Origin of the sequence: Chelatococcus albus, from assembly GCF_030067675.1 — a bacterium.
Lineage (GTDB): Bacteria > Pseudomonadota > Alphaproteobacteria > Rhizobiales > Beijerinckiaceae > Chelatococcus_A > Chelatococcus_A albus.
The window spans coordinates 195,980-251,484 of record NZ_JASJEV010000001.1; the positions used below are offsets into that span (position 1 = coordinate 195,980).

The following is a 55,505-nucleotide window of genomic DNA, read 5'->3' on the forward strand; positions in this document are numbered from 1 at the left end:
GTCTCACATGGGTCTTGGCATGGCCGAGCGCCAGAAATTCTATATCACCACGGCGATCTCCTATCCCAACGGAGCGCCGCACATCGGCCACGCCTACGAGGCCGTGGCGGCGGATGCCATCGCGCGATTCAAGCGGCTCGACGGCTGCGACGTCTTCTTCATGACGGGCGTCGACGAGCACGGCCTGAAGATGACCCAGACGGCCGCCAGGGAAGGCATCGGCCCGAAGGAGCTGTCGGACCGCAACACGGCTTTGTTCGTGCAGATGTGCGACCGGCTCGCGGTATCACGCGACCGCTTCATCCGCACGACGGAGCCGGCGCATTACGCCGCCTCCCAGGCCTTGTGGCGCAAGATGGCGGAAGCGGGCGACATCTACCTCGATACCTATGCCGGCTGGTATTCGGTGCGGGACGAGGCCTTCTACGACGAGAGCGAGACGGTTCCTGGTGAGAACGGTGTGCGCCTCGGCCCGCAGGGCACGCCCGTCGAGTGGACGGAAGAACAGACCTATTTCTTCCGCCTGTCGGCCTATCAGGATCGGTTGCTCGCGCATTACGAGGCCAATCCCGACTTCATCAGCCCGGCGAGCCGGCGCAACGAGGTGGTGAGCTTCGTCAGGAGCGGCCTGCAGGATCTTTCCATCTCGCGCACGACGCTCACCTGGGGCGTGCCCGTGCCGGAGGCGCCCGATCACGTGATGTACGTGTGGGTGGACGCACTCACCAACTACATCACGGGTCTCGGCTATCCGGACGTGGAGAGCGAGGCCTTCCGCCGTTACTGGCCGGCGGACGTGCACATCATCGGCAAGGACATCACGCGCTTCCACGCGGTCTACTGGCCGGCCTTCCTCATGTCGGCGGGGCTGCCCCTGCCGCAACGCGTCTTCGGCCACGGATTCCTGTTCAACCGCGGTGAGAAGATGTCGAAGTCGGTCGGCAATGTGATCGACCCCTTCACGCTTGCCGAGACCTACGGCACCGACCAGCTCCGCTATTTCTTCCTGCGCGAGGTGCCCTTCGGCCAGGACGGCAACTACAGCCACGAGGCGATCGTCAACCGCATCAACGCCGATCTCGCCAACGATCTCGGCAATCTCGCCCAGCGTTCGCTGTCGATGATCGCCAAGAACTGCGGTGGAGCTGTGCCCGCGCCCAACGGCCTGACCGAGGCGGACAGGGCGATCCTCGCCGCGGCGGACGGACTGCACGCGAAGGCGCGGGCGGCGATGGTCGACTACGCGCTGCACACGGTGCTCGCCGACGTCTGGGCCGTGGTCGCCGAGGCCAACCGATATTTCGCGGCGCAGGAGCCATGGGCTCTGCGCAAGACCGATCCGCGGCGGATGGAGACCGTGCTCTACGTCACGGCCGAAGTGCTGCGCGAAGTGGCGATCCTGGCCCAGCCGGTGGTGCCCGCGGCAGCAGCCAGGCTCCTCGACCTCCTCGCCGTCGGCCCCGACCGGCGCGACTTCGCGGTCCTCGGTGAGAAGGGGCGCCTTGAGCCTGGAACGCCGCTGCCGGCGCCCGTTCCGGTCTTCCCGCGTTATGTCGAAACGGAGGCGGAGGCAGCGTCCTGATGCTGGTCGACAACCACTGCCATCTCGACTTTCCCGATTTTGCCGCCGAGCTCGACGCCATCGTGGCGCGAGCGCGGGCGGCGGGGGTGTCGCGCATGGTGACGATCTCGACCTACGTGCGCCGTTTCGCCACCTATCGGGCCATCGCCGAGCGCTATCACGGCGTCTTCTGCACGGTCGGTACTCATCCGCACCAGGCCGCGGAAGAGCCGGACGTCACAGCCGAGGAGCTCGTGGAGCTGTCACGGCACCCGCGCTGCATCGCCATCGGCGAGGCGGGGCTCGACTACCATTACGACCGCAGCCCGCGCGACATGCAGCAGGCCGTGTTCCGCACGCACATCGCCGCGGCGCGGGCCACGGGCCTGCCCCTCGTCATCCATGCGCGTGCGGCCGACGACGACATGATCGCCATCCTGCGGGAGGAAATGGAGAAGGGAACCTTTGGCGCGGTTCTGCATTGCTTTTCCTCCGGGCCGGAGCTTGCCCGGGCGGGGCTGGACCTCGGCCTCTACGTCTCCTTCTCGGGCATCCTGACCTTCAAGCGCTCGGAGGATCTGCGCGCCATTGCAGCCGACGTGCCGCTCGACCGTCTTCTTGTCGAGACGGATGCGCCCTATCTCGCGCCGGTGCCCCACCGCGGCCAGCGCAACGAGCCGGCCTACGTGGCGCATACCGCCGCCGTGCTGGCGGAGGTGAAGGGCGTGAGTCCCGCCGCGATCGCGCGGGTCACGACGGAGAATTTCGAGCGGTTGTTCGCGAAGGCCGTGGCGGCCGAGGCGGAGGCTGGCGCCGCATGACGCTCACCGTCACCATCCTCGGCTGCGGGTCGTCCGGCGGCGTGCCCCGCGTCGGGTCGGGATGGGGCGCGTGCGATCCGCAGAATCCGAAGAACCGCCGCCGGCGCTGTTCGGTCCTCGTCGAGCGCAGCGGCCCGGCGGGCAAGACAACCGTTCTCGTTGATACCTCGCCGGACCTGCGCGAACAGCTTCTGCGCGAGAACGTGCAGCATCTCGATGGCGTTCTCTACACGCACGAGCACGCCGACCATACGCACGGCATCGACGACCTGCGGCCGCTCGCCATCCACATGCGCCGCTGCATTGACATCTATACCGACGCGCGGACCAGCGCACTCCTGCGGGCCCGCTTCGGCTATTGCTTCGTGACGCCGGAAGACAGCGACTACCCGCCGATCGTCGTGGAGCATCACATCGCGCCCGACCGGCCGGTGCATGTCGAGGGCGCCGGCGGTCGCATCGAAGCATGGCCCTTCCGCATGCAGCACGGCCGTCTCGAGGCGCTGGGCTTCCGTTTCGACGGGATCGCCTATGCGAGCGACGTCAGCGCCATGCCGGAGGCGAGCCTCGGCTTCCTGCAGGATCTCGACGTGCTGATCCTCGACGCCCTGCGCTACACGCGCCATCCGACGCATTTCAACGTGGCCGAGGCGCTGGCCCTCATCGAGCGCGTGAAGCCACGGCGCGCGATCCTGACCAACCTGCATACGGATCTCGACTACGAGCGTCTGCGGAGTGAGTTGCCGCCGTCGGTCGAACCTGCCTACGACGGCATGCGCATCGCGGCATCGGCGGAGGCACCGGCTGCCGCGATGCATCAACGAGACGACGTAAGAGCCTGATTTCACTGAAGTGAATCAGGCTGAAGGCGCTCGTGTGCTGCCACGAGCGGCGGAGTACTCCGCCGCTCGCTGCACCTCTGGAGCGGGCGCGTGCGCCGTTGTCCTGGCCGCATGCCGATCGGGCAGGCCAACCCCCTTCGCGAGCGCATAGATCGCCGGAATGACGACGAGGGTGAGCACGGTCGAGGACACCATGCCGCCGATCATCGGCACCGCGATGCGCTGCATGACCTCCGACCCGGCGCCGGTGCTCCACAGGATCGGGATCAGGCCGGCCATGATGGCGACGACTGTCATCATCTTCGGGCGCACGCGCTCGACCGCTCCCTCCATGATCGCCGCATGCAGGTCCTCCAGTGTGAACGGGCGGCCTTGCGCGGCGCGCTCCGCCTTCAGCTCGCCCATCGCCTGATCGAGATAGATCAGCATGACGACGCCGGTCTCGGCTGCGACGCCCGCCAGTGCGATGAAGCCGACCGCCACCGCGACAGACATGTTGAAGCCGAGCCACCACATCAGCCACAGCCCGCCGACGAGCGCGAAGGGCAGCGACAGCATGACGATCAGCGTTTCGGTCAGGCGCCGGAAGTTGAGGTAGAGCAGCAGGAAGATGATGAGCAGGGTCAGCGGGACGACGAGCTTGAGACGGGCCGCGGCGCGCTCGAGATACTCGAACTGGCCGCTCCAGGACACGTAGGTGCCCGGCGGGAACTGCACCTCCTTGGCCACCGCCTGCCGCGCCTCGGCGACGTAACCGCCGAGATCGCGGCCCGCAATGTCGACGAAGATGTACACGGCGAGCTGACCGTTCTCCGTCCGGATCGCGGTGGCACCGCGCGTCGGGCGGATGGCGGCGACCTCGCCAAGCGGCACCGTGCCGCCATTTGGCAGGGGCACGAGCACCTCCTGGGCGATGGCCTGCGGATCCGAGCGGAAATCGCGAGGATAGCGCACATTGACGGCGTAGCGCTCGCGCCCCTCGACGGTCGTCGTCACGGCCTCGCCGCCGAGGGCAGTGGCGATGACGTCCTGCACGTCGCTGATCATCAGGCCGTAGCGGGCGAGCGCCGCCCGATCCGGCACGATGTCGAGGTAGTAACCGCCGATCACCCGCTCGGCATAGGCGCTCGCCGTACCGGGCACGGCGCGGACAACCGCCTCGACCCGGCGCGCAACCTTCTCCATTTCCGTGAGGTCGGTGCCGAACACCTTGATGCCCACGGGCGTGCGGATGCCGGTCGAGAGCATGTCGATGCGCGCACGGATGGGCATGGTCCAGGCATTGGAGACGCCGGGGAACTGCAGCGCCTTGTCCATCTCCGCCTTGAGGCTGTCGATGGTGACCCCGGGTCGCCATTCGCTCTTCGGCCTCAGGGTGATGATCGTCTCGAACATCTCCGTGGGGGCCGGATCGGTCGCGGTCTGCGCCCGCCCCGCCTTGCCGTAGACCGAGGCGACCTCCGGGAAGGACTTGATGATGCGGTCCTGCGTCTGCAGGAGCTCGGCCGCCTTGGTGACCGACAGGCCTGGCAGGGTCGTCGGCATGTACATCAGCGTGCCCTCGTTCAGGCTCGGCATGAACTCGGAGCCGAGTTTCATGGCGGGCCAGACCGAGGCGACGAGCGCCGCCACAGCCAGCAGGATGGTCGGCACCTTGGCGCCAAGCACGCCGCGGATCACGGGGCGATAGACGAAGATGAGGAAGCGGTTGATCGGGTTCCTGTGCTCCGGGACGATGCGGCCGCGCACGAAGATCACCATGAGCGCCGGGACGAGCGTCACGGAGAGGAGCGCCGCCGCAGCCATGGCGAAGGTCTTCGTGTAGGCGAGGGGACCGAACAACCGCCCCTCCTGCGCCTCGAGCGTGAAGATCGGCAGGAACGACACGGTGATGATGAGGAGCGAGAAGAACAGCGCCGGGCCGACCTCGCTTGCCGCCTTGATCAGGATGTCGACGCGGGAGCTTCCCGGCGGTGCCCGCTCCAGGTGCTTGTGCGCGTTCTCGATCATGACGATGGCCGCGTCGATCATGGCCCCGATGGCGATGGCGATGCCGCCGAGACTCATGATGTTCGAGCCGAGCCCCATGAACTTCATCGCCGCGAATGCCATCAGCACGCCGACAGGCAGCATGAGGATGGCGACGAGCGCGCTCCTCACGTGCAGGAGGAATGCAACGGACACCAGCGCGACGATGATGCTCTCCTCGATCAGCGTGCCCTTCAGCGTCTCGATCGCCGCCTCGATGAGCTGCGAGCGATCGTAGACCGGCACGATCTCGGTCCCCTTCGGCAGGCTCGGCAAGATCTCCCCGAGCCGCGCCTTGACGTTCTCGATGACGGTCAGGGCATTTGCCCCGAAGCGCTGCAGGGCGATGCCGCTCGCCACCTCGCCTTCGCCGTTGAGCTCGGTGATGCCGCGCCGCTCGTCGGGGCCCAGCTCGACGCGCGCCACGTCCCGCAGAAGGACCGGCGTGCCGCCGTCGTTCTTCAGGACGATCTGCTCGAGATCGCCCATGCCCTTGAGGTAGCCGCGGCCGCGGACCATGAACTCGAACTCGGAGAGTTCGACGGTGCGCCCGCCCGTGTCGGCATTGCTCGACCGGATGGCGTCCCGCACCCTCTGCAGCGGGATGCCGAAGGCTCTGAGCCGCTGCGGATCGACGACGACGTTGTACTGCTTGACGAAGCCGCCGACACTCGCGACCTCCGCCACGCCTTCGGCCTTGGCCGTGGCGTAGCGGATCGTCCAGTCCTGTAGCGAGCGCAGCTCCGCCAGCGTGCGGTTCTTGGCGACGACGGCATATTGATAGACCCAGCCGACGCCCGTCGCATCCGGCCCGAGGCTCGGCGTGACGCCGGCGGGCAGGCGCCGCGCCGCTGCGTTCAGATATTCGAGCACGCGGCTTCGCGCCCAATAGGGGTCGGTCCCATCCTCGAAGATGACGTAAACGAAGGACACGCCGAAGTAGGAGAAGCCGCGCACGACCTTTGACCTCGGCACTGTCAGCATGGCCGTGGTCAGCGGATAGGTGACCTGGTCTTCGACCACCTGCGGGCCCTGGCCCGGATATTCGGTGTAGACGATGACCTGGACGTCCGAGAGATCCGGGATGGCATCGAGCGGCGAGTTCTTGAGCGCCGAGAGGCCGGCCGTAACGGCGAACACCGCGCCGATGAGCACCAGCATCAGGTTGCGCGACGACCAGGCGATGAGACGGCCGATCATTTGGGCTGATCTCCCTGGCTCAGGCCGCGCAGCGCGGCCTTGAGATTGCTCTCAGCGTCGATGAGGAAGTTGGCCGCCACGAGAACGGACTCGCCCTCGCTCACGCCTTCGCGGACCTCGACATAGCCATCCCCGCGGCGACCGAGCTTGACGGGCCGCGGCTCGAAGCGTCCGTTACCCTTGTCGAGGATGACGAGCTGGCGGGTGCCGCTGTCGATCACGGCGCTCGTCGGCACGGCGACGACCGGGGTCTCGCCGCCTGTCGTGATCTCGGCGTCGACATACATGTCAGGCCGCAGGATCCCGTCCGGGTTCTCGAGCTCGACGCGCACGCGGATCGTGCGCGTCTCGCGGTTGATCTGCGGGTAGACAAGGATGACCTTGCCCGTGAAGGCTCGGTCGACATAACCGCGCGGCCGCACCGTCACGCTTTGGCCCGGCACAACGCTTGCCAGATCACGCTCGGCCACGTCGACGAGGGCCCATACAACCGACAGATCCGCCAGGCGGAACAGCGCGTCCCCCGGCGCCGCGCGCGCACCCTCGACGGCCGTACGCTCGAGCACGATGCCGTCGCGCGGCGCCGACCACGTGATCGAGAGGGGCACCTTCCGCGTGCGCTCGATCTCGGCCATCACGTCGGCGGGAACCGCAAGGTTCTCCAGCCGGCGCCGGGCGCCCTCGGCGATGAGGGGCGCCGAGCCTGAAGGCTGGCTGACGACAGAGAGATACTGCGCGGCGGCGGCAGCGATGTCGGGCGAATAGAGGCGCAGCAGCGGCTCGCCCCGGCGCACGCGATCGCCCGTCGTGACGCTGGCGACCTTGTCGACGAAGGCTTCCGCGCGCAGCGACACGACGGCGACGCGCCGCTCGTCGAGCTGGATCGTACCCGGCGCTCGCAAGGAACGCGCAAGAAGGCGACGCTCGACAGGTTCCGAGCGCACGCCGGTCCGCTGCAGCTTGCCGAGGCTCACCTTGACGGTCCTGCCGTCATCGTCCTCGCCCTCGTAGACGGGGACGTAGTCCATCCCCATCGTGTCCTTCTTCGGCACCGGCGAGGTGTCGGGCAGACCCATCGGGTGGCGATAGTAGAGGACCTTGCGCTCGCCCGGCGTCGGCTCCTCGGCCTCGGACTTCGCGGCAAGGTTCTCCCGGAAATCCGGCTCCTCGCTGTCACGCACGGGACGGAAGTCCCGGCCGTCCGCCGTCTTGGCGGGCGACGCGCTGTATGCCGGCTTCCCGTCAGGGTCGCGGTAGTAGAGGATGGCGCCATTGGGTTCCGGATGCGCGCTCTGGGCATGGGTGGGAGAGGTCACGCCCGAGAGAATGGGCCAGCGGCCCGATCCCAGCCGATAGCCGGCGGTAAGGCCCCCGCCGCCGATGGCGAGAACCATCAGATATGAGAGAGTTCGCCTCATGGCCGTCTCCGTTCGGGCGGGCCGCGCGACGCATGCCGCCGCGGACGCCCCGGACATCACGATCGAAATTGACTTGCCCGGGCGCCTGTCCGGCGCCCGCGCGCCCGCCGGCCGCGGCGACCCGCACGGTTCTCAAGCGGCATGCGCCGGAATTGCGCGGGTCGACGCGGCCGGGGCCTTCGGTCAGTCGCTGGCCTTGACGACGACGGTGCCATGCACGCTGTCGGCCTCGCCCTGGACCCTCGCCATCAGTTTCACGGCCCAGCCGCCGGCCATCACGAGATCGGTCTGAAAGCGGTAGACGCCGGGCTCGGTGCTGGGCAGGGCCTTCACCGCAGCGGTCATCGTCTCCATGCCCTCCGGCGACATGTCGACACGGAAGCGGGTGATGACAGCGTCGGGCACGGACTTGCCGGTCCGCTTGTCGACGAGCCTGACGGCGACTTCGACGCCTTTGCCCTTCTTCACCTCGACCGAGACGGGCGTGAAGTCGTAGTCGCTCGCGGCCGCCAAGGCAGGCCCCTGGCCAGTCGATGCGATGAGGACGAGTGCCGCAGCGGCACCACGGATGATGGAGGTCATGGATGTCTTCCCAAATCTGATCGCGCCCCGGCGGTAACCGGGACCGCAGGGCCATTCGCCGCACGCATGGCGGCGTGACGCGGCCATGATGGCCGCTGCCGGACGATCAGCTTCGGGGAGGGTCGGGCTCGGGCGGCAGCGCGAGCGACACAATCTGCTCGGGGCCGTGCCGCCGATAGAGCGCGCGTGTCGGCACGACAGTCGCCACGTGTGGCACCTCGAGCCTGACAACCTTGAAGCACTTCGCCGCGCATTGGGTGAGCGCGAGGCAATCCGGCTGCTTCGCCTGGCAACCGGCAGCCTCTTCTTCGCAGTCTGCGGACATCGCCCCGTCCATGGACATCGCCGTGTCCATGGACATCGTCGAGCTCATCTCGTTACGCGGAAACGCGACGACACCTGTCCAGGAGGCGTGCACGGCCGACAGGGTGACCGCCAAGGCGATCATCAGAAGCAGGATCTGTCGGAGCACACTCGTCATGCCCGATGACAACTCACGATTTCATGCTGTCGGTCAACCGAACGTTTTGTGATTGAACCGGATGTATAGGGCGGCTTGATGTCGCGCCCCAAGCAAAGCGACCAGACACCGGGCGCCAAGAAGGGACGTTTCTGGCCTCAACTGCGCAGATACTTGATGAGCGCTGCGACCGCCAGGACGAAGAGCGTAAGCGCAAGCAGGCCGACGAGCCCCATGCCCCACATGTGAGTTCCACCACCGGGCATCATGTCGCCCATCATGGCCTTCGCTCCCTTCGTTCACACGGCGGACAGCCGCTGCACAATCCCGGCACGTCCGACGCACCTCCACGCCGCTCGAGGGCGTGGCGCGAGAGCCAGTCACAGCCATTCTTCCCCATCGCTCGAACATCCTCAAGCGACGCGGCGAGCCCTGTCTTGCCGATCATTTCTCAAACCTTCACCAGCAGGGCTGTGGCATACATCACACCGATACCGCAGATGACGCCCGCGACTGTACCCGGCGCGAGCCAGGCGCTCCCGCTACCGCCCGTTCGGCGGGCGAGATAGGCGCTCACTTCGACGATGACCTGCAGGATGGCGCCTGCGCCGACAGCCAGCGCCACGGCGGACCAGTGGGGCGCGTAGCTCAGACTGCCGAGCCAGATGCCGAAGATCGCCGGCACACCCGCGAGCAGCGCGAGCGCCGCGAAGGCCGGCAGCGACAGGCGCTCCTCGACGACCGGCGCGACGATGCCGATGCCCTCCGTGATGTTGTGCAGCGTAAAGCCGAGCACGAGGAAAGTGCCGAGGCTCGCCGCCCCGGCGGCGAATGCCGCACCGATCGCCAGGCCCTCGCCGAAATTGTGCAGCCCGATGCCGAGCGCGATGCAGGTTGCGAGCGCGAACCCTGTCGGCGCGCCGCGCTGGCGGCCGACGAGGAGGAGCACGAGGAACGCGGCCGCGGCGACGAGAAGCACCATGACGGGGCCCTGGAAGGCCGCGGCGGACCGGTCGGCCATCTCCAGCGCATCCTCGAGCGTGTCGACAAGCAGGAAGGCCAGAAGACCGACCGTGACCGAAAGGACGAAGCCAAGCCCCCTTCGGCCGATGCCGCGCAAGGCCGGGTAGAACATCATGCCGATGACGACCGGCACGATGCCGACGAAAGCGCCGAGGAGTGCCTGCGGGCCCAGCTGGCCGATCTGCGCCCGGGGGGTGGTCACCGCGACCTCGATCTCCTTCTCGAAGACGACGCCCGTCCTGGTCAGCAGCTTGATCGCGTGCTTCTCGCCGAGCACCCAAGGATAGGGGATATGCAGCCATGCCGTCGCCAGGCGATCGAGCGGCCCGGGGGGATCCTGCGTGAACCGCCAGTAGGCTTCGTCGACCTGGACCTGCGCGATGATCATCGGTTCGGAACCGCCGGCGCGAATGCCGAGATGGATACCGCGATCGTCGAGCACCGTCCGCTCGAACGTGAGCTTCTCGACCGGCGGCGCACCGCTGTCGAAAGCCGCGAGCCAGTCGTTCGCCACGAGAGCGATCACCGCCAGGACGAGGGCGAACAGGGGCAGGGCCAACCAGAGAAGGGCGGCGCGCGGCCGCACGGCGCGGGAGGAGCCTTCCCGCGCGACGGCGGCGGTCCGGGGAGGAAGCATCTCGTTCATGACGCCACCTCGACGACATCGAAGACACCCATCCAGCCCAGTTCGGCGAACTCGGACTGATGCGCATGGAACATGTAGGCCCCGGCCTCGTGAGCGCGGTAGGTGAACTCGAGGATGCCGCGCTGTGCCTGACACAGCATGACGGTATCGACGGTCCGCAGTGTTGGTGCGAGTGTCGTCCCCTGGTCGTAGTAATCGAAGAAATTGCCGTGCAGGTGGAATGAGTTGATCGGATCGAACTCGAGTATGTTGACGATATAGATGCGCACTGGCCGCCTGCGTTCGATGCGGATCGGGTTCTTCAGGAAGTGATGGGCGACCGTGTTGACTGCATAGATTTCATTCTCGCCGTCGAAATCGGTGTCGAATCCGTTCATCACCATCACGAACTCCTGCCACTGCCGGTTCTCGTCCGTGCCAAGGAGGCGTGACCGGGCGGCGGCAGCGTGCTCGGGATGGCGGGTCGGATCAGGATCGATGATGAAGGCACCGTACAGGCCCTTGTGGATGTGCCTTTTCAAGGGCTCGGCGTGGCAGTGGTAGAGATGGCAGCCGAAGGGCAGGGCGTCGAACTCGTATATGAACTCGCCGCCGGGCCTCGCCTCCCCGGCACCGGGCACGCCGTCCATCCGGGCGGCATGCATGCCGTGAAAGTGCATCGTATGGGGATGCGATCCCTCGTTGCGGAACACGATGCGCAGCCGGTCGCCCTCGGTGGCGCGCAGGGTCGGGCCGGGCACGCGGCCGTTGTAGGTCCAGGCCGGGAAGATGACGCCCGGCGCGATCTCGATCTCCTTGTCCTGGGCGACGATCTCGAAGGTGCGCAGCCTGCTGCCATCCGGCAGTCGCGAGATCGTTCCCGTGTTCCAGTCCGTCAGCATGGCCGCCGGGTCGAAACCGTTGCGCCCGTCATCGACCGTTCCCACGGTGATCATGTTGCCGTGCCCAGTGTGGGACCCGCCGGCCAAGGCTTCAGGGCCGTGAGCGACCGGCACACCCTGGGCCGCCGCCCGCCGTTCCCCGGCGAAAGCGCCAAGGAGGGCCCCGCCCGCCGCGGCGGCGCTTCCGGAGAGCATGCCCCGGCGACTGATGCGTTCGTGGAACCAGCGTCGCATCGCCAGACTCTTCATCTCTTCGACACACTCGCTCGTTGCCGATGATATTGCTCATGCAACCTATTTGCAAATCTATCCGCGGATGCCGACGGGCATGAGGAACGGGCTACGGCAGTTTCCGATTCAGCTGAATTGGAAAGCGCGTATATCATATTGAAATCAGACAACTTTCCTCGCCGAACGGGCATCCGTCTCAGCGGAGAATGATCCAAAGCGATCCCGGCCTCTCTTCGCTGCCTCGGCGGGCTCGGCAGACAAGCCAAACCGCTGGTCGAGGCGGAGGACCAACTTCAACGCCCGCCGCGCCCCCTTGGCGCAGCGGGCTTGTGGGCACTCTCCCAACAGCGATCATTGCTCGCCCGACAGGTCGATCATCGAGCGGCTCCAGTCGGCCAGGAAACGCGCGCGGCGGGCCTCGTCCTGCACGGCGAGCAGGGCGGGCCCGATCGTGATCGGCCGGAACAGGCCGGAGTCGACGACCGAAAGAGGGCCGTCGACCTCCGGCGGCGCGCCGCCGTCGAATCCGAAGAAGAAGGCCCGCTCGCGACCGGTGCGCTGCCCACGCGGCGAAAGCAGGTAGTCAACGAAGGCAGCGCCGAGGTCCGGCCGGCCAGCAGTCGACGGAACCATGGCGCCGCGGCTCAGGACCACCGTATAGTCGCGCGGCAGCACGATGCGCAGATGCGCCCCAGCGCGCACGCGGGCATAGGCATAGGAGCCAAGCAGGTTGTAACCGATGAGGAGGCGCCCGCTCGCAAGATCGTCGAGCAGGTCGCTCGTGCAGCAGTGCACGACCGCTCGCGCCCGGCCGAAGCTCTCGATGAGGCGTCCATAGGCGCTCGTCTGCCGGGCGTCGGTGATCGTGAGGAGATATCCGATGCCCGAGCGCCGCGGATCGTAGGTGCCCACCCGGCCGCGGTAGCTGTCCTCCTTCGTCCGCAGCAGCTCGGCCAGCTCCACGCGCGTGCGCGGCACATCCTCTGCTGGCACCGCGTCATAGTTGTAGACGATCACGGCCGGCTCGAAGGTGAAGCCGAACACCTCGTCGCGCCATTTTGCCCAGGACGGCGTCCGTGCCGTGTCCTGCGATCGGTGCTCGAGGGCACAGCCGTCGTTGGCGAGCCTCACCAGATGGTCGACGGCAGAGGAAAGGATCACGTCCGCCAGGGGGCGCCCGGCTTCGCAGGCGATGCTCGCAGCCAGCTTGAGATCATTCGTGACATATTCGACGTAGGTGACGGCCACACGCGGATGTTGCGCCTGGAAGTCGCGGATCAGGGGCTCCATCGCGGTGAGATCTGCGGCTGCATGGATGGTCAGCACCGCGTCCTGCGCCGCGACGGCGGGGAACTGCGTCGTTTCCCGGGCCTGCGCGACCGCGGCGAGCACCGGGACAGCGAGGGCGGCGACGAAACGCCCGACGATTCCGCGCATCGTTTCAGCTCCGTTCGTCGAGGATGCGCGGGAAACTGAGCGTCACGGTGAAGCCGCTCTCGTCCGGCTCGCGGAAGGAGAGGGCGCCGCCATGGGCCGTCGCGACCTCGCGCGCAATGGCGAAACCGAGACCCGTGCTGCGGCCCCCACCCGACGGGTCGCTGCCGAAGCGTTGCGTGACGCGCTGCCAGTCCCCCGGGGGAATGCCGGGCCCATCGTCGAACACGTCGACGAAGGCCGAGCACGCGTCCGTACGGACACAAACCCCGAGCCGCGCCGCCGCCCCGTGCCGCAGGGCATTGTCGATGACGTTGGCGATCGCCTCGCGAATGCTCACCTGGTCGCCGTTCACGTGCACCGGATGGTCGGGTCCCTCGAAGGAAACGACGATGTCCGGGCTGATGGACACAGGGACGGCGTCACGCAGCGTGCGTCGCGCCAGCGCGACGATGTCCAGGCGCTCGAATGGCACGGCCTCGGTGCGGTGAATGACCATGGCATGGCTGAGCAACTGGTTCGCGAGGCGGCCGAGCTGCCCGGTCCGTTCCTGTACGCGTTCGAGATGGTGGCGCCGCTGCGCCAGATCCGTGTCGTGCGCCAGCAGATCAACCTGGGCGGAAAGCGCGGCGAGGGGCGTGCGCAATTGATGCGCCGCGTCGGCGATGAAGCGTTGCATGAGCGTCATGCGTCCCTTCAGCCGCTCCATGAAGTGATTGATCGCAGCCACGAGCGCACGGATCTCGCGCGGCGTGTCGAGCGACAGGGGGGTGAGGTCTTGCGGATCGCGCGCCGTCAGCGCCGTCTCGATCCGGGCGAGCGGCCTTAGCGCATGGCGAACCGCGAAGACGACACCGCCAAGGGCGAGCGCGCTCATCGCCAGGACGAGGACGGTGGCGTTGAGAGTCAGGTCCCGCGCCAGGGACCAGCGTGCCTCCGCGGTCTGAGCCACGACGACGCGGGCCCAGCCCTGAACGGCGGGATCGGCAAAGACGCGTCCCACGGAGGCAAGGCGCACGGGCACGCCACGGAACCGGCCATCGGAGACCGTGGGACGGGACGCTTGAGCACCGGCGGGGGGTCGGCCGTCGAGATCCGGATAGCCGGCGAGCAGATCGCCACGGGGGCCGGTGACCTTGTAGAAGATGCGGTCACGCTCGGACAGCGCCAGCATCTCGAAGGCAGAGATGGGCAGCTCCACCGTCAGGGCGCCGTCCTGCACCGTGAGCGCCTCCGCGATCTGCAGGGCCGCTCCGACCAGAAGCCGGTCATAGGCTTCGTCCGCGGCCGCGCGGGCGTAATACCAGGCAGCAGTCGTCAATCCCATCGCACCGACGGCGAGGACCAGGGTGATGGTGCCCGCGAGGCGGGCGAAGAGCGATGGTTCATGGCGTGGCATGCGGCACCAGTTGGTAGCCGAGCCCCCGGATCGTGCGGATCTCGGCGCGCGCTCCCTCGAGCTTCCGGCGCAGCCGCCCGACATAGAGCTCGATGACGTTCGGCCCGGACGCCTCCTCGAAGCCGAAGATCTGGTCGAGCAGCTCCTCTTTGCTGAAGACGCGGCCGGGGCGGGACACGAGGATCTCGAGCAGCGTCAGCTCCCGCCGCTTGAGGTTGACCTCCCGGTTGCCGATGCGGACGGCCCGTGCGCTACGGTCGAGCACGATGTCGCCGCAGACGAGGACGTTCGTCGCACGCCCCTCGCGCCGCCGCAGCAGCACACGCGTGCGGGCCTCGAGCTCGCGGAAGTCGAACGGTTTGACGAGGTAGTCGTCGGCGCCGAGGTCGAGGGCGCTCACCCGATCCTCCACCTCCGAGCGCGCCGTCAGCACCAGGACCGGCGTATCGTTCCTGGCCGCGCGCAAACGTTGCAGGATCGAGAATCCGTCGATGCCCGGCAGCATGATGTCCAGAATGACGAGATCATAGGCGGTGAAGTCGAGGATCTCGGCGGCCGCCTGCCCGTCCATCTCCCAGTCGACAGCATGGCCGCAGCGTGTGAGCCGCGCGACGATGGCCTCGCCCACATCGCGGGTGTCCTCGACCAGAAGGATGCGCATCGCGCCCGACCGACCTCACGGTGACAGCATGGTGACAGGTTCGCCCTGTAGCTCGGAGGTGAGCCTCTCCGACCGGGAGGATTAACAAGAATACCAGCATGAGGGAACGCTATGACCACAGAAATATCCACGTGAACCCGGCGCAGCGGTACGCATAGACCGCCCCCGGTGACAATTAACAGACCCCGACTGCACTGAAACGACACGATGGCGTGGCGCCAGACAAGTATTGCCCGGCAATGCCCGCACGAGGAACGGCCCATGAGGACAATCGCCAAGAAGAAGGCGCGGAGGGGACTGCTCGTCCTTGCCGCAACCGCAGTGCTCGCGACGGCGGCGGCCGCGGCGCCTGAGAAGACCGAATGCCTCGTCGGCGCAAAGCCGGGCGGCGGCTTCGATCTGACCTGCCGGCTCGCCGCCAATGCATTGACGGCGGCAAAGCTCATCGACCGGCCGATGGCCGTGACCTACATGGAGGGCGGCGTCGGGGCCGTGGCCTACAACCACGTCGTCGGCACGCGTCCGGGCGATGCCGGGCTCGTGACGGCCGCCTCCTCGGGCTCGGCGCTGCTCCTCGCGCAGAAGAAGTTCGGCAACCACGACGCGGATGCCGTGCGCTGGGTCGCCTCGGTCAGCGCCGACTACGGCATCGTCGCGGTGGCAGCGGATTCCCCGTACAAGACGCTCAAGGACCTGGTCGAAGCCTTCAGGAAGGCACCCGGCGACTTCCCCATTGGCGGCGGCGGCGCGGTTGGCAGCCAGGACTGGATGAAGGCCGCCGTGCTCGCCAAGGCGGCCGGCATACCGGCGAAAACCATCCGCTACGTCGCCCTCGAAGGCGGCGGTGCGGTCCAGACGAACCTCCAGGGGGGCTTCATCAAGATCGCTTCGGGCGATGCCTCGGAGATGGTCGCCAATCACAAGGCGGGCAAGATCCGCATCCTCGCGGTCATGGCCGACCAGCGCCTGCCGGGCGATCTCGCCGAGGTGCCGACCGCCAGGGAGCAGGGCTTCGACCTCGTATGGCCGATCTGGCGCGGCTTCTACGTCGGGCCGAAGGTGAGCGACGCCGACTATGCCTGGTGGGTCGAGACCTTCCGCAAGCTCACGGCGACCCCTGAATTCCGGAAGGAACGTGAGGCCCGCGGCCTCTATGCCTTCGACGAATTGGGCGCCGCCTTCGACGCAACCGTGAAGAAGGATGTCCGGCGCTTCCGCGAGCTCGCCAGGGAAGCGGGTCTCTGAGCCGACATACGGAGGGAGGGAAAGACATGGCGCGATCGTCGCCGATCACCAACCGTTCGGGCCGGATCGCCGCAGCGATCCTCCTCGCCCTGGCATGCATCCTGTTCGTGGCCGCGACACGCATCGATTATGCCTTTTCCTCCGACCCCCTGGGACCGAGGGCCATACCGCTGATCCTGGCGGCCGCGCTCGGGCTCTTCGCGCTGCGCTACGGGTTCAGCCCCGGCCCCGCCGAGGTGTTTCCGCGAGGGCCGCTCCTCCTGCGCAGCATCGGCTTCGTGGCCGTGTGCTTTGCAACGGTGGCGCTGCTCGATCTCCTCGGCTTTCTGCCGGCCATGGCCGTGCTCATCGGGGTCACGGCCCTTCTCTTCGGCGCCACACCCCTGCAAGCCGCCGTGGTCGGCGTCGTGCAGGCGGCGTTCTGGTTCGTCTGCTTCAAATACGCGCTCGGCACCTACCTGCCGATGGGTTCGATCTTCACGGCGGGGTGAGGCGATGTCGTTCGACTATCTGTGGACCGGCTTCGGCGTGGCGCTGCAGCCGCAGAACCTCTTGTACGGCCTGATGGGCTGCTTCCTGGGCACGATCATCGGCGCCCTGCCTGCGATCGGGCCGATCAACGGCATCGCGCTGCTTCTGCCCATCGCCTTCGCTGCCAAGCTGCCACCCGAAAGCACCATGATCCTGCTCGCGGCGGTCTACTATGGCGCCGAATACGGCGGGCGCATCGCCTCGATCCTTCTCAACGTGCCCGGCGATGCCGGGGCCGTGATGACCGCCGTCGACGGCTATCCGGCCGCACGGCAGGGCAGGGCGGCCGAGGCGCTGACGATCTCCGCCCTGTCTTCCTTCGTCGGCGGAATCCTGGCGGTCGTCGGCTTGACCTTCTTCGCCCCGGCGCTCGGGCTCATCGCCATCAAGTTCGGCCCGGCCGAATACGTCGCGCTGATAGTCTTCGCCTTTGCCACGCTCGCCTCGATGGTCGGGCACGAACCGGTGAAGACCTTGATCGGCTGCACGCTCGGCCTGCTGCTCACGACCGTCGGCCTCGACCCGACCTCCGGAGCCTATCGCTTCACCTTCGACCAGCCGGAACTCCACGACGGCATCGAGTTCATCATCCTCGTCATCGGCCTGTTCTCGATTTCCGAAGTCCTGCTGATGCTCGAGCACCAGTTTGCCGGCAACCTGAAGCCGATCCCGGTCGGCAGGGGTTTCCCGAGCTGGGCCGACATCAAGGCCTGCTTCTGGCCCACGTTGCGCAGCTCGGCGAGCGGCTTCGTCATCGGCGTGCTGCCGGGCACTGGTGCGTCGGTCGCGAGCGCGGTCGCCTACACGACCGAGAAGCGCCTTCTCGACAGGGGAACCTTCGGCAAGGGCGACCTGCGCGGCGTCGCGGCTCCCGAGGCGGCGAACAACGCCGCCGCCGGCGGCGCCTTCGTGCCCATGCTGACGCTGGGCGTGCCGGGTTCGGGGACGACAGCCGTGATGCTCGGGGCGCTGATGCTCTACAACATCACGCCCGGCCCGCAGCTCTTCACCGAGCGACCTGAGATCGCCGGTGGCCTCATCGCCTCCATGTATGTGGGCAACGTGCTGCTGCTGCTGCTCAACATTCCGCTCATCGGCCTGTTCGCGCGCATGCTGCAGGTGCCCAACATCTGGCTGATCCCGGCGATCGTCGTCTTGTCGATCCTCGGCGTCTACACCGCCTATTCGAGCGTCCTGTCGGTGCTCATCATGCTCGGCATCGGGGTCGTCGGCTGGGCGCTGCGCAAGCTCGGCTTCGACCTGGCGCCCGTCGTCCTCGGTTTCGTGCTGGGCAAGGTGCTGGAGACGAACCTGCGCAATGCGCTGGCGATTTCCGGCGGCGACCCGTCCATCCTCCTCGGCAGCACGATATCGATCGTCCTGTGGATCGCTGCGGCCATGATCGTCGTCCTGCCGTGGTGGCTCGCCCGCCGCCGCGCGCAGCAGCGCCCCCTGCAGGAAGTGCAGGGCGCCGCCGCGCTCGAGTGACGCAACCGCCCATCGTTGCGCTTTCCGGGAGGAGAGGGGGCCTCGGTTCTCCAAGGCCCCCTTCGCCATACGCTTCCGGCGCACACCACGCGGCTCCCGCTGGCCTGCCGCAACAGCCAGGTTCATTCGCGGAGCACGACGGTCCCGTTGCCGAACTTGGCTGCGATGAGGGCAGCAAGCTCGGTCTGCTTGTGCAGGCCGAGCTTTGCATAGATTCGTCCGACATGTACGCGCACGGTGTGGAAGCTGATCCGCAGCGACTGCGCGATTTCCTTGTTCTGATTGCCAGCCGCCACGAGGAGTGCGATCTGCAGCTCGCGCGGCGTCAAGACCTCGATGACATCCGGACTGGCGGGGCTCCTGTTGCTGCGCAGAACCGCATAGCGATGACCCGCCATCATGAATGTACCGAGAAACGTATCCGCCCCGTCGCGTGTCTGGTCCAGGTCGACGACGAGGCATTCCGCCCCGGCGAGTGAAAAGCGCGCCAAGGCCTCGACGGAACGGGACGACGGGGAGGCCATGACCTGAACGGGTTGCATCGTCTTCCCTCGGATCGACGATCAGCCTGTCATTCACCTGCGAGCGCATCGACGATTCGCGCCGTACCCTTTACGGGCAGCAACCATCGCGGCGTCGCCTACGATCTACCCACGGCCATCCGACATCGAACACAAGATATATAGAAAATGTCAGCGGAAGGGGAATTCAAATAAATAATACAAACACATTCCCCCATTGTATTATCTTTATATTTCTTATTTGGCGACAGCCAGTCTTGCGCAATTCGAAAGCGCAGAGGACTTCCGCTTGCGCCATGATAGCCAAAGTTGCGTCATGTTGAAAGAGAAACCTCGCGACAGGTGACGACGGAGGGAGAATCCCACCGTTCGACGCGGCAGGTGCGACGGCCTTCATGGAGTGCCTCCTTCACCCCGATGACCGCCGAGCGACCACGGCCTTCTTCGAAGAGCCCCGCGTCAGGGCAGCCGCACCATCAGGGCGGGGCCGGGCCGCGGCCGCGACGGATCGGACAGAGCTTCGATCGTGGCCGGGCGCAGCCTGACCCCGCTGTTGACGCTGCCCGCCGGGGCGAGCACGGTTCCCCGCTTGCAACCATGCGACAGTCCCTCCGGGTCGAGGACGCCCGCGGTGTGAACGCCGATCACCGCGGGCTGGCCGTCGATCCGCGCCATGATCGGGCTCCCGCTGTGACCGGGACAGGTATCGACGGTGTGGAAGAGGCGATGATCGTCGAACCGCACCAGTCGCTCGGCGTGGCGCCAGAGCGTGCCCACGGGACGGTCCGAGGGATAGCCGGCGACCGTGACACGCCCCGCCTCACGCAGTCGCGACAGGGCCGCGGCTGACAAGGGCTTCATTGGTACGAAGCGGCCGATCTCAGAGGGCACGGGCCGCCTGAGCACGATCAGGCCCCAGTCCCAGGCGGTTCTCTCCGGCCCCGTGAGGAAACCGCGCGGAACCCAGTATTCGCGGGCCTCGATCGAGCCGAAGGGCATCGTGGCGCGATCGCGCCGGCCGGGGATCACAAAGATGCGGCGGGGGGCCGCCGCCCGCCCGATGCTCCACAGGCAGTGGGCGGCGGTGAGCACCCGTCGGGGCCCGATGAGAATACCGCTGCATCCCGAGCACTGCCCTGACCCGAAATCCCGGCACAGGTGAACGAGGGTGTTCCAGGGAAACTGGCGGGTGCGTATCTCCTGCACGCGGCTGTCGATCGGCCCGATGACCGCCAGATCCTGACCGTCTTCCATCCACTCGGCGAGCATGGCGGCTACTCCGACGGGCGTTCGGCGCCAGGGTCGGGCGGTGGGACGTCGGGCAGGCCGGACGCCCCATGGGACAGGCGAACACGCAGCCGTTCGAGGAGATCGTCGCGATCAGGGCGGGCCACGAGGAACGCGACCGCACCTGCCAGGAAATCCTCGACGGGATCCGCCAAAGTCCCATTCGCCGCGAGGCTCGTCCGCTCCTCGGCGTCGGCCTCCGCGAGCACGCGTTCGACGATGGCCGCGAGCGTCGGGGCATCGGTATCCTCGCAGGCCGCATGGGCCGTCCTGGACGCACGGCGGACAGCGGCCGCGTCTTCCCGTGCCGGGCTGGAGGGCGACGCGCAGATCATGGCGACACCTCGCTGTGGCGAGCCGCGCGCTCGAGTGCGCGCAGACTGAATCTGGCCAGCTGCTCGATCGTTCCGGGAGCCGGCCCCTCGTCTTCGTCCTCGAAGGTGAGGGTGTCCTTGCCGAGGATCGGATTGAGAATGCCCTTCAGCAGCAGTTCCGCCGCGTGCTGATTGGGGTCCGTGGAGAAATCGATCGGATGTCCGGACGGGCTCACGATCTTCGCCGGCTGGACGAAGATGTCGCCCGGCTTGGCGACAACCGGTCCCTTTCCCGGGATGAGCTCGACGGGACGCCCGTTCAGCAGTTCGAACAGCTTCTTCAGGTCCTCGCTCTTCTGGGCACCCTTTCCCCTGATTTCCTGGTAGATGCGGCCGAGCGTCGTGTTGGCGCTCGTCGGACGCGTCTCCCCGACATAGAGCGGTCGCCCGTCGAGCGTCGGTGCGGAATAGACGTAGAGCCCCTTGTCGTTCTTGCGCCAGCCGGGCGGCGTGATGAAGGGACGGCCCCTTTCCTTCCTCTTCTTCAGGGCGAGCAGGGTCTCGATGGAGACCGGCGTGCCGACCGCGACCTTGAATTCCGGAACGGTCACCAGCCCCGGCTTGGGACGTGCCGGCGTGGAAGCCTCGTGGATGCCCCAGGCGGCCTGGTGGCCCTCCCATCGGTCCTGGGCATGCCTCAAGGCCGCACTGAGGCTCGCGTCGGCGAGCCGCTCGACCGATCGCCTCTGGCGCCGGCAGCGCGCGCATCGGCACATGTCGTCATCGTGAAGCATCGGCCAGTCTTCGAGGGTCATTGCCAGAACTCGCACCAAGCCGCTGACGCGTCCTGCCAGAGGGCGGCTTCGCCGCCTTCTGCCGCCGCGTTCCATTCCAGTTGGTCCTCCGCCACCGCCTCGACATCCCGCAGGACGTCGGTCGCGAGAACGCCCGGAGCAACGATGAACAGTGCCGCCAGGCGCAGGCGGCCGCTCGCAAGCGAGACTGCGAGGCCGCTCGCGAGCAGGGCAGGCATCAGCGCCTCCGCGACGAGGGGAACGAGCGGAGTATCGGTGACCCGCGGGCAGGCGATTCCTGCGTCTTCGAGATGCCGCGCGAGCGCCGGCGCCCCGTCCGCCCCGACGGGACTGAGCACGACCGGCCGGCGCCCGCCGAGCGCGGCCGCGAGAGCGAGCGTGTCGCGCGCGCAGTCGGCGAGGGCATCCGCGGTGCCCGGCGCCGGCGCCGAGACCGTCCACCGGCGGTTGTCGAGGCCGGCGGCGAGGGCGTGCAGGCGGTGGACCAGGCTCACGTCGCCGTCCTTCGGAAAGACGGAGTCAACCGGCCCGTCCCCCGGCCAGAAACATCCGGGAATGGTCTCCAGCCCGAAGGTCGTGCGCGCCTCCCGCCAGGCGCGCACAACCGGCCCCAGCGTGGCAGCCGCGTCGGCCGAGCCGGTGCTGCCGGACAGATGAGCGATCAGCCGATCGTCGCGACCGTAGAACTCCGGATCGTCGACGATCGCCCAGTGCGACTGCGGCAGCCAGACGGGCAGGGCCGTGGACAATCCGAGCACCCAGAACAGGCCGGTCGGCGCCAGCGACAGCGCCACGTCGAGAACGCAGGGCGGTCCCGCGGCCTTCCTGTCTTCGGGCGGATACCAGAACATGGCACTGCCCCCTGGTTGGTCCGGCCCTCGTCCTCACGCCACCGTCATGCGCGCGTCACGCGGCGGCAGTCCCACCGCCCAGCGCAGGTTCTCCGTGACGCCAGGGAAGCGCCGGCCCTCGTCCGTCATCCTGTAGGCGGCGAGCCAGGCCTCGGCATGGGCGCCGGCCGGCTGGGCCTCGATGTTGAATTGCTGCGGATCGTCGCCGGTCTCGAAGTCGCCGCCTGCGACCCAGAGGAGGACGCGGCGGCCGCTCTCTGCCATCTTCGTCCGCTGCGACAATTCGCGGGCCCCGCCGAAGTGGCGATGCAGAACCTGCTCGACGACGTCCCACTTGTTGTTGGCGTCGAACGCCTTCTTGATGTCCGGCGTATCGAACAGATCGAGCAGTTGCCTGAGGTGCAGGCCAGCCTCCTGGGTGAGCGCCACGATGTTGCCGTAGCTTGCCCGGTCGAGCGCATAGCGCAGATCGGTGGCGAGGCGCTGCACGGTGGCGAGCGTGCCATAGGGGCGCTGCTCGAGTGTCTGCCCGCCACGGATGACCTCGCCGATCGTCAGATCGCGGAAATACTGGGCGAGCGCCGACATCAGTCCCACGAGCTGATAGTGGAAGTTGACGTTGACGATGGCTCCCGCCGGCCGCGGTGCCTTGCCGTAGTTGAACACACGCATGTAGGCGACCAGCCTGTCCCGCGGGCCGTAGCGGAGCGGCTGCCACTTCTCCAGGAGGTAGAGGCCGCGCGCGCCCGGGCCACGCTGGATGCGCATGCGCCCGTCGCGATAGAGGCGCCGCAGGATCTCGGCGACCCTGAACACCCCCGCTCGCTCATACTGGTAGATCATGTAGAGCTCGGCGGCGGCATGAAGCTGGCTCGGCACGACCGCGGCGTCGAAGTCCGCGACGAGTCGCGGCCAGGCGATCTCGCCGAAGGGCAGGGCCCCCTTCGCGCCGAGGCCGATCAGGTCGGCGAAGGCCGTCTGGTCGTCTCCGGCGGCGTCGCTCGTCAAGCGGCCGAAGCGGGCCTCGAATTCCGCCGCGATGCGGCGACGCTCGTCCGGCGGCAGCCCTTCGAGCTCCTCACGGGCGAAGCGCTGCCAGAAGCGCTGGATGGTCTCAAAGGTATCGTACGCCATCGCTCGATCCCGCGGGCCGCGGTCTCCTCAAGGGTCCGACGTCTCAGCTCTCCGCGGTCGGAGGGCGTTTGCGCACTTGACCGCCCCTGGCCGCCTCCGGCGCCTGCTCCTCGCCCTCGTCGCCCGGGCGCCGGCGCCGCTCCTCGCGCGGGGCCCGTGCCAACACGGTCCACGGCTCGGCATGCGGGTCGTCGCAAGGGTGTGGCGCGCAGACGTGGATGAACTCGATGTTGCCGAGCGTGCGCTGCACCGCGATCTGGAGGGTCGCGGCCTGGAGGCAGAGCTCGTGCAGGTAGAACTGCGCTTCCCGCCGCCAGGTCGTCATCTCCTCGCACGCCCACAGCACGCCATCATGCTGCAGGACGCTCAGGTCGTCGGTCTTGGCGCTGCGTTCGAGATACTCCCGCACGTGGCCCTCGACCTTGGCGACGACGGCGACAACCTCCTCGCTCGCCGCGTCGATCGCCTTTGCGGCTTCCTTCGCCTCCGCCACGGCGGCGTCGAAATCGGCCTTATCGATCACGCGCGGGCGCAGCAGCGGGGAGGGGGCTTCCGGCACGGCGTCGGGAAAGCTCTGCTGCATCTGCAGCCGCAGGGCCACCCGCAGGTCGCGGATGAAGCTGATCAACTCGCCCGACAGGGTGCCCGGCCTTGATATGAACGGCTCGCTCGTCGGCATGGTCATCTCCTTCTCGCGCTCGTCGCGTTCTCCAGCGGACGGTCGTCAGGGCCGTCCGAAGCGGGGCGGGACGAGGCCCCACCGCGCGGCGTGCTGATTGAGACCGTGGAACAGCTCGAGCGCGCTCTCTGTCGTCGGCGGCGGCGCGATCTCGATCTCCGCGCATGTCCCGGAGGGTGCGCCGAGGCGTCCTATGGCACCGTCGATCAGGCTCTCGATCCGGCTGAACACCTGCTCGCCGGGCACGCAACCGGGCGCGAGCGTCGCGATCAGCGCCTCCAGCCGCCGGTCGGCCAGCCGCTGCTGGCACAGTTCGGCCGTGAGGAGCCCTCGATGCACGTCACCGGGATCCGCCGTCACGATCGTCCCGCCCGCATCGAGCTTGCCCGCCCGCAGAAGGGAGGAGATCGCATCGAGGCTCGTCGTGAGCTCGCCCATGCGCGGGAAGCACTCGCCGGCGAGGCAGGTGGTGTTGGCCTGGTTCGCCGGCAGTTGCGGCGCGCGGAATTCCATGATGAGCAGGGCGAAGGCCGCTGCGCGCCATTCGGGCTCGCCGCTGCCGTCCGGATCACTCCCCAGCGTGTAGAGATCGATCGCACGATCCGTGTCGTAGAGGATCTTGTCGAGCAGGATCTGGCAGATGACGTCGTCGCCACAGCAGTCGCAGCCGAGGTAGCAATCGAGAAGCTCCGCGAGCCGGCCGCGCTGCACGACGAGATCGATCAGGCGGAGCGTCGCCGGGTCCGGCCCGCCGATGCCGGCGAGGCCATAGAAGGCGATGGGTGCCCGGGCCACGAACAGCAGCCGGTAGCCGCTGCGGCTCGACCGGAAGGCGTCGAGGAAGAGCTGGATCGCCTTGAGGAAGGTGGTGACCGCCGGCGCCTCTGGCTGCACGCGGTCGTCGACGACGTGCAGCAACCGGTGCAATTGCTGGACGGCGACGTCCGCCGTGGCGCCGAGCGCCCGCAGGCCGAGCACGTTGTGCTGCGCCGCGCGCTCGATCAGCTCGTCCATCAGGCGGCCAAGAACCTGCTCCTCGAGCAGCGCCCTGAGATCGAGATGGCCGCTCGCCTCGATGACGCGCAGCATCTCGCGCAGGCCGTGCAGGCCCCAGGGCCACTGATCGTTGCCGTAGGCCTGCTCGGTCGTGCCGGCCAGCGTCCGCAGGGCAAGCAGCACCGAGTCGCGGCGCGCCTGCAATTCGCTCGCGGGCACCGAAAGCAGGAAGCGGCCACCGCCGAGCCCGGCGCCCGCAAGCGACTCCCCGGCGAGGACGAGGACGAGCCCCGCCACCTCGTCGAGGCTCTGCGCCAAGCGCCGGTAGGGCAGGTTCATGGTCTGCGTCAGGGCGCCCACCATGCGGGCGAGCCGCGCATAGTCGCCCAACTGCCGTCGCGCCGCGAAGAGGCGGTCGCGCGCCCTCGGGTCGAGCGCCAGGCGGGCCGCCGCCGTGCCATCGCTGATGATGGAGCGGATCGCCTGGCCCCATCCCTGCAGTTCGGCCGATATGTCCTTGAGGCGGTGATCGGCCGTGAGGGCGCCGAGATCGCGCTCGACGTCGTCGATGGCCTGCTTGAGCTCGGCCCCGGTCGCCTGCGATTCCGGGCTGCGCGCGGCTTCACCGACAAACCGCGCCGGCACGACCGGCAGGCCTTCGGCCTCGGCGGCGAGCTTGCGCGCGTCCTGCGTGAACAGCCGCTTGAGGCCTTCGGCCACCTCCTGCGGATTGCGCGGATCGCCGATCCGCAGGCGCTGGCGGATGAGATTGTCGGCCCTCACTGCGACGGGTGTCCGATCGCGGATGACGGTGGTCTCGGAAAGGGAGGCTCGATCGTTCATGGCGACCTCACGCGGCCTTCGGTGTGATGATCCTGCCGCTGACGGGTGCGACGGGGGCGAGGCGGGCAAGCATGAGCTCGTTGAGTTCGAGCGGTTTGATCCCGGCCTCGATCGCATGGCGCGCGGCGCTCACGAGGAAGCGCGGCGGCAGGTCCACGGGGACTCGTCTGCGGGCGAGGAGCATTCCGCCACGCCGGATCGCCGCCTCGTCCTCCCTTCGGAAGGGGATGATGCTTGCGAGCGCCCTTTCACCCAGGCTGCGGCGCGGCTGAAACGCCATTTCGTCGACGACGGCAGGGATCGTCCGACGCGCCTCCCGCAGGAGCGGCGCCGGGATCCGGTGGCCCCGGCGCGGATCGTAGAGGCGCGACCAAACGCCGGCCAGGCGCTCAGCCTGCTCGGGATAGCCCATGCGATTGAGCGTCTCCGCCGCGATCGGCACGCGCAGATAGCCCGTGGGATGCGGACCGCCCGGCCGATAGGTCATCACCTTGTCCGGGGGATGGGCCAGGAACTCCGCCAGGCCCCAGGCGACGCCGGGCCCGCCCAGGAGAAGGGCCGCGACATCCGCCCATATCTCCTTCTGCCAGCGCGCAAAAATGCTGATGACGCGAGGATGGAGCCGCTCCTCCGCGAGGCGGCGCACGACCGCCGTGCGGTTCTCGACCCAAAGGCCGAGATCGGCCTGGAGATTGTGCGCAACCTCGTGCAGGAAGACCGCCTGCCAGGGCCGGTCGCGATCATAGGGAATCCGGATGAGCGGAAAGGGATTCCGCTCGCCCAGAAGGCGGTTCAGCGTCACCCCCCGGCGCATCGTGGCCGGCGAATAGCCGTGCTCGAGATAGGTGAGCGGGGCCACGAGCGGTCCAGAGAACATGCGCGGCGCTGCGGTCCGCACGGCAGCGTAGCAGTCGCGGGCGATCGAATCGTGGGCGGAGAGCGATCGGGCAAAGGCCGTGCCGCGCTGGCTGAAGATCTCGAAGAACAGACCGAAGGCCCGCCGCGCGCGATCGAGCTCGCGCTCGACCATCGCCATGGACAGAAGCCTGTCGTCCGTGGACGCCGAATGGTTCGTGCGGGCGAGGGTCTCCAGTCTCGTCCGCACATCGCGGTCGATCGCCTGCAGGCGGCGATTGGCGGCCTCGAAATGTTCCGGCCGCGGAGCGAAGGGCATGTCTTCCGGCCGAAGCCCGACTGAATCCGGCGTCAGGGCGACGAGCTGGCGGGCACGGCTCGCCAGCGTGCGCGCCTTGACGGCGAGGAACCGCTCGAGCGGGTCCGGCTTCGCTGGAAATGTCCGAACCTGGGTCATGACGAACCTCGGCCAAGACTTGTTCGGAAGACACCCGCCCCCCGTCAGCCGACGGTGATGGTGATGGTGGCTGGCCCCGGGACGCTGAGCGTGCGCCCGGCGCCCCCCGTGCGCTGGACGATCATCTGTCCGCGCGGCGAGGCGGTGCTGAGGCGACGCAACAAGGCCGGGTTCTGCGCGACCTTGGCGGCCGTGCGGGCGACGGCCTTGGGCTGGACCGCCGGCGGCGTTCCCCGTGCCGCAGCCGTGCGCTTGACGCTGCGCGTGATCCGGGGCAGGGCGCGGATCGCCTTCGGCCCCCCGCTCGAAACCAGTGTCCGCGCAGCCTTGGTCATGGCCTTCGCCGCCTGCTGTCGTTGCGCCGGGGGCATCGCAGCGCCTCGGTTCTTGATCACGGAGCGCGCCGCGAGTCCGGCGACGACCGGCAGCGCCCTGCGATCGCGCACGGCGACCTCGGCAACCGCCTCGAGGGCGTCCTCGACGGTTCCGCCTTCAGCTCTCAGCTTGCCGAGGACATTTGCGACCTGCGCCCCCACCTGGGCGGCCGGATGCGGGATCATCGACAGGATGGGACCGGCGCCTCGGGCAATGGAGCTGCCCGACGGACTCGTCGGCTTCCTCTGCCTCCATCTCGTCTTCGTAGTAGTCGCCTTCGTCTTCGCCGAAGAAGTCGCCAGCAAGATCGGCGCTGTCTTCTTCCCCTCCGAACGCGTCGAGGTCGTCCTCGAACATGTCGGCGGGACCCTCGGCCTCGGCATAGGCGAGATCTTCCATGAGGTCTTGTTCGCTGATCGCCATAGCGCCACTCTCCCGAAGCAAGGCTCGCCGCTCATCCTGTGCGGGGCCGGTCGGTTGTTCGCACCGGAAAGCCTAGGCCCGGGCGATCGCCGCGCGAAAGTCGGCCTCATGCCGTAACCCGAAGGCCTTAGCCCGCATGCGTGACGGACGTCGCGGCGCGGTCCCGGACGGTGCGCGGCGCGGCAGCGGCTGGCGACGGCGCCGGCAACGCCAGGCGCAGCCTTTGCGAGGAAGCATGCCTTCGTCCGCGGCTTCCGGAGCAGGCGAAACAAGCAAACTACGCCAATGCGTTGCAAGGACTTGTCGACACAGCGCGGCATGTCGCGGGAGCGATCTCACTCCATTTTCAGTTCCATAATATGTCTTATGCGAATCGCCTATGACCGCCCGCCCGCAAGGACGGTCCTCGCCCGGCCGGGTTCATCGCTCGCCCCGTTGCGAATGAACATCCGGCGGCGACAACGTCAGGTGATCGTCGGCCGAGCGCGCGACGCGCGCATCGAAGCGGGAGCTCTCGCGATCGAGCGTCCCGTGCAGCCAGGCGACATCGTCGCGAGACGGACGATTGAGCCGGAAGCGCGCGATCTGAAGCGGCACCATGTCGAGGCCGAGAAGATCGCCGGTCGGGGGATCGACACGCGCGAAATACATGATGGCCAGATCGTCGCGAAACTCCTCGTAGCCGGCGATGCCCTCGTAGTCGTTCAGGAAGTCACCGCATCCGTAGAGGATCAGGCGCCTTCGATGGACCTCGATGGCCTTGGCGTGATGCGAGGAATGCCCGTGGACGACGGACACGTCTGCCTCGTCGATCAGAGCCCTGGCGAACCGCTGCTGGTCCTGAGGGACGTCGTAACCCCAGTTCGAGCCCCAGTGGATCGAGACGACGACGACATCGCCCTGCCGCCGGACGGCACGCACCCGCCCGGCCACGTCTGCAACGGCCGCATCCGACAGATCGCGCAGGAAGCTGACGCCGGGCCTGTCCTGCCCGGCCGCCCAACCGGGTGGGACGCCGCTCGTCGCCATGGCGAAGGCGAAGACGAGAACCCGCCCCTTTCCGGCCACGTCGAGGATGGCCGGCGCGCCCGCCTCTGCCGCATCCCGGCCGGCGCCGACGCCCTTCACGCCGTGCCGGTCGAGGCAGGCGAGCGTTTCCAGCAGCCCCTCGCGTCCCCAATCGAGAACGTGGTTGTTGGCGAGAACGCAGCAATCGATCTGCCCGGCGCGGAGGCATTGGGCGTTATCGGGGCTCATCCTGTAGTTGATGCCCTTGGGCAGATAGGCGTCGCTGCGCGTGATGCTCGTCTCGAGGTTGATGACGCGCACATCGGGCTGCACGCGCCGGAGCTCCGCAAGTGCCTCCCCCCAGGGATAGTCGAAGCCGACGGGCCTGGGGATCGGCCCGTTCGCGAGTTCGGCGAGACGGACATAGTCGGTCGCCGAGGCTACGCAGGGCTCGTAGAGGACAGGGTCACTCGGGTGCGGCAGCACCTGGTCGATGCCGCGCCCGATCATCACGTCGCCGCAGAGAAAGATGGTTATCGCTGCCTCGGTGCGTGTCGCTCCGGGACGCGACGGATCGACGTCTCCCATGACGCTGCACTCTCGGCCCGGCACCGGAGACGCCGGCAGGCGTGTGCTGCCGTCGTCTTCGTCATTCTAGCAGGCCTCCCCCGCCGCCCGCAGCGGGGCCGGCGACCAAGGGGGCCGCGGCGGGCGGAACTCGTCCGATCCGGGGCGGCAATCCGCCGCGACTCGCTCGCATAGGCTATGATGTGCCGGCGCGTCGGGGACGGCCGAGACATGGCTGGACCGCGCAGCTGCATGCCGGAAGATCAAGTTCATGTCCCTTCACGAAAAACGACCGTCGTCCTCCCTCCCCGCGCCCTCCCGGGACATCGCGCGCCTTGTCGAAATCATGGCCGCCCTGCGGACGCCCGGCACGGGCTGCCCCTGGGATCTCGAGCAGGATTTCACGAGCATCGTCCCCTACACGATCGAAGAGGCCTACGAAGTGGCTGACGCGGTCGCACGTGGAGACTTCGTCGATCTCAAGGACGAACTCGGCGATCTCCTGCTTCAGGTCGTGTTCCACGCGCGCATGGCCGAGGAGGCGAAGCATTTCTCCTTCGGCGACGTGGTCGAGGCGATCACACGCAAGCTCATCCGCCGCCATCCCCACGTCTTCGGCGATGCGCGCAATCTCTCGCCCGAGGCGGTCAAGACGCTCTGGGGGCAGATCAAGGCCGAGGAGAAGGCCGAGCGGCAGGCCGCGCGACAGGCCGCCGGCACGTACGACGAGACGGCGAGCCTTCTCGACGGCATTCCCCATGCGCTCCCTGCCCTCGCCCGCGCCGACAAGCTGCAGCGCAAGGCCGCGACGGTCGGCTTCGACTGGAGCGAGACCACGCAGGTGATCGCCAAGATCCGGGAGGAGCTTGCGGAAACCGAGGAAGCGGTGGCCGCTGGCGACCGCACGGCCCAGGCCGACGAGATCGGCGATCTCCTCTTTGCCGTCGCCAATCTCGCCCGCCATCTCGACATCGATCCGGAAGCGGCCTTGCGCGGAACCAACGCCAAGTTCGAGCGGCGCTTCCGCCGCATCGAACAAAGTCTTGCCAAAAAAGGAAAAAATCCATCCGAGTCCACCTTGGACGAGATGGAAGCCCTGTGGCAGGCCGCCAAGGCGGAGGAAGCGGCCCCAGGAGGATGATCGTCCAGGGTCGAGGCAGCCCGGCGGCTCGCCCCTACCGTCCGATCGACCGTCATCCGGTCGAAGCTTCATGCACGAGGCGGGCCGCAGCGACGACGGAAGGGCGTCAGCGGACGCGCCTTGCGCCGAGGCAGCGGCGAATGAGGCGCGGTTCCTTCTCCGGCGCGATGCGAACGGCGAGCACGAGATTGCCGTCCTCGTCCGTGCGCCGCTCCAGCACCTCGGCCTCCTCGTAGAGCCAGTTGAGGGCAGCGCCATCCGCCGCATCGAGCGTCACGCGGTAGACGGGCCGCCCCTCCGCGATCCGCGCTTCGATCCCGGCCAGCAGGCGATCGAGCCCCTGCCCCGTCAGCGCCGAGACGAGCACCGGCCGGTGCTCCTGTGGCCTGCGTTCGGCGATGTTGGCGAGTTTCTGCCGCTGTGCCTCATCCAGGAGGTCTGACTTGTTCCACACCTCGATGATGCGGCGGCCGTCCTCCGCATCGATGCCAAGCTCCTGCAGGATGTTCTCGACATCGGCCGCCTGGGCCTCGGTATCCTCATGCGACACGTCGCGCACGTGGAGGAGTACGTCCGCCTCGATCACATCCTCCAGCGTCGCCCGGAAGGCGGCGACCAGCATCGTCGGCAGGTCGGAAATGAACCCCACCGTATCCGACAGGATGGCCTTCTCCCCGTGCGGCAGCTCGATCGCCCGCGCGGTCGGATCAAGCGTCGCGAACAGCATGTTCTCGGCGAGGACGGTGGCGGTCGTCAGGCGATTGAAGAGCGTCGACTTGCCGGCATTCGTGTAGCCCACGAGCGCAATGATCGGATAGGGCACGCGCCGGCGGCTCGCCCGGTGCAGCGAGCGTGTGCGCTTCACCTGATCGAGCTCCCGCTCGATCCGCGTCATGCGCTCCTGGATGAGGCGCCTGTCGGCCTCGATCTGCGTCTCGCCAGGCCCGCCGAGGAAGCCGAAACCGCCACGCTGGCGCTCGAGATGCGTCCAGGAGCGGACGAGGCGGCTCTTCTGGTAGGTCAGATGCGCAAGCTCGACCTGCAGGGCGCCCTCCCGTGTGCGGGCGCGGCGCCCGAAGATCTCGAGAATGAGACCGGTCCGGTCGATGACCTTGCAGCCCCACGCCTTCTCCAGGTTGCGCTGCTGGACGGGTGACAGCGCGCAATCCATGACGACAAGACCGATCTCCTCGGCCTTCACCGCGCCGGCGATCTCCTCGACCTTGCCCTTGCCGAGATAGGTCGCCGGCCGGATGGCATCGAGCGACGCGACGAAGGTGCGCACCACGTTCAGGTCGATCGCGAGCGCAAGACCGGCGGCCTCGTCGAGGCGCGCCTGCATGTCTCTGGCCGAAGCCGCGTCGGGCGCAGACTCGCCGCGCGGTCTGCGGACGACGTAAGGGCCGATGACGAACGCACGTGTTCCCGCGGCGACCGTCTTCTCGGGCTCGGCGAGATGCGCCGCCAGCGCGCCCCCTCGTTGCGCTCCCTTGCGCGTCTTCGGTTCGGTCACCTCACGCCTTCTCGGCTACGCCGTTTTCGTCCGCCTGTTCGAAGAGCTGGATCGGATGACCCGGCATGATGGTGGATATGGCATGTTTGTAGACGAGCTGCGAATGCCCGTCGCGACGGAGAAGGACGCAGAAATTGTCAAACCAGGTGACGACGCCTTGCAGCTTCACGCCATTCACCAAAAAGATTGTCAGCGGAACCTTGTTCTTACGGACGTGATTGAGAAAAGTGTCCTGCAGGTTTTGCGCGCGTTCGCCCGCCATCGTTTGAGCCTCGTGTGCCGTGCTGCCGCCGGTCCTGGCCGCGGAGCCACGCGTTGTTGTTGTCGCCGCGGCAACACTCGGTGGAGCACCGCCGTGACGAGACCGGTCGTCGCGCATTACAGGGCGAGAACCGCCCACGCGCAAGTGGTAATCAAACGATCACCCATTCCCACACGGCATCTCGCTGTGCACCTCCCGTGCTTGCCCGCCCAGCACAAGGCGAATCCCCGCCTGAGGCGCCCCGGCATCAGCTCGCACCGATGCCGAGGGACTTGAGTTTTCGGTGCAGCGCCGAGCGCTCCATGCCGATGAACTCGGCGGTACGCGAGATATTGCCGGAGAATCGGTTGATCTGCGCGATGAGATACTCGCGCTCGAAGATCTCGCGGGCGTCGCGCAGCGGCAGGCCCATGAGCTTCTCGCCGCCGGCCCCGGCCGGCGTGGTGGGCACGAGGGCGCCGATCTCCGACGGCAGCATGTCGGCCGTGATCTCGGCCTCCGGGTCGCCCCCGGCGAGAATCATCAGGCGCTCCACGTTGTTGCGCAGCTGGCGCATGTTCCCCGGCCAGTCGTGCGACTGCAGGACCGCCATCGCGTCCTCGGCGATGATGCGCTTGGAGAGGCCGGTTGCCGACGAGATCTGCTCCATGAAGAACATGATCAGCTCGGGCACGTCCTCCCGCCGCTCGGCGAGCGACGGGACCCGGATCGGCACCACGCCGAGCCGGTGGAACAGATCCTCGCGGAAACGCCCGGCGGCGATCTCCGAGCTGAGGTCGCGACTCGTGGAGGAGATGATGCGCACGTCGACGTGGACGCGCGTGCTCCCGTTCACGCGCTGGAAATTCTGGTCGACCAGCACGCGCAGGATGCGGCCCTGCGTCTCGCGCGGCATGTCCGCGACCTCGTCGATGTAGAGCGTGCCGCCGTGCGCCTCCTCCAGGGCGCCGATGCGACGGCCGCGGCCGTCGCTGCTCTCGACACCGAACAGCTCGCTCTCCATCCTGTCCGGCGTGATCGTCGCCGCATTGATGACGACGAACGGTCCCGGAGCACGGTTGGACAGCGCGTGGAGCGTGCGCGCCGCGAGTTCCTTGCCTGAACCGGGCGCGCCCGAGATGAGCACGCGCGCATTTGTCGGCGCCACGCGCTCGATCGTCTGCCGAAGCTGGTTGGCGGCCGGCGAACGGCCGACGATGCGGCTCGCCTGGACGGAACGGACCTTGAGTTCCTTCACCTCGCGCTTGAGGCGCGCCGCCTCCAGTGCCCGCTCCGCGACCAGGACGAGGCGGTCGGCCTTGAAGGGCTTCTCGATGAAGTCATAGGCGCCGCGCTTGATGGCGGATACGGCCGTCTCGATGTTTCCGTGTCCGGAGATCATCACGACCGGCAGTTCCGGATGCAACTCCTTGATGACGTCGAGCACCTGCAGACCGTCGAGGCGGCTGCCCTGCAGCCAGATATCCAGGAAGACGAGGTGCGGCCTGCGCATCTCGATGGCCGCCAGCGCCTCGTCCGAGCTGCCGGCCGTACGGGTGCGATGCCCTTCGTCCTCCAGGATACCGGCGACGAGATCGCGGATATCCGCCTCGTCATCGACGATCAGGATGTCGGCACTCATCCGTGAGCCCTCTGTGATGTGGCATGGGCGCCTGCGGCGGAAGCCGCCGTGGCACCGCCGCCGGTTCTTGGAAACCAGAGTCGGACGCGAGCCCCCCGCCCTCCCGCGGCCACGCCAGGCGCGTCGAGCAGCTCGATGCCGCCGCCGTGGTCCTCGAGGATCTTGCCCACGATGGCGAGGCCGAGCCCCGTGCCGCCCTCGCGCGTCGTCATGTAGGGCTCGAGGAGCCGCTGGCGATGCTCCTTCGGGAAGCCCTTGCCGTTGTCTGTCACCTCGATGACGACAATGTCCTCGGGCTCGAGGCGCACCCCGACATGCACGAGCCCGGGCCCCCTCTCCTCCGCCGATACGGCAAGGACAGCCTCGGTCGCATTCTTGATGATGTTGGTCACTGCCTGAGCGATCAGCCGCCGGTCGAAACGCGCCAGGATCTTCTCGGCCGGCAGGTCGTCCTGGAAATGCAGGTCGGGATTGCCCAGCCGCATCATGAACAGCACCTGGCGCACCGTCTCGACGACATCCTCGGTATCGAGAGATGGCTTCGGCATCCGCGCGAACGAGGAGAACTCATCCACCATGCGCTTGATGTCGTCGACCTGACGCACGATCGTATCCGTGCACTGGTCGAAGACCTCGCGATCGGTGGTGATGACCTTGCCATACTTGCGGCGGATGCGCTCCGCCGACAATTGGATCGGCGTCAGCGGGTTCTTGATCTCGTGGGCGATGCGGCGCGCCACGTCAGCCCAGGCCGAGGTGCGCTGCGCTGCGACCAGATCGGTGATGTCGTCGAGGGTGACGACGAAGCCCTTGTCCTCGCCGGCCGCCTGCTCGCTCGTGACGCGCACATTGAGCGTGCGGTCACGCCCGTCGCGGGCGAGCGCGATCTGGCCCTGGACCAGCCGCTGGCGCCCGGCGCGGGCCTCCTCGACGAGCTCCATCAGCTCCGGCACGACCTCGGCGATGCGGCATCCGACGAGGCTGGTGGCCGGGGCGCGCAACAGCGCCTCGGCCGAAGGATTGACGATGGAGATGCGCCCGGCGGCGTCCATGCCGATGACGCCCGCCGAAACACCGGCCAGCACGGCCTCGGTGAAGCGGCGGCGCTTGTCGATCACCTCGCTCGCGGCGACGAGGCCGTCGTGCTGCTGGCGCAGCTCGGTCGTCATCTTGTTGAAGGTCGCGCCCAGATGGGCGAGATCGCCCTCCGAGCGCCGGATGGGAACCTGAACGTAGAAGTTGCCGGTCGCCACCTGATCGGTGGCCCGGATCAGCCGGCGGATCGGAGTGACGAGGCGGTTCGCGAAGCTGAGGCCGAACCAGACCGCAGACAAGAGGACGATGAGAGCGACCAGCGCAAACATCGACGCGAAGGCGATCTGGATGCCGAGCTTCTTCTGTTCGAGAGCCTGGTAATAGGCAACGCCAGCCTCCGCCGCGGCCGGGAACTCGACCGCGCGCGGATCGACAGGACGGGCCACGAAGAGGTAGACATCATCCTGAGAGATGAGTTTAAGAACACCGCGGAAGACATTGTTTGAGCGAGGCACGAGGCACAGGGGATCCGTCGTGTTCGCTTCCTTCAGATCCTCCTGGCTCGGCAGCGACAGGTTCTCGATCGGCTTCGCCTCGATGCGCTCGATGACGGAACCGTCCCCCTTGACCAGCATGGCGACCGGGAAGCCGAGAAACACGGCGCGCGACAGCATGAAGTCGTGGAACACCTTGCGGTCGGCGTCGAACAGCACCTTGGCCCGGTTGAGGTCGGCCGCCATCAGGTTGGTTTCGCGCACGATCATGCGGCATTGCGTGTCGCGATAGGCGTGGGCGATCTCCGTCGTGTTGCCGATCAGCGCCTTCAGGGAGCTGGTGAACCAGGGGTCGAGCCCCCGCTCCAGCGTCACCGAGGCGACGATCGCCACGAGGACGGCCGGAAAGGCCGCAACGAGGCTGAACAGCGACACGATGCGGACATGCAGCCCGGCCGCCGCTGCTCCCTCCCGGCGCGCGCGGAAGAGGCTCCAGGTGTCCCAGACGATGATGGCGATCAGCAGGAGCACCAGGGCGCCGTTGAGGAGCAGCGCCCAGACAACCACCTCGTGGGTCGGGAGGATCGGCGTCATGCCGGCGAGCACGAGGAAGGTGACGAGCGCCGACAGGAGCGCGAGCACCACCGCTGCCGTGCCGATGAGGCCAGACACGCGCGACGCACGGTCGTCACGCGCCGCGCGCTCCATCTCTCCGCCGCCAGCCGGTTTCAAACGGTCCTCGCCATCAGGATGGTCCCGGGCATCGGCGAATCGCCGCGCCCATGTGATGCAACAACACAACAGTGTTGTCCGAATAAGACATTCCCGAGGCGGAAACCACCCTCCATTCAGAGGGGATCAACGTGGCGTGCGGATCACCTGCAAATCGAGATCCCGGATCTTCTTGCGCAAGGTGTTGCGATTGAGCCCGAGCAACTCGGCCGCCTTGATCTGATTGCCGCGCGTCGCGGCGAGCGCCATGGCGATCAGCGGCGCCTCGACCTCGCGCAGGATGCGATGATAGAGGCCCGGCGGCGGCAGCCGATCCTTGAACTCGCCGAAATAGCTCAGGAGATGGCGCTCCACGGACTCGGAGAGGCCTTCCGTCGCCGGCGCCGTTGCCGCTGCAGGCTCCGCGACAGCCGCCGGGGATGCCGGTTCCAGCTCGGCGTCGATGATCGGGCCGGTGATCGTCTCCTGTGGATAGAGGGCGGCGAGGCGGCGAACCAGATTCTCGAGCTCGCGTACGTTGCCGGGCCAGCGGTAGCGCTTCAGTTTTTCGGTGGCGTCGGCATCGAGCTGCTTGCGCGGCAGCCCTTCGCGCTCGACGAGGTTGAAGAAGTGCCGGACGAGATCCGGCACGTCCTCGCTGCGCTCGCGCAATGGCGGCAGGCGCAGCGGCACGACATTGAGACGGAAGAACAGGTCCTCCCTGAAGAGCCCCTGCTGGATGGACAACCGCAGGTCCTTGTTGGTGGCCGCGATGATGCGCACGTTGGTCTTGATCGGCGTGCGGCCGCCGACCGTCGTGTATTCGCCCTGCTGCAGAACGCGCAGGAGGCGTGTCTGCGCCTCCATCGGCATGTCGCCGATCTCGTCGAGGAAGAGCGTGCCCCCCTCCGCCTGTTCGAAGCGCCCGACGCTGCGCGCCGCGGCGCCCGTAAAGGCACCCTTCTCATGCCCGAACAGCTCGGACTCGATGAGATCGCGCGGGATGGCCGCCATGTTGATGGCGACGAAGGGGCCGTTGCGCCGCTTGCCGTAGTCGTGCAGGGCGCGCGCGACGAGTTCCTTGCCCGTGCCCGATTCGCCCGTGATCATGACGGTGAGGTCGGTCGGCATCAGGCGGGCGAGCGCCCGGTAGATCTCCTGCATCGCCGGCGAGCGCCCGACGAGCGGAATCTCCTCGACCTCCGGCTGGCCAGCTGCAGGCGCCTGGCCGCGCGGCCGCGACAGCGCGCGCCCGACGACGGCGACGAGCTCCTTCAGGTCGAACGGCTTCGGCAGATATTCGTAGGCGCCGCGCTCGGAGGCTCGGATGGCCGTCATGAAGGTGTTCTGCGCGCTCATGACGATGAGCGGCAGCTCGGGCCTGACCTTCTTGATGCGCGGCAGGAGATCGAACGCATTGCCGTCGGGCATCACCACGTCGGTGATGACGAGATCGCCCTCCCCCTGCGCTACCCATTGCCAGAGGGTTGCCGCATTGCCGGTGGATCGCACCTCGTAGCCGGCGCGAGACAGCGCCTGGTTGAGGACGGTGCGGATCGCAGCGTCGTCATCAGCGATCAGGATGCTTCCGCTCGCCATGGTCCTCCTCATGTCTCCGAGACTCGCCCGTCACGGGCGGTGAACATCGGCAGCAGCACGCGGAACGTCGTGCGGCGCGGGGCGGACTCGCATTCGACGATGCCCCCGTGGTCCCCGATGATCTTGGCGACCAAAGCAAGACCGAGGCCAGACCCCTGGGCCTTGGTGGTGACGAAGGGATCGAAGAGATTGGGCAGGATGTCGCTCGGCACACCCGGGCCGTTGTCGCGCACGCAGATTTCCAGCGGCAGGCTGACCCGCCCCTCGGAGCCGCGCACCGCCATACGCAGGCCCGGCCGGAAGGCCGTCGACAGGACGATCTCGCCGTCAAGCGAGTCGGGGCCGATGGCCTCGGCGGCATTCTTCACAAGATTGAGAAAGATCTGGATGAGCTGGTCGCGGTTGCCGTGCACCGGCGGCAGCGACGGATCGTAAATTTCGAGGAAGCGGATGTGACGGGCAAAGCCCGACTGCGCCAGGCGCTTCACATGATCGAGCACGCCATGGATATTGACCGGCCCGCGCTCGATCGGCCGCTCGTCGCTGAAGAGCTCCATACGCTCCACGAGCTTCACGATGCGGTCGGTCTCGTCGCAGATCAACCGTGTCAGGAGACGGTCGTCGTCCCCGACCGCGCTTTCGAGGAGCTGAGCCGCGCCACGAATACCCGAGAGCGGATTCTTGATCTCATGCGCCAACATGGCGCCGAGCGCCGTGATCGAACGGGCCGCCCCGCGGTGCGTCAATTGCCTGTCCATTTTATCGGCAATTGTCCGCTCTTGCAGCATGAGGACGACCTGGCGACCGTCTTCACCGAAGGGAGCTGCAAAGACATCCACGACCCGCTCGGCGCCGATGCGCGGGGTGCCGACGTCGACGCGATACTCGCTGACGCTTGCCAGGCGCTTGCGTACCTCCTCCGCCAGGACGACGACGGGCGATCCGAACGGCACCAGATCGGCGAGCCGCTGGCGTTGCATGACCGGCAGGCTGAGCTCGAAGAAGTCCTCGGCAGCGCTGTTGGCATGGACGATGACGTCCCCCTCCCCGACCACCAGGACCGGCAGAGGCAGCACATTGAGGATACGTTCCCCGGCGAAGCCCGATGTTGCCTCAGGCATGAGCACGAACTCCTGAAGGCCGCCGTGAGCCATCACGCCGCCATCTCCCGGGGGCGATCGTCATAAAGACGCGCAAGCAGACCGATCACTTCCTTCGGGTCCTCGGAGGTGACGAGTCGTGCGCGGTTGGCGCGCGCCGCCGCGCTCCCCAGCGCCATGGCGTCCTCGGCATAGGCCGCGAGATGCTTGCGCGCGTGGCGCAGGCCGATCCGGAGGCCATAGAGCGAAAGAAGGGTCTCGTAGTGTTCGACGGCGGCGGCCGCCCGCTCCTCGCACGCCGGGCCGCTCCCCGGCTCCGCGCCATCAAGCGCGCGGGCAATCTGGCCGGCGAGCCAGGGCCGCCCGAGCGTCGCGCGCCCCACCATCACCGCGTCCGCCCCCGACTGGGAGAGCGCGTCGCGCGCCGTCGCCGCGTCGCCGATGTCGCCATTGACCACGAGAGGGATGGACACCGCCGCGCGCACCTTGGCGACCGCCGTCCAATCGGCCGTACCCTTGTAGAACTGCTGCCGCGTGCGGCCATGCACCGTGACCATGGCCACTCCGGCCTCCTGCGCCCTGCGCGCCAGTTCGGGCGCATTGAGCGAGCCCTCGTCCCAGCCGAGCCGCATCTTGAGCGTCACCGGGACCTTCACGGCGCCGACGGTCGCCGTCACCAGCGTCATGGCGTGATCGAGATCGCGCATGAGCGCGGACCCCGACCAGCCGCCGGTCACCCGCTTGGCCGGGCAGCCCATGTTGATGTCGACAACCGCCGCGCCGCTCGCTTCCGCGACCCGTGCCGCCTCGCTCATCCAGCGCGCGTCGCAACCGGCGAGCTGTACGACATGCGGGGTGACGCCCGCGCCTTCGGCGCGGAGAGCTGCCTCCGCCGAACCGCGCGCCAGTTCCTCGGAAGCGACCATCTCGGATACGACGAGGGAGGCGCCGAAGCGGCGCGCCAGACGCCGGAATCCGACATCGGTCACCCCGGACATGGGTGCGAGAAAGGCACGGCCGTCGAGGCGGACCGGTCCGACGCTCAGCGGCATCGTGCCCACTTTCTGATCATGCTTCATTGTGCTTAGAAAATAGACAAATCAGTCGCTTCGCAAGCGCGACATTTGCCGCAGGGACAGGTGCCATTTGCGCCCTGCCGGGCTGCCGCTTATCACGGCGCAGAACCTGAGGTCACGCGCCATCGGCGCATGATCGCCATGGCGGTCGGGGAGACCCATGTCGAGTGTCGCAGCCATCATCGTCGCCGCCGGGCGCGGGACCCGGGCGGGCGGCGACGTGCCGAAGCAGTATCGCGAACTGGCCGGCCGGCCGGTCCTGGCGCGCACGCTCGAGACGTTCCTTGCTCATCCGGGCCTGGCAGCGATCGTTCCCGTGATCCATCCCGAGGATGCGGGGCGCTACGGCGCCGTGGCCGCTGGCCTCTCCGAGGCAACCGGCAGGCTGCGTGCTCCGGTCTCCGGTGGCGACAGCCGTCAGGCCTCCGTGCTCGCCGGGCTCGAAGCTCTGGCCGTCGGGACGATGCGGCCGGAGATCGTGCTCGTGCACGATGCCGCGCGGCCCTTCGCCACGTCAGATCTGATCGACCGGGCCATCGCGGCGGCGAGGGCGCACGGCGCCGCCGTGCCGGGTGTCACGGTGACTGACACGGTCAAGGTCGTGGACGATGCCGGACTCGTTCGGGCGACGCCCGAGCGCGCCGCCCTGCGCCTCATCCAGACGCCGCAGGCCTTTCGCTTCGACGACCTGCTCTCGGCGCACCGCCAGGCGGCAAGCCTCATCGACGCCGGCTTCACTGACGACGGTGCCATTGCCGAATGGGCCGGCCTCGGCGTGCATGTGTTCCCCGGAGAGCCTGCCAATATGAAGCTGACGACCGCAGCCGATTTCGACGAAGCGGAGCGCCGCCTGGCGGCCGAGGCGCCGGCCCTCGGCGTGCGCGTCGGATGCGGCTACGACGTGCACGCCTTCGCCGCCGGCGATCACCTCTGGCTCGGAGGGATCCGCATTGCGCACGACCGTGGCGTCCTCGCTCATTCCGACGGCGACGTCGTCCTGCACGCCTTGACCGACGCCGTGCTCGGCGCGCTTGCCGAGGGCGACATCGGCACGCATTTCCCGCCGAGCGATCCGCAGTGGAAGGGCGCCTCATCCGATCGCTTTCTGGCGCATGCAATGGCCCTGCTGCGGCAGCGAGGCGGTCGGCTCGACCATGCCGACGTGACCGTCGTCTGCGAGGCGCCGAAGATCGGCCCGCACCGGGAAGCGATGCGCCGCCGCATCGCCGACATCGTCGGCCTGCCGCTCTCGGCCGTGTCGATCAAGGCGACGACGTCCGAGCGGCTCGGCTTCACCGGCCGCCGCGAGGGCATCGCCGCGCAGGCGATCGCCACGGTGCGGCTGCCGTTCGATCGGGAACCCTGAAGCGCGCGGGACGGAGGTTTCGATCATGCCGCAAGCCATTGCGTTCACCCGCATCGACGAGGCGCTTGTCGGGCGCGCCCTGCGTGTCCTCGATCTCTGCCTTGCGAAGAGCCTGCGTGTCGCCACGGCGGAATCGTGCACGGGTGGCCTCGTCGCCGCGGTGCTCACCGAACCGCCCGGTGCGTCGCGGATCGTCGAGCGCGGCTTCGTCACCTATTCCAACAGCGCCAAGGAAAGCTGCCTCGGCGTGCCGGACGCGCTGCTGCGGGCACATGGCGCCGTGAGCGAGCCGGTCGCCCGCGCCATGGCAGAGGGAGCGCTCGACGAATCGCAGGCGGACGTTGCAGTCGCGATCACCGGCATCGCCGGACCCGACGGGGGTACGCCCCAGAAGCCTGTCGGCCTCGTCCATTTTGCAGCGGCGCGGCGCGGTTACGAGACCGTCCATATGGAGCGGCGCTTCGGCGACATCGGTCGCGGCGGCGTGCGGCGCGGCTCGGTCGAGCAGGCGCTCGACCTCATCGAGTTCATGGCACGGCTCGACGACGACCGCTGACGTCCCCGCGGCTCAGGCGCCCGCCGGCACGGTGCGGCGCTTGCCGTAGACCTTCTCGGCCCGGGCCACGAAGGCATCGGAGAATTTGGCAAAGGCCTTGTCGAAGACCGCACCCATGAGCACGCCGAGGGCGAAACTCTTGAATTCGTAGGAGATGAAGAAGTCGACGAGGCAGCCGTCACCGTCGTGCTTGAAGCTCCAGCGGTTCTCGAGGTGCCGGAACGGGCCATCCACATATTCGACGAGCACCTTGAGGCGCGGCCTGTCGAGCGTAACCCGGCTCAGGAAGCTCTCATGGATCGCCTTGTAGCCCACGCTCATGTCGGCGACGAGGGTCTCGACGCCCTCCCCGCTTTGCGCCCTCCGTCGCACCTTCAGAGCCTCGCACAACGGCAGGAACTCGGGATAGCGCTCGACATCGGCCACGAGGTCGAACATCTCAAGGGGCTCGTAGGGCACCCGCCGCGCATTACGGAACACCGGCATGATGCGTCGTCAATTTCCGAGCTTGGCGGCGCGCGCCGCTTTCAGGCGCTCGAAGTCATCCCCCGCATGATGCGACGAGCGCGTCAGCGGGCTCGCCGAAACCATCAGGAATCCCTTGGCGTAGGCCGTCGTCTCGTAGGCCTTGAACTCGTCCGGCGTCACGAAGCGGATGATCGGGTGGTGCTTCTTCGTCGGCTGCAGGTACTGACCGATGGTGATGAAATCGACATCCGCCGAACGCAGGTCGTCCATGAGCTGGAGCACCTCGTTCCGCTCCTCGCCGAGCCCGACCATGATGCCGGACTTCGTGAAGATGGACGGGTCGAGCTCCTTCACCTGCTGCAGGAGGCGCACGGAATGGAAGTAGCGTGCCCCCGGCCGCACCTTGAGATACTTCGAGGGCACCGTCTCGAGATTGTGGTTGAAGACGTCGGGCCGCGCCTTCACCACGATTTCCAGCGTGCCGTCCTTGCGCAGGAAGTCGGGCGTCAGGACCTCGATGGTGGTCTTCGGCGAGCGGGCGCGGATGGCGTGGATCACGTCGGCGAAATGCTGAGCGCCGCCGTCGGGAAGATCATCGCGGTCGACCGAGGTGATGACGACGTGCGAGAGCCCGAGCTTCTCGACGGCCCTTGCGACGCCCTCCGGCTCATCCCTGTCGAGCGGCTGCGGCAGTCCCGTCTTCACGTTGCAGAAGGCGCAGGCGCGGGTGCACGTGTCGCCCATGATCATGAAGGTGGCGTGCTTCTTCTCCCAGCACTCGCCGATGTTGGGGCAGCCGGCTTCCTCGCAGACGGTGACGAGCTTGTTCTCGCGAACGATGCGGTTGGTTTCGGCCCATTTGGGCGAGCCGGGGGCCTTGACCCTGATCCAGTCCGGCTTGCGCATCACGGGCTGGTCGGGGCGGTGGGCCTTCTCGGGATGGCGCGGCTTCTCCGCCTGCATGTCCTGCTCTTGCAGGCGCGGGCGCGGATCACGGTTCAGGAGATCGAGAACGACGGCCATCTTGCTTGAACTCCGGGGCGTTCCGCATCAAACGGGACGCCATCCCGATCACTTAAGGAGTTCCGCTCGGATACGCAATTGCGACCGGAAGGCTGCGCGCCGTCAGCTGCGCAGGCGGCGCCAGACCCACAGGATGATGATGGCGCCGACGGTGGCCGCGACCAGAGTGCGGACGAAGCCGAAGACCGGGATATCCATGACCTCGGCGAGCTTGCCGCCGACGAAGGCGCCGGCGATGCCCACAAGGATATTCGTGAGGAAGCCCTGATCGGAGGCCGTCGCCTTCTCTGCGATGTAGCCGGCGAGAAAGCCGATGATCAGCATCATGAAAAGACCGATGCCCGGTTGGCCGAGCGCGGCAAGGGCGCCATTCTCCATCATGAACCTATGCGGTTTGGCCCGCCCGCGGCGGACACGCGATCAGGCAATGACCCGGGCGACGAGGACGACAACGATCGCCCCGATCGTCGCCGTGACGATCTGCGACAGGAGCGGGTTGGCGATGCCGAGGCTGATGCCGAGCGCCCGGAACAGGTAGCTGCCGACGAAGGCGCCGATAAGCCCCGTGACGACATAGCGGACGAGGCCGCCCCCGCCCACGACGAGGCTCGCGAGCCAGCCGGCGACAAGGCCGATGGCGATCGTGACGAGAATGCCGCGCATCTCCATAATGCCCCTCCCCTGCCCGCCGCGGCGGACCTTGAGCGATCGGGCGCGCCGAAGACGCAGGCCTCAGGCGCGCTTGATCAGGCCTAACAGGAACAACAGGACGATCGCTCCGATCGTCGAGATCAGCAGGCTCGGCCAGAAGCCGCCCTGGACCGGCATCAGATGCAGCGAGCCCAGAACGATGGGCCCGACCAGGGCGCCGAGGAGACCGACGACGAGGTTGGTCAGGAGACCATGCTCGCGGTTCATCACCTTTTCGGCGATCCACCCCGCGAGAAGGCCGACCACGATTGCCCCGATGATGCCGACGCCCCGCATCGCACACGCTCCGCGCTGCGTTTCGCCCCGATCGGGACAGCTTGAACCTCGCCACGCCAAAATCAAGGGCGCCCGTCGCGCGACGGCGCCGCCGGGCGGGATCGGCCGCCGGTCAGGCGATCCGGCCCGGTGAGAACGAGGGACACCCACCCGTCGCGGTCAATCGCGACAGCGTCGCGGCCAGTGACGGGCGGGACGTCAGATGTGGATGGCCCGCCCGTAGGCGTCCATGACGCTCTCGTGCATCATCTCCGACAGCGTCGGATGCGGGAAGACGGCGTGAATCAGCTCCTCCTCCGTCGTCTCGAGGTTCATGGCGATGACGAAGCCCTGGATGAGCTCGGTCACCTCCGCACCGACCATGTGCGCCCCGAGGAGCTTGCCCGTCTTCTTGTCGAAGACCGTCTTCACGAGGCCGTCCGGCTCGCCGAGCGCAATGGCCTTGCCGTTGCCGACGAAGGGGAAACGCCCGACGCGCACGTCGTAGCCCGCCTCCTTCGCCTTCGCTTCCGTGAGGCCGACGGAGGCGACCTGCGGATGGCAATAGGTGCAGCCCGGGATCATCGTCTTGTCCATCGGGTGCGGGTGGTGACCCTTGATGGCCTCGACGCAGACAACCCCCTCGTGCTCGGCCTTGTGTGCGAGCATCGGCGGGCCGGCGACGTCGCCGATGGCGTAGATGCCCGGCACGTTGGTGCGGCCGACGCCGTCGATGACGATGCAGCCGCGATCCGTCTTCACGCCGAGCTTCTCAAGGCCAAGGTTCTCGATGTTGCCGACGACGCCGACGGCCGAGATGACGCGCTCGACGGTGATCGTCTGCCTGGCCCCCTTCCCGTCCTCGATATGAGCGGTCACGCTGTCGGCCGCCTTGTCGAGCTTCGTCACCTTGGCGCCGGTGAAGATCTTGATGCCCTGTTTCTCGAAGCGCTTGCGCGCGATGTCGGCGATCTCGGCATCCTCGACGGGCAGGATCTGCGGCAGCACCTCGACCACGGTCACCTCGGCGCCCATCGTGCGGTAGAACGAGGCGAACTCGATGCCGATGGCGCCGGAGCCGACGACGAGCAGCGACTTCGGCATCTTCTCGGGCATCATGGCCTCGAAATAGGTCCAGACGAGTTTCTTGTCCGGCTCCAGGCCAGGCAGCACACGCGGCCGCGCGCCAGTGGCGATGATGATGTGCTTGGCCTGGTAGGTGCCGGCTTCCTTCGCGCCCTTCGGCGCCGGAATGGGAGCGCCCTGCACCGACTTCGCCGGCGGCTTCACGACGATCTCGCCGGGCTTGGCGATGGCCGCCTCGCCCCAGATGACGTCGACCTTGTTCTTCTTGAGCAGGAAGCCCACGCCGGTGTTGAGCTGGGCGGAGACCCCGCGCGAACGCTTCACCACCGCCGCCGTGTCGACCGACATCGTGCCGTTGAGCACGAGGCCGTAGTCCTTGGCGTGGGTGGCGTAGTGGTAGATCTCGGCCGAACGCAGGAGCGCCTTCGTCGGGATGCAGCCCCAGTTGAGGCAGATGCCGCCCAGATGCTCGCGCTCGACGACGGCTGTCCTGAAACCGAGCTGCGCCGCGCGGATGGCGGTGACATAGCCGCCCGGGCCGCCGCCGATGACGATGATGTCGTAAGTGTCGGCCATGACAAGCCGGTGCCTTACACCAGCATCCCCATCGGGTTCTCGATGAGCTGCTTGAAGGCTGCAATGAGCTCGGCGCCGAGCGCCCCGTCGACGGCGCGGTGATCGGTCGAGAGCGTCACCGTCATGACGGTGGCGACGGCCGGTGCATCGTTCTTGACGATGACCCGCTTCTCGCCGGCGCCGACGGCAAGGATCGTGGCGTGCGGCGGGTTGATGACGGCGGAGAAGTCGCGGATGCCGAACATGCCGAGGTTGGACACCGCGGTGGACCCGCCCTGATATTCCTCCGGTTTCAGCTTCCGCACCCTGGCGCGCGCGGCGTAGTCCTTCATCTCGTTGGAGATGACCGAGAGCGGCTTCGTCTCCGCCTTGCGCACGACGGGTGTGATCAGGCCGCCCGGAATGGCGACCGCCACGCCCACGTCGGCGTGCTTGTGCCTGAGCATGGCGCTGTCGGTCCAGGACACGTTGGCGTCCGGCACGCGCATCAGGGCAAGCGCCAGCGCCTTGATGACAAAGTCGTTCACCGACAGTTTGTAAGCCGGCTTTCCATCCCTGTCCTTCGGCGCGGCGCCGTTGATCTGCTCGCGCAGGGCAAGCAGTGCGTCGAGCTCGCAATCCACCGACAGGTAGAAATGCGGGACGCTCTGCTTCGACTCGGTGAGCCGGCGCGCAATCGTCTTGCGCATCGAGTCGTGCGGGATCTCCTCGTAGGAGCCCGGCTCGAACAGCTTCCTGATCTGCTCGTCGGCCGCGCCCGGTGCGAGCGGGGCGGCAGCCGGCTTCGGCGCAGGCACCGCCGGCGCGGCAGCGACGGGTGCTGCCGGTCGAGCCACGCCGCCCGATATCGCGGCCTTCACGTCACGCTCCACGATACGGCCGCGCGGGCCCGAGCCTGCAACCGAAGCCAGATCGATGCCAGCTTCCTTCGCCAGCCGCCTGGCGAGGGGCGAAGCAAAGATGCGGTCGCCGGCGGGAGCGCCATTGGCCGCGGCCACGGGGGCGGGAGCCGCCTTGGCCGCGGGGGGCGCTTCCGGGGCCTTCGCCGCCGGAGCCTCGGCCTTCGGCGCCTGCGCCTTGGCGCCAGGCGCGGCCGCTCCGGCCGCCGCGGCCTTCGGATCCTCCCCCTCTGCGGCGAGAATGGCGATCACATCGTTCACGGGCACGTCGCTCGTGCCCTCCGGCACGAGGATCTTGGCGAGGACGCCTTCGTCCACCGCCTCGACCTCCATGGTCGCCTTGTCGGTCTCGATCTCGGCGAGGACGTCGCCCGACTTGACCGCATCGCCCTCCTTCTTGAGCCACTTGGCGAGATTGCCCTTCTCCATGGTGGGCGAGAGGGCGGGCATCAGGATGTTGACGGGCATGTCCCCCTCCCCGGCTCACGCGTAGGCGATGGCTTTGGCGGCAGCCACGACCTCGGCCACCGAGGGCAGCGCCAACTTCTCGAGATTGGCCGCATAGGGCATCGGCACATCCTTGCCCGACACGCGGGTGACCGGCGCGTCGAGATAATCGAAGGCGTGCTCCATGAGTCGCGCGGCGATCTCGGCTCCGACCCCCGACTGGCCCCAGCCCTCCTCGACCGTGACGCAGCGGCCGGTCTTCCTGACCGAGGCGACGATCGTCTCGATGTCCATGGGGCGGATCGTGCGCAGGTCGACGACCTCCGCCTCGATGCCATCCTTGGCGAGTTCCTCCGCCGCCTTGAGCGCGTAGGTCATGCCGATCGAATAGGCGACGATGGTCACGTCGCGGCCGGCGCGCGCCACACGCGCCTTGCCGATGGGCACGACGTAGTCGTCGAGCTTCGGCACCTCGAAGGCATGGCCGTAGAGGATTTCGTTCTCAAGGAAGATGACCGGGTTCGGGTCGCGGATCGCAGCCTTCAGGAGCCCCTTGGCGTCCGCCGCCGTATAGGGCGCGACGACCTTGAGACCCGGAATGTGGCTGTACCAGGCGGCGTAGTCCTGGCTGTGCTGGGCGGCGACGCGGGCGGCTGCGCCGTTCGGGCCGCGGAAGACGATGGGGCAGCCGAGCTGGCCGCCGGACATGTAGAGCGTCTTCGCCGCCGAGTTGATGATCTGGTCGATCGCCTGCATGGCGAAGTTGAAGGTCATGAACTCGACGATCGGCCTGAGGCCCGTGAAGGCCGCACCGACACCAAGGCCGGCGAAGCCGTGCTCGGTGATCGGCGTGTCGATGACGCGGTCGGCGCCGAACTCCTGCAGGAGCCCCTGCGTGACCTTGTAGGCCCCCTGATACTCGGCCACCTCCTCGCCCATGACGAAGACGGACGGATCGCGGCGCATCTCCTCCGCCATGGCGTCGCGCAGGGCTTCCCGCACAGTCATCGACACCATCTCGGTGCCGGCCGGCACTTCCGGCTCCGGCTCGCTCGCCCGGGCTGGAGCCGCGCCGGCGGGCGCCTTGGCCTCGACGGCGACAGCGGGGGCTGCAGCGACGGCTTCCACTGCCTTCGGGGCCGGAGCGGCCTTCGGCGCGGCGCTCACCGCAGAGGCATCCTCGCCTTCGGCGGCGATGATGGCGATGGGCGTATTGACCGCGACCTCCTCGGTGCCGTCGGGGATGAGGATCTTGGCGAGGATCCCCTCGTCCACCGCCTCGACCTCCATGGTCGCCTTGTCGGTCTCGATCTCGGCGATGACGTCGCCGGACTTGATCGGATCGCCCTCTTTCTTCAGCCACTTGGAGAGCTTGCCGCTCTCCATGGTCGGCGAGAGCGCGGGCATGAGCACATCGATCGGCATGGGATGGTCCCTTCGGCCCCGATCTGCGGGCCTCGATCTGGAAGAGTGTTTGCGGGATGCGGACGTGGAGCCGGCGCGCGCTCAGAGCAGCACGTCGGTCCACAGCTCGGAGGGATCAGGCTCGGGATCGTTGGTCGCGAACTCGGCCGACTGGTTGACGATCTCGCGCACCTTGGCGTCGATCGCCTTCAGCTCATCCTCGGAGACCTTCCAGTCCGTCAGGAGGCGGCGGCGCACCTGCTCGATCGGATCATGCTCCTCGCGCATGCGCTGCACTTCATCCTTCGAGCGATACTTCGCGGGGTCAGACATCGAGTGGCCGCGATATCGGTAGGTCTGCATCTCGAGGATGTAGGGCCCCTTGCCCGAGCGGGCCCACTCGATGGCGCGCTCGCCCGCAGCCTTCACGGCGCGGACGTCCATGCCGTCCACCTGCTCGCCGGGAATGTTGAACGAGGTGCCGCGCTTGGAGAAATCGGTCTGGGCCGAGGCGCGCGAAACCGAGGTGCCCATGGCGTACTTGTTGTTCTCGATGACGAAGACCACGGGGAGCTTCCACAGCTCCGCCATGTTGAAGCTCTCGTAGACCTGGCCCTGGTTGGCCGCGCCGTCTCCGAAATAGGTCAGGCAGACGGCGCCGTTCTTGCGGTAGCGGTTGGCGAAGGCGATACCGGTGCCGAGCGACACCTGGGCGCCGACGATGCCGTGCCCTCCATAGAAGTGCTTCTCCTTGGAGAACATGTGCATCGAGCCGCCCTTGCCCTTGGAGTAGCCTCCGCGGCGGCCCGTCAGTTCGGCCATGACACCATTGGCGTCCATGCCGCAGGCGAGCATGTGGCCATGGTCGCGGTAGCCGGTGATGACCTGGTCACCCTCCCTCGTCGCCATCTGCATGCCGACGACGACCGCCTCCTGGCCGATGTAGAGATGGCAGAAGCCGCCGATGAGGCCCATGCCGTACATCTGGCCCGCCTTCTCCTCGAAGCGGCGGATGAGGAGCATCTCGCGGTAGGCGTGGAGCTCCTGCTCCTTCGTCAGCGGCGGCACCGCCTCCATCGCCTTCCTGTTCGCCGCCTTCAACGCCGCTGGCTTCTTGGGTGTGGCCTGTTTCTTGGCCGCGGCGCTCGTTTTCTTGGGCTGCGCGGACTCGGTCGCGGCGCCGGCTTCGGACGCCTTACGTGCGGCAAGAGCCATGTACATCCTCCCAGAGGGCTTCTGGGGGTCGACTCTTAGCGCAGACTAAAGACTAATGCGAGCCCTAGAACCGCCATTTTCAAACAGGTGCGCTTGCAACTAAATCACTATCACTAAATATCTTTTTTTGATCAACCGGGAATAAGTTAATTGCTCCGGGCGCATCGCTGCGATGCAGCATGTCAGCGCATGCCCGCAGCCTTCTGCGGGTCGGTCATGATGATGAGATCGTTGGCATGCACGCGCCCCAAAGTCTCCCGCGAGCGCTCCTCGAGGAGATCGCGGTCGAGCGCGTCGGCGCGCAGCAGGGCGATGCGGCGCTCCCAATCGGCCCGCTCCGCCTTGGCCGCGGCGAGATCGCCGTTGAGCCGCGCGATGTCGATCTTGAGCGCCTTCTTGGCCTCGAGACCGCGGTCGCCGTTGTTGGCGTGATAGACGAAGTAGCCGACCACCGCACCCGACACGGCGTAGAGCGCGAGCGGAATGAGGACGGCGCGAAGTCGCTTGCGGATGACCATGGCGCAAACTCTGCGCCGGCCATGGTTAAGGGGCGGTTAGGAAAAACGCCCGGCCCGCGGAGCGGACCGGGCATTGCAGAATTGTGGCAGGGACGGCCGGATCAGGCGAGCGCCTTGAGGGCGGCACGGCCGGCGTAGCGGCCCTGGGGCCCGAGCTCCTCCTCGATGCGGATGAGCTGGTTGTACTTGGCGAGCCGGTCGGAGCGGGCGAGCGAACCGGTCTTGATCTGGCCGCAGTTCGTGGCCACCGCGAGGTCGGCGATGGTGGCGTCCTCGGTTTCGCCCGAGCGATGCGACATCACCGCCGTGTAGCCGGCGCGCTGGGCCATGTCGACGGCGGCGAGCGTTTCGGTGAGCGAACCGATCTGGTTGACCTTGACCAGGATCGAGTTGCCGACGCCCCGGGCGATGCCCTCACCGAGACGCTTCACGTTGGTCACGAAGAGGTCGTCGCCCACGAGCTGGCACTTCGAGCCGACGAGGTCGGTGAGGAGCTTCCAGCCCTCCCAGTCGTCCTCGGCCATGCCGTCCTCGATCGAGACGATCGGGTAGTCGGCGACGAGCTTGGCGAGGTAGCGCGCCTGGGCCTTGGGGTCGCGCTTCTTCCGCTCGCCCTCGTAGATGTAGGTGCCGTCCTTGAAGAACTCGGTGGCGGCGCAGTCGAGGGCGAGCACGACGTCCTCGCCCGGCTTGTAGCCGGCGGCCTCGATCGCCTTCATGACGAAATCGAGCGCGGCCTTCGCCGACGGGAGGTTGGGTGCGAAGCCGCCCTCGTCGCCGACATTGGTATTGTGGCCGGCGTCCTTCAGCGCCTTTTTCAGCGTGTGAAAGATCTCGGAGCCGGTGCGCACCGCGTCGGCGAAGGTCGGCGCGCCAACCGGCATGATCATGAATTCCTGGAAGTCGATCGGATTGTCGGCATGGGCGCCGCCATTGACGATGTTCATCATCGGCACGGGCAGGACGCGCGCCTGGGGCCCGCCGACGTAGCGGTAGAGCGGCAGGCCGGTCGCTTCGGCCGCGGCCTTGGCCGTGGCGAGCGACACGCCGAGGATGGCATTGGCGCCGAGGCGGGCCTTGTTGGGCGTGCCGTCGAGCTCGATCATGATCTCGTCGATGCGCACCTGATCCTCGGCGTCGAGGCCGCCGATGGCCTCTAGGATCTCGGTGTTCACGGCCTCCACGGCGTTCTTCACGCCCTTGCCGAGATAGCGCTTCTTGTCGCCGTCGCGCAGCTCGACCGCCTCGTGCGCGCCGGTCGAGGCGCCGGAGGGCACGGCGGCGCGGCCCATGGAGCCGTCTTCCAGCACCACGTCGACCTCGACGGTGGGATTGCCGCGGCTGTCGAGGATTTCGCGGGCGACGATGTCGACGATTGCGGTCATGAACGGCTCCTTGCCTTCGAAGGATGGGCCGCGGGTCGGCGGCCGAGGATGACACGTGGCGGCTTTTACGCGATCGCCGCACCGAGGCAAGCGGCGATGCGACTACGCGCGAGGTTTCGTCGCTCCCGCGATGGCGCTATGGGAGCGCCAATTCTCAAGGACTGACATCTCTTCAGGACGAGGACCGCGATGACGCACGAGAGCCTGCAGCTCGGCAAGGCCGCCCCCCTTCCGAGGACGCCCGAGGACGCGGTGCTCGACCGCGTGCCGAACCCGCATCCAGGCACCGCCTATGTGGCGCGTTTCACCTGCCCGGAATTCACATCGATCTGCCCGGTCACCGGCCAGCCCGACTTCGGCATCATCGTCATCGACTACGTGCCCGGCCCCTGGCTCGTCGAGTCGAAGTCGCTGAAACTCTTCATGTTCTCCTTCCGCAACCACGGCGCCTTCCACGAGGACTGCACGGTCTACATCGGCAAGCGCCTGGCAGAGTTCCTGGAGCCGCAGTGGATGCGCGTCGGCGGTTACTGGTACCCGCGCGGCGGCATCCCGATCGACGTGTTCTGGCAGACCGGCGCACCGCCCGAGGGGCTCTTCCTGCCCGACCAGGGCGTGCCACCCTATCGCCCGCGGGGCTGACGTTTCCCTGCCGCAGCCCTCCAAGCCGCGATCGCGGCCGCTGTCTCCGCCCCGGGGTCGATCGCACGCATGACGCCGCCCATGACGGCGATGCCCGCCGCACCGGCCGCACGGCAGAGCGGCGCGTTGGCCGCGTCGATGCCGCCGAGCGCGACGACCGGCACGGGCGATGCCGCGACCATGGCCGAGAGCCCTTCCGGCCCCAGCGCCGGCCCGTAGCCCGGCTTGCTCGCCGTGGCGAAGGCGGGCGCCGCGATGACATAGTCGACGAGGCGCGGATCGACGGCGGCCGCTTCCTCCGGCCGGTGCACGGAGAGGCCGACGAGCGCCGAGCGACCGAGGGCGAGGCGGGCGGGCGCGGGGTCCGCCCCGGCCGGCAGATGCACGCCATCGGCATGGGCCGCACGCGCCAGCAGCGGATCGCCGTGCAGCGTCACCCGCGCCCCAAAGGGGCGGCCGAGCAGCATCAGATGCGCCAGAAGGCCCGCTTGCTCGCTCGCCGGCAGGTCCTTCTCGCGCAGGCTCATCCAACGGCACCCGGCGGCGAAGGCCGCTTCCGCCAGGTCGAGAAGGCCGCCACGGGCCTGGGACCGGTCCGTGATCAGGAGCAGCGGCGGGTGGGGCAACCTCACGAGCCGACCAGACCGAGCTGGGGGCTCGACGGTTCGGCGTCGCGGCGCTTCGGGATGCGCCCGGCGCAGCGGGCGAGCCGCCCGGCCTCCACAGCGGCCCGCATGGCGGCCGCCATGCGCACCGGCTCGCGCGCCTTGGACACGGCGGTGTTGAGCAGCACGGCCGAGCAGCCGAGCTCCATGGCGAAGGCGGCGTCCGTCGCCGTGCCGATGCCGGCGTCGAGCACGACCGGCACGGGGCTGCGGGCGCAGATGAGCTCGATGAGATGTGGATTGGAGATGCCGAGCCCGGAACCGATGGGCGAGCCGAGCGGCATCACGGCGGCAGCGCCGAGATCGGCGAGCTTGCGGCAGGCGACGGGATCGTCGTTGCAGTAGGGCAGCACGACGAAGCCCTTGGCCACCAGTTCCTCCGTCGCCGCCAGGAGCTCCTCGATGTTGGGATAGAGCAATTCGCGGTCGCCGATGACCTCGAGCTTGATCCAGTTGGTGTCGAGCGCCTCGCGCGCGAGCTCGGCGGTGAGCACCGCCTCCTTCGCAGTCTGGCAGCCCGCCGTATTCGGCAGGAGATGCACCCGGCCGGCGATCAGGTCGATCAGGCTCTCGTCATAGCCCTGCAGGCTGATGCGCCGGATCGAGACGGTCGCCATCTCGCTACCGCTCGCGGCGAGCGCGTCGAGCATCACCTGCTGGTTCGGATAGCCCGCCGTACCGAGGAACAGCCGCGAATGGAACGTGCGGCCGGCGATGACCAGCGGGTCGTCGGTCGCGGTCTGCAATGCGGTCATCGATAGCCTCAGCCCCCTTGGCGTGCCTGCACGATCTCGACGGCGTCCCCGGCGCGCAGCTCCCTGCCCGCCCATTCGGCGCGGCGCACGACGGCGCCGTTCACGGCGACCGCCACGCCGCGCCCCTCCGCCGAGAGGCCCTTTGCGGCAACGAGTTCGGCGAGGGTGCGCACGGTCAGCGCCTCGTTCTCGCCGTTGACGCGGATCTGTCCGTCCATGGTCTCTTCCGTCGTGCTATTCGGCGGCCACCGCCGGAGCGAAGCGCTCCGGCCTGAAGGGCGCCACCACCGGGTCCGTCACACCGTCCAGGATCAGGCGCGTGATCGCCGCGGCCGTGATCGGCGTCAGCAGGATGCCGTTGCGGTGGTGGCCCGTGGCGTAGACGAGCCCGTCGAGCGGCCCGCGCCCGAGAATCGGCGCATCGTCGCGGCTCCCGGGGCGGAACCCGACCCAGGCCTCGACGATCGGCAGCTCCTCGATGCCGGGCAGGGCGCGCCAGGCCGCCTGCAGCAGCGCGAGCTGCCCGCCGGCCGTAAGCCGGGTATCGAAGCCCTTCTCCTCGGTCGTCGCGCCGATGATGAGGCGCCCGTCGCGGCGCGGCACGAGATAGATGCCCGGCGCCCACACGACGTGGTTCAGGAGGGGCCGGGCCGGATCCATGCCGAGCGCGAGCATCTGGCCCTTGATCGGCCGCACCGGCGGCCGTGCCGCCAGCGGCAGGCCCTCAAGGCTGCGCGACCACGCACCCGCCGCCAGCACGACGACATCGGCGGCATGCGCCTGCCCGCCGGCCACGAGGCCGGTGACGCGCCCGCCCTCGCTCACGATCCGCTCGACCGGCCGATGCTCGCAAATGTCGGCTCCGGCCTGCTCGGCGACGATGCGCAGCGCGACGGACAACCTGCGATTGTCGACCTGATGGTCTTCCGGGCTCCAGACGGCGCCGACGAGATTGGGATTGAGATAGGGCTCGCGGCGCTTCACCTGCGCCGCCGACAGCCATTCGAGCGGCAGGCCGAGGGCGTGCTGATGCTCGAGCTGGTGGCGCAGGCGCGCCTGATCGTCCGCCGTCAGGGCGACAACGAGCGTGCCCTCTGTCCGCAGATCGACGCTCTCGCCGCTCGCCCGCTCCAGTTCCTCGGCGAAGCCCGGCCAGAGCGCCTGGGCGGCGCGATTGAGGGGAAGCAGCCCCTCCTCGCCGGGTTCCAGTTCCGCGCAGGCGGCGAGCATGCCGGCCGCCGCGCGGCTCGCACCCTGACCGGCCGCATCCCTTTCGAAGACGGTGACGGCGGCGCCGCGCTGCGCCAGGCGCCAGGCGATGGACAGGCCGATGACGCCGGCTCCGATGATGGCAACTCTGACGGATGAAAACGATGACGCGCTGGCGTTCATCGGCTGCTCCCTAC

54 protein-coding genes and 1 riboswitch (1 of these 55 cut by a window edge) are annotated in these 55,505 nt (G+C 67.9%); of the genes, 10 read left to right on the plus strand and 44 right to left on the minus strand.

The annotated features are described in order from the left end of the window. Nucleotides 1-7: 7 nt before the first annotated feature. The 3 genes from metG to QNA08_RS00870 are packed head-to-tail and all read left to right on the plus strand — an operon-like array spanning nucleotide 8 to nucleotide 3,224. On the plus strand, nucleotides 8-1,582 hold the full coding sequence (gene metG, locus QNA08_RS00860; protein WP_283738792.1) for a methionine--tRNA ligase: 1,575 nt from the start codon (nucleotides 8-10) through the stop codon (nucleotides 1,580-1,582). Beyond that, nucleotides 1,582-2,382, plus strand: a complete 801-nt coding sequence (locus QNA08_RS00865) for a TatD family hydrolase (RefSeq protein ID WP_283738793.1) — start codon at nucleotides 1,582-1,584, stop codon at nucleotides 2,380-2,382. Before metG ends, QNA08_RS00865 begins: the two co-directional genes overlap by 1 nt. Next, nucleotides 2,379-3,224 (plus strand): MBL fold metallo-hydrolase, encoded by an 846-nt coding sequence (locus tag QNA08_RS00870; RefSeq protein ID WP_283738794.1) that lies wholly within the window; start codon nucleotides 2,379-2,381, stop codon nucleotides 3,222-3,224. The genes QNA08_RS00865 and QNA08_RS00870 overlap by 4 nt, the downstream gene beginning before the upstream one ends. A gap of 15 nt (nucleotides 3,225-3,239) precedes the next feature. On the opposite strand, the gene QNA08_RS00875 is transcribed toward QNA08_RS00870, so the two are convergent. The 10 genes from QNA08_RS00875 to QNA08_RS00920 all read right to left on the minus strand — a co-directional run bounded on the left by QNA08_RS00875 (nucleotide 3,240) and on the right by QNA08_RS00920 (nucleotide 15,187). Continuing rightward, nucleotides 3,240-6,452 (minus strand): efflux RND transporter permease subunit, encoded by a 3,213-nt coding sequence (locus QNA08_RS00875; protein WP_283738795.1) that lies wholly within the window; start codon nucleotides 6,450-6,452, stop codon nucleotides 3,240-3,242. Further along, entirely contained in the window at nucleotides 6,449-7,870 is a 1,422-nt protein-coding gene (locus tag QNA08_RS00880) for an efflux RND transporter periplasmic adaptor subunit (protein ID WP_283738796.1), read from the minus strand. Before QNA08_RS00880 ends, QNA08_RS00875 begins: the two co-directional genes overlap by 4 nt. 183 nt (nucleotides 7,871-8,053) lie before the next feature. Then, the gene (locus QNA08_RS00885; RefSeq protein WP_283738797.1) at nucleotides 8,054-8,452 is read right to left on the minus strand and encodes a FixH family protein; all 399 of its coding nucleotides are present in this window, start codon (nucleotides 8,450-8,452) and stop codon (nucleotides 8,054-8,056) included. 106 nt (nucleotides 8,453-8,558) lie between these two features. After that, nucleotides 8,559-8,924 (minus strand): hypothetical protein, encoded by a 366-nt coding sequence (locus QNA08_RS00890; RefSeq protein ID WP_283738798.1) that lies wholly within the window; start codon nucleotides 8,922-8,924, stop codon nucleotides 8,559-8,561. A 146-nt stretch (nucleotides 8,925-9,070) separates the two neighbouring features. Then, nucleotides 9,071-9,193 (minus strand): hypothetical protein, encoded by a 123-nt coding sequence (locus tag QNA08_RS00895; RefSeq protein ID WP_283738799.1) that lies wholly within the window; start codon nucleotides 9,191-9,193, stop codon nucleotides 9,071-9,073. Between the two features lie 170 nt (nucleotides 9,194-9,363). After that, entirely contained in the window at nucleotides 9,364-10,581 is a 1,218-nt protein-coding gene (locus QNA08_RS00900) for a ZIP family metal transporter (protein WP_283738800.1), read from the minus strand. Further along, a complete protein-coding gene (locus tag QNA08_RS00905) occupies nucleotides 10,578-11,696 on the minus strand; it encodes a multicopper oxidase domain-containing protein (protein ID WP_283738801.1) in 1,119 nt (372 codons plus the stop codon). Before QNA08_RS00905 ends, QNA08_RS00900 begins: the two co-directional genes overlap by 4 nt. A gap of 348 nt (nucleotides 11,697-12,044) precedes the next feature. Further along, complete coding sequence (locus tag QNA08_RS00910) at nucleotides 12,045-13,130, minus strand: ABC transporter substrate-binding protein (RefSeq protein ID WP_283738802.1); 1,086 nt, start codon at nucleotides 13,128-13,130, stop codon at nucleotides 12,045-12,047. Nucleotides 13,131-13,134: 4 nt separating this feature from the next. Next, nucleotides 13,135-14,526, minus strand: a complete 1,392-nt coding sequence (locus QNA08_RS00915; RefSeq protein WP_283738803.1) for a sensor histidine kinase — start codon at nucleotides 14,524-14,526, stop codon at nucleotides 13,135-13,137. Further along, entirely contained in the window at nucleotides 14,513-15,187 is a 675-nt protein-coding gene (locus QNA08_RS00920; protein ID WP_283738804.1) for a response regulator transcription factor, read from the minus strand. The genes QNA08_RS00915 and QNA08_RS00920 overlap by 14 nt, the downstream gene beginning before the upstream one ends. Before the next feature lie 261 nt (nucleotides 15,188-15,448). On the opposite strand from QNA08_RS00920, the gene QNA08_RS00925 reads away from it, so the two are divergent. From QNA08_RS00925 to QNA08_RS00935, 3 genes are read left to right on the plus strand one after another with little or no spacing between them, the layout of a single operon-like run. Next, nucleotides 15,449-16,432, plus strand: coding sequence for a Bug family tripartite tricarboxylate transporter substrate binding protein (locus QNA08_RS00925; RefSeq protein WP_283738805.1), 984 nt, complete (start codon nucleotides 15,449-15,451; stop codon nucleotides 16,430-16,432). Nucleotides 16,433-16,458: 26 nt separating this feature from the next. Next, complete coding sequence (locus QNA08_RS00930) at nucleotides 16,459-16,923, plus strand: tripartite tricarboxylate transporter TctB family protein (protein ID WP_283738806.1); 465 nt, start codon at nucleotides 16,459-16,461, stop codon at nucleotides 16,921-16,923. Between the two features lie 4 nt (nucleotides 16,924-16,927). Continuing rightward, on the plus strand, nucleotides 16,928-18,451 hold the full coding sequence (locus QNA08_RS00935) for a tripartite tricarboxylate transporter permease (protein ID WP_283738807.1): 1,524 nt from the start codon (nucleotides 16,928-16,930) through the stop codon (nucleotides 18,449-18,451). A gap of 122 nt (nucleotides 18,452-18,573) precedes the next feature. Here QNA08_RS00935 and QNA08_RS00940 read toward each other — a convergent pair whose 3' ends face one another. The 12 genes from QNA08_RS00940 to QNA08_RS00995 all read right to left on the minus strand — a co-directional run bounded on the left by QNA08_RS00940 (nucleotide 18,574) and on the right by QNA08_RS00995 (nucleotide 29,597). Further along, the gene (locus tag QNA08_RS00940; RefSeq protein ID WP_283738808.1) at nucleotides 18,574-18,993 is read right to left on the minus strand and encodes a response regulator transcription factor; all 420 of its coding nucleotides are present in this window, start codon (nucleotides 18,991-18,993) and stop codon (nucleotides 18,574-18,576) included. Between the two features lie 438 nt (nucleotides 18,994-19,431). Further along, nucleotides 19,432-20,241, minus strand: coding sequence for a trypsin-like serine peptidase (locus tag QNA08_RS00945; protein WP_283738809.1), 810 nt, complete (start codon nucleotides 20,239-20,241; stop codon nucleotides 19,432-19,434). Nucleotides 20,242-20,246: 5 nt separating this feature from the next. After that, complete coding sequence (locus tag QNA08_RS00950; protein ID WP_283738810.1) at nucleotides 20,247-20,594, minus strand: hypothetical protein; 348 nt, start codon at nucleotides 20,592-20,594, stop codon at nucleotides 20,247-20,249. Further along, entirely contained in the window at nucleotides 20,591-21,463 is an 873-nt protein-coding gene (locus QNA08_RS00955) for a hypothetical protein (protein WP_283738811.1), read from the minus strand. Before QNA08_RS00955 ends, QNA08_RS00950 begins: the two co-directional genes overlap by 4 nt. Beyond that, a complete protein-coding gene (locus tag QNA08_RS00960) occupies nucleotides 21,385-22,239 on the minus strand; it encodes a hypothetical protein (protein ID WP_283738812.1) in 855 nt (284 codons plus the stop codon). Before QNA08_RS00960 ends, QNA08_RS00955 begins: the two co-directional genes overlap by 79 nt. Nucleotides 22,240-22,272: 33 nt before the next feature. After that, nucleotides 22,273-23,373: a hypothetical protein gene (locus QNA08_RS00965; RefSeq protein ID WP_283738813.1), complete on the minus strand. Its 1,101-nt coding sequence runs from the start codon at nucleotides 23,371-23,373 to the stop codon at nucleotides 22,273-22,275. 43 nt (nucleotides 23,374-23,416) lie between these two features. Continuing rightward, nucleotides 23,417-24,058 (minus strand): hypothetical protein, encoded by a 642-nt coding sequence (locus QNA08_RS00970; RefSeq protein ID WP_283738814.1) that lies wholly within the window; start codon nucleotides 24,056-24,058, stop codon nucleotides 23,417-23,419. Nucleotides 24,059-24,097: 39 nt separating this feature from the next. Continuing rightward, nucleotides 24,098-25,891 (minus strand): hypothetical protein, encoded by a 1,794-nt coding sequence (locus QNA08_RS00975; RefSeq protein WP_283738815.1) that lies wholly within the window; start codon nucleotides 25,889-25,891, stop codon nucleotides 24,098-24,100. A 7-nt stretch (nucleotides 25,892-25,898) separates the two neighbouring features. Beyond that, nucleotides 25,899-27,203: a hypothetical protein gene (locus QNA08_RS00980; protein WP_283738816.1), complete on the minus strand. Its 1,305-nt coding sequence runs from the start codon at nucleotides 27,201-27,203 to the stop codon at nucleotides 25,899-25,901. Nucleotides 27,204-27,247: 44 nt separating this feature from the next. Continuing rightward, entirely contained in the window at nucleotides 27,248-27,763 is a 516-nt protein-coding gene (locus tag QNA08_RS00985; protein ID WP_283738817.1) for a hypothetical protein, read from the minus strand. Further along, nucleotides 27,696-28,001, minus strand: a complete 306-nt coding sequence (locus tag QNA08_RS00990; RefSeq protein ID WP_283738818.1) for a hypothetical protein — start codon at nucleotides 27,999-28,001, stop codon at nucleotides 27,696-27,698. Before QNA08_RS00990 ends, QNA08_RS00985 begins: the two co-directional genes overlap by 68 nt. Nucleotides 28,002-28,421: 420 nt before the next feature. Continuing rightward, nucleotides 28,422-29,597 (minus strand): CapA family protein, encoded by a 1,176-nt coding sequence (locus tag QNA08_RS00995; protein WP_283738819.1) that lies wholly within the window; start codon nucleotides 29,595-29,597, stop codon nucleotides 28,422-28,424. Between the two features lie 250 nt (nucleotides 29,598-29,847). Here QNA08_RS00995 and mazG point away from each other — a divergent pair, with 250 nt between their 5' ends. Next, complete coding sequence (gene mazG / locus QNA08_RS01000) at nucleotides 29,848-30,717, plus strand: nucleoside triphosphate pyrophosphohydrolase (protein ID WP_283738820.1); 870 nt, start codon at nucleotides 29,848-29,850, stop codon at nucleotides 30,715-30,717. A 106-nt stretch (nucleotides 30,718-30,823) separates the two neighbouring features. Here the strand turns inward: mazG and hflX are convergent, their stop codons facing one another. From hflX to dusB, 7 genes are all read right to left on the minus strand, one after another. After that, a complete protein-coding gene (hflX, locus tag QNA08_RS01005; RefSeq protein WP_283738821.1) occupies nucleotides 30,824-32,230 on the minus strand; it encodes a GTPase HflX in 1,407 nt (468 codons plus the stop codon). A 1-nt stretch (nucleotide 32,231) separates the two neighbouring features. After that, nucleotides 32,232-32,492 carry an RNA chaperone Hfq gene (hfq, locus tag QNA08_RS01010; RefSeq protein WP_283738822.1) on the minus strand — a complete coding sequence of 87 codons (261 nt, stop codon included), beginning with the start codon at nucleotides 32,490-32,492 and terminating at the stop codon, nucleotides 32,232-32,234. A gap of 247 nt (nucleotides 32,493-32,739) precedes the next feature. Beyond that, nucleotides 32,740-34,113 carry a nitrogen assimilation response regulator NtrX gene (gene ntrX / locus QNA08_RS01015; RefSeq protein ID WP_283738823.1) on the minus strand — a complete coding sequence of 458 codons (1,374 nt, stop codon included), beginning with the start codon at nucleotides 34,111-34,113 and terminating at the stop codon, nucleotides 32,740-32,742. After that, nucleotides 34,110-36,374: a sensor histidine kinase NtrY-like gene (locus QNA08_RS01020; RefSeq protein ID WP_283738824.1), complete on the minus strand. Its 2,265-nt coding sequence runs from the start codon at nucleotides 36,372-36,374 to the stop codon at nucleotides 34,110-34,112. The genes ntrX and QNA08_RS01020 overlap by 4 nt, the downstream gene beginning before the upstream one ends. Before the next feature lie 126 nt (nucleotides 36,375-36,500). Next, nucleotides 36,501-37,952, minus strand: a complete 1,452-nt coding sequence (gene ntrC / locus QNA08_RS01025) for a nitrogen regulation protein NR(I) (protein ID WP_283738825.1) — start codon at nucleotides 37,950-37,952, stop codon at nucleotides 36,501-36,503. A gap of 8 nt (nucleotides 37,953-37,960) precedes the next feature. Next, nucleotides 37,961-39,073 carry a two-component system sensor histidine kinase NtrB gene (locus QNA08_RS01030; protein ID WP_283738826.1) on the minus strand — a complete coding sequence of 371 codons (1,113 nt, stop codon included), beginning with the start codon at nucleotides 39,071-39,073 and terminating at the stop codon, nucleotides 37,961-37,963. Nucleotides 39,074-39,105: 32 nt separating this feature from the next. Next, entirely contained in the window at nucleotides 39,106-40,104 is a 999-nt protein-coding gene (gene dusB / locus QNA08_RS01035; protein WP_283738827.1) for a tRNA dihydrouridine synthase DusB, read from the minus strand. A 184-nt stretch (nucleotides 40,105-40,288) separates the two neighbouring features. Between dusB and QNA08_RS01040 the strand changes: the two genes are divergently transcribed. Next, nucleotides 40,289-41,494 (plus strand): bifunctional 2-C-methyl-D-erythritol 4-phosphate cytidylyltransferase/2-C-methyl-D-erythritol 2,4-cyclodiphosphate synthase, encoded by a 1,206-nt coding sequence (locus tag QNA08_RS01040; RefSeq protein ID WP_283738828.1) that lies wholly within the window; start codon nucleotides 40,289-40,291, stop codon nucleotides 41,492-41,494. 25 nt (nucleotides 41,495-41,519) lie between these two features. Next, nucleotides 41,520-42,050, plus strand: coding sequence for a CinA family protein (locus tag QNA08_RS01045; protein WP_283738829.1), 531 nt, complete (start codon nucleotides 41,520-41,522; stop codon nucleotides 42,048-42,050). A 12-nt stretch (nucleotides 42,051-42,062) separates the two neighbouring features. Here the strand turns inward: QNA08_RS01045 and QNA08_RS01050 are convergent, their stop codons facing one another. The 11 genes from QNA08_RS01050 to eno all read right to left on the minus strand — a co-directional run bounded on the left by QNA08_RS01050 (nucleotide 42,063) and on the right by eno (nucleotide 52,037). Continuing rightward, complete coding sequence (locus tag QNA08_RS01050; protein WP_283738830.1) at nucleotides 42,063-42,536, minus strand: type II toxin-antitoxin system RatA family toxin; 474 nt, start codon at nucleotides 42,534-42,536, stop codon at nucleotides 42,063-42,065. 9 nt (nucleotides 42,537-42,545) lie between these two features. Continuing rightward, nucleotides 42,546-43,541 (minus strand): lipoyl synthase, encoded by a 996-nt coding sequence (lipA, locus tag QNA08_RS01055; RefSeq protein WP_422679830.1) that lies wholly within the window; start codon nucleotides 43,539-43,541, stop codon nucleotides 42,546-42,548. A gap of 102 nt (nucleotides 43,542-43,643) precedes the next feature. Next, entirely contained in the window at nucleotides 43,644-43,919 is a 276-nt protein-coding gene (locus QNA08_RS01060) for a GlsB/YeaQ/YmgE family stress response membrane protein (RefSeq protein ID WP_283739291.1), read from the minus strand. Nucleotides 43,920-43,961: 42 nt separating this feature from the next. Beyond that, nucleotides 43,962-44,210 (minus strand): GlsB/YeaQ/YmgE family stress response membrane protein, encoded by a 249-nt coding sequence (locus QNA08_RS01065; protein WP_283738831.1) that lies wholly within the window; start codon nucleotides 44,208-44,210, stop codon nucleotides 43,962-43,964. 63 nt (nucleotides 44,211-44,273) lie between these two features. After that, nucleotides 44,274-44,528: a GlsB/YeaQ/YmgE family stress response membrane protein gene (locus QNA08_RS01070; protein ID WP_283738832.1), complete on the minus strand. Its 255-nt coding sequence runs from the start codon at nucleotides 44,526-44,528 to the stop codon at nucleotides 44,274-44,276. 198 nt (nucleotides 44,529-44,726) lie between these two features. Continuing rightward, nucleotides 44,727-46,169, minus strand: coding sequence for a dihydrolipoyl dehydrogenase (gene lpdA, locus QNA08_RS01075; RefSeq protein ID WP_283738833.1), 1,443 nt, complete (start codon nucleotides 46,167-46,169; stop codon nucleotides 44,727-44,729). A 14-nt stretch (nucleotides 46,170-46,183) separates the two neighbouring features. After that, nucleotides 46,184-47,536, minus strand: a complete 1,353-nt coding sequence (locus tag QNA08_RS01080; RefSeq protein WP_283738834.1) for a pyruvate dehydrogenase complex dihydrolipoamide acetyltransferase — start codon at nucleotides 47,534-47,536, stop codon at nucleotides 46,184-46,186. Between the two features lie 15 nt (nucleotides 47,537-47,551). Next, the gene (locus tag QNA08_RS01085; RefSeq protein WP_283738835.1) at nucleotides 47,552-48,940 is read right to left on the minus strand and encodes a pyruvate dehydrogenase complex E1 component subunit beta; all 1,389 of its coding nucleotides are present in this window, start codon (nucleotides 48,938-48,940) and stop codon (nucleotides 47,552-47,554) included. Between the two features lie 81 nt (nucleotides 48,941-49,021). Further along, a complete protein-coding gene (gene pdhA, locus QNA08_RS01090; RefSeq protein WP_283739292.1) occupies nucleotides 49,022-49,996 on the minus strand; it encodes a pyruvate dehydrogenase (acetyl-transferring) E1 component subunit alpha in 975 nt (324 codons plus the stop codon). Between the two features lie 320 nt (nucleotides 49,997-50,316). Continuing rightward, a complete protein-coding gene (locus tag QNA08_RS01095) occupies nucleotides 50,317-50,652 on the minus strand; it encodes an FtsB family cell division protein (protein WP_283738836.1) in 336 nt (111 codons plus the stop codon). 101 nt (nucleotides 50,653-50,753) lie between these two features. Beyond that, nucleotides 50,754-52,037: a phosphopyruvate hydratase gene (gene eno, locus QNA08_RS01100; protein ID WP_283738837.1), complete on the minus strand. Its 1,284-nt coding sequence runs from the start codon at nucleotides 52,035-52,037 to the stop codon at nucleotides 50,754-50,756. A gap of 189 nt (nucleotides 52,038-52,226) precedes the next feature. Between eno and queF the strand changes: the two genes are divergently transcribed. Next, a complete protein-coding gene (queF, locus tag QNA08_RS01105) occupies nucleotides 52,227-52,679 on the plus strand; it encodes a preQ(1) synthase (RefSeq protein ID WP_283738838.1) in 453 nt (150 codons plus the stop codon). Here queF and QNA08_RS01110 read toward each other — a convergent pair. From QNA08_RS01110 to thiO, 4 genes are all read right to left on the minus strand, one after another. Next, the gene (locus QNA08_RS01110) at nucleotides 52,661-53,311 is read right to left on the minus strand and encodes a thiamine phosphate synthase (protein WP_283738839.1); all 651 of its coding nucleotides are present in this window, start codon (nucleotides 53,309-53,311) and stop codon (nucleotides 52,661-52,663) included. The two genes, queF and QNA08_RS01110, sit on opposite strands and share 19 nt — an antisense overlap. After that, nucleotides 53,308-54,099: a thiazole synthase gene (thiG, locus tag QNA08_RS01115; protein WP_283738840.1), complete on the minus strand. Its 792-nt coding sequence runs from the start codon at nucleotides 54,097-54,099 to the stop codon at nucleotides 53,308-53,310. Before thiG ends, QNA08_RS01110 begins: the two co-directional genes overlap by 4 nt. 8 nt (nucleotides 54,100-54,107) lie before the next feature. Further along, entirely contained in the window at nucleotides 54,108-54,317 is a 210-nt protein-coding gene (gene thiS, locus QNA08_RS01120; RefSeq protein ID WP_283738841.1) for a sulfur carrier protein ThiS, read from the minus strand. A gap of 16 nt (nucleotides 54,318-54,333) precedes the next feature. Then, the gene (gene thiO / locus QNA08_RS01125; RefSeq protein WP_283738842.1) at nucleotides 54,334-55,491 is read right to left on the minus strand and encodes a glycine oxidase ThiO; all 1,158 of its coding nucleotides are present in this window, start codon (nucleotides 55,489-55,491) and stop codon (nucleotides 54,334-54,336) included. Continuing rightward, a riboswitch (TPP riboswitch) is annotated at nucleotides 55,481-55,505 on the minus strand; it runs 74 nt beyond the window's last position. (Overlaps the previous gene by 11 nt.)

Bases quoted from the DNA above. Each gene is read 5' to 3' on its own strand.
- metG (WP_283738792.1), top strand. From the start codon at position 8: ATGGGTCTTGGCATGGCCGAGCGCCAGAAATTCTATATCACCACGGCG.
- QNA08_RS00865 (WP_283738793.1), top strand. From the start codon at position 1,582: ATGCTGGTCGACAACCACTGCCATCTCGACTTTCCCGATTTTGCCGCC.
- QNA08_RS00870 (WP_283738794.1), top strand. From the start codon at position 2,379: ATGACGCTCACCGTCACCATCCTCGGCTGCGGGTCGTCCGGCGGCGTG.
- QNA08_RS00875 (WP_283738795.1), bottom strand. From the start codon at position 6,452: ATGATCGGCCGTCTCATCGCCTGGTCGTCGCGCAACCTGATGCTGGTG.
- QNA08_RS00880 (WP_283738796.1), bottom strand. From the start codon at position 7,870: ATGAGGCGAACTCTCTCATATCTGATGGTTCTCGCCATCGGCGGCGGG.
- QNA08_RS00885 (WP_283738797.1), bottom strand. From the start codon at position 8,452: ATGACCTCCATCATCCGTGGTGCCGCTGCGGCACTCGTCCTCATCGCA.
- QNA08_RS00895 (WP_283738799.1), bottom strand. From the start codon at position 9,193: ATGATGGGCGACATGATGCCCGGTGGTGGAACTCACATGTGGGGCATG.
- QNA08_RS00900 (WP_283738800.1), bottom strand. From the start codon at position 10,581: ATGAACGAGATGCTTCCTCCCCGGACCGCCGCCGTCGCGCGGGAAGGC.
- QNA08_RS00905 (WP_283738801.1), bottom strand. From the start codon at position 11,696: ATGCGACGCTGGTTCCACGAACGCATCAGTCGCCGGGGCATGCTCTCC.
- QNA08_RS00910 (WP_283738802.1), bottom strand. From the start codon at position 13,130: ATGCGCGGAATCGTCGGGCGTTTCGTCGCCGCCCTCGCTGTCCCGGTG.
- QNA08_RS00915 (WP_283738803.1), bottom strand. From the start codon at position 14,526: ATGCCACGCCATGAACCATCGCTCTTCGCCCGCCTCGCGGGCACCATC.
- QNA08_RS00920 (WP_283738804.1), bottom strand. From the start codon at position 15,187: ATGCGCATCCTTCTGGTCGAGGACACCCGCGATGTGGGCGAGGCCATC.
- QNA08_RS00925 (WP_283738805.1), top strand. From the start codon at position 15,449: ATGAGGACAATCGCCAAGAAGAAGGCGCGGAGGGGACTGCTCGTCCTT.
- QNA08_RS00930 (WP_283738806.1), top strand. From the start codon at position 16,459: ATGGCGCGATCGTCGCCGATCACCAACCGTTCGGGCCGGATCGCCGCA.
- QNA08_RS00935 (WP_283738807.1), top strand. From the start codon at position 16,928: ATGTCGTTCGACTATCTGTGGACCGGCTTCGGCGTGGCGCTGCAGCCG.
- QNA08_RS00940 (WP_283738808.1), bottom strand. From the start codon at position 18,993: ATGCAACCCGTTCAGGTCATGGCCTCCCCGTCGTCCCGTTCCGTCGAG.
- QNA08_RS00945 (WP_283738809.1), bottom strand. From the start codon at position 20,241: ATGCTCGCCGAGTGGATGGAAGACGGTCAGGATCTGGCGGTCATCGGG.
- QNA08_RS00950 (WP_283738810.1), bottom strand. From the start codon at position 20,594: ATGATCTGCGCGTCGCCCTCCAGCCCGGCACGGGAAGACGCGGCCGCT.
- QNA08_RS00955 (WP_283738811.1), bottom strand. From the start codon at position 21,463: ATGGAACGCGGCGGCAGAAGGCGGCGAAGCCGCCCTCTGGCAGGACGC.
- QNA08_RS00960 (WP_283738812.1), bottom strand. From the start codon at position 22,239: ATGTTCTGGTATCCGCCCGAAGACAGGAAGGCCGCGGGACCGCCCTGC.
- QNA08_RS00965 (WP_283738813.1), bottom strand. From the start codon at position 23,373: ATGGCGTACGATACCTTTGAGACCATCCAGCGCTTCTGGCAGCGCTTC.
- QNA08_RS00970 (WP_283738814.1), bottom strand. From the start codon at position 24,058: ATGACCATGCCGACGAGCGAGCCGTTCATATCAAGGCCGGGCACCCTG.
- QNA08_RS00975 (WP_283738815.1), bottom strand. From the start codon at position 25,891: ATGAACGATCGAGCCTCCCTTTCCGAGACCACCGTCATCCGCGATCGG.
- QNA08_RS00980 (WP_283738816.1), bottom strand. From the start codon at position 27,203: ATGACCCAGGTTCGGACATTTCCAGCGAAGCCGGACCCGCTCGAGCGG.
- QNA08_RS00985 (WP_283738817.1), bottom strand. From the start codon at position 27,763: ATGATCCCGCATCCGGCCGCCCAGGTGGGGGCGCAGGTCGCAAATGTC.
- QNA08_RS00990 (WP_283738818.1), bottom strand. From the start codon at position 28,001: ATGGCGATCAGCGAACAAGACCTCATGGAAGATCTCGCCTATGCCGAG.
- QNA08_RS00995 (WP_283738819.1), bottom strand. From the start codon at position 29,597: ATGGGAGACGTCGATCCGTCGCGTCCCGGAGCGACACGCACCGAGGCA.
- mazG (WP_283738820.1), top strand. From the start codon at position 29,848: ATGTCCCTTCACGAAAAACGACCGTCGTCCTCCCTCCCCGCGCCCTCC.
- hfq (WP_283738822.1), bottom strand. From the start codon at position 32,492: ATGGCGGGCGAACGCGCGCAAAACCTGCAGGACACTTTTCTCAATCAC.
- ntrX (WP_283738823.1), bottom strand. From the start codon at position 34,113: ATGAGTGCCGACATCCTGATCGTCGATGACGAGGCGGATATCCGCGAT.
- ntrC (WP_283738825.1), bottom strand. From the start codon at position 37,952: ATGGCGAGCGGAAGCATCCTGATCGCTGATGACGACGCTGCGATCCGC.
- QNA08_RS01030 (WP_283738826.1), bottom strand. From the start codon at position 39,073: ATGCCTGAGGCAACATCGGGCTTCGCCGGGGAACGTATCCTCAATGTG.
- dusB (WP_283738827.1), bottom strand. From the start codon at position 40,104: ATGCCGCTGAGCGTCGGACCGGTCCGCCTCGACGGCCGTGCCTTTCTC.
- QNA08_RS01040 (WP_283738828.1), top strand. From the start codon at position 40,289: ATGTCGAGTGTCGCAGCCATCATCGTCGCCGCCGGGCGCGGGACCCGG.
- QNA08_RS01045 (WP_283738829.1), top strand. From the start codon at position 41,520: ATGCCGCAAGCCATTGCGTTCACCCGCATCGACGAGGCGCTTGTCGGG.
- QNA08_RS01050 (WP_283738830.1), bottom strand. From the start codon at position 42,536: ATGCCGGTGTTCCGTAATGCGCGGCGGGTGCCCTACGAGCCCCTTGAG.
- lipA (WP_422679830.1), bottom strand. From the start codon at position 43,541: ATGGCCGTCGTTCTCGATCTCCTGAACCGTGATCCGCGCCCGCGCCTG.
- QNA08_RS01060 (WP_283739291.1), bottom strand. From the start codon at position 43,919: ATGGAGAATGGCGCCCTTGCCGCGCTCGGCCAACCGGGCATCGGTCTT.
- QNA08_RS01065 (WP_283738831.1), bottom strand. From the start codon at position 44,210: ATGGAGATGCGCGGCATTCTCGTCACGATCGCCATCGGCCTTGTCGCC.
- QNA08_RS01070 (WP_283738832.1), bottom strand. From the start codon at position 44,528: ATGCGGGGCGTCGGCATCATCGGGGCAATCGTGGTCGGCCTTCTCGCG.
- lpdA (WP_283738833.1), bottom strand. From the start codon at position 46,169: ATGGCCGACACTTACGACATCATCGTCATCGGCGGCGGCCCGGGCGGC.
- QNA08_RS01080 (WP_283738834.1), bottom strand. From the start codon at position 47,536: ATGCCCGTCAACATCCTGATGCCCGCCCTCTCGCCCACCATGGAGAAG.
- QNA08_RS01085 (WP_283738835.1), bottom strand. From the start codon at position 48,940: ATGCCGATCGATGTGCTCATGCCCGCGCTCTCGCCGACCATGGAGAGC.
- pdhA (WP_283739292.1), bottom strand. From the start codon at position 49,996: ATGGAGGCGGTGCCGCCGCTGACGAAGGAGCAGGAGCTCCACGCCTAC.
- QNA08_RS01095 (WP_283738836.1), bottom strand. From the start codon at position 50,652: ATGGTCATCCGCAAGCGACTTCGCGCCGTCCTCATTCCGCTCGCGCTC.
- eno (WP_283738837.1), bottom strand. From the start codon at position 52,037: ATGACCGCAATCGTCGACATCGTCGCCCGCGAAATCCTCGACAGCCGC.
- queF (WP_283738838.1), top strand. From the start codon at position 52,227: ATGACGCACGAGAGCCTGCAGCTCGGCAAGGCCGCCCCCCTTCCGAGG.
- thiG (WP_283738840.1), bottom strand. From the start codon at position 54,099: ATGACCGCATTGCAGACCGCGACCGACGACCCGCTGGTCATCGCCGGC.
- thiS (WP_283738841.1), bottom strand. From the start codon at position 54,317: ATGGACGGACAGATCCGCGTCAACGGCGAGAACGAGGCGCTGACCGTG.
- thiO (WP_283738842.1), bottom strand. From the start codon at position 55,491: ATGAACGCCAGCGCGTCATCGTTTTCATCCGTCAGAGTTGCCATCATC.